General features: G+C 71.8%; 46 protein-coding genes, 1 pseudogene and 1 riboswitch (2 of these 48 running past the window's edge). Of the genes and pseudogenes, 37 read left to right on the forward strand and 10 right to left on the reverse strand.

The features are described 5' to 3' along the window. On the reverse strand, positions 1-931 hold the 5' portion of the coding sequence (locus PZB77_RS29330; protein ID WP_275495646.1) for a sugar transferase. 560 nt of this gene lie to the left of the window's left edge; 931 of the gene's 1,491 nt are visible here — the first part of the coding sequence; the start codon lies at positions 929-931; its stop codon lies beyond the left edge, outside the window. Then, positions 928-2,058, reverse strand: a complete 1,131-nt coding sequence (locus PZB77_RS29335; protein ID WP_275495647.1) for a glycosyltransferase family 4 protein — start codon at positions 2,056-2,058, stop codon at positions 928-930. The genes PZB77_RS29330 and PZB77_RS29335 overlap by 4 nt, the downstream gene beginning before the upstream one ends. Before the next feature lie 799 nt (positions 2,059-2,857). Here PZB77_RS29335 and PZB77_RS29340 point away from each other — a divergent pair. Beyond that, complete coding sequence (locus PZB77_RS29340) at positions 2,858-3,838, forward strand: endonuclease/exonuclease/phosphatase family protein (protein ID WP_275495648.1); 981 nt, start codon at positions 2,858-2,860, stop codon at positions 3,836-3,838. A gap of 136 nt (positions 3,839-3,974) precedes the next feature. Continuing rightward, a complete protein-coding gene (locus PZB77_RS29345) occupies positions 3,975-4,268 on the forward strand; it encodes a hypothetical protein (protein WP_275495649.1) in 294 nt (97 codons plus the stop codon). A 149-nt stretch (positions 4,269-4,417) separates the two neighbouring features. Here the strand turns inward: PZB77_RS29345 and PZB77_RS29350 are convergent, their stop codons facing one another. Then, a complete protein-coding gene (locus tag PZB77_RS29350; RefSeq protein WP_275495650.1) occupies positions 4,418-6,304 on the reverse strand; it encodes an ABC transporter ATP-binding protein in 1,887 nt (628 codons plus the stop codon). A 206-nt stretch (positions 6,305-6,510) separates the two neighbouring features. Here PZB77_RS29350 and PZB77_RS29355 point away from each other — a divergent pair, with 206 nt between their 5' ends. Next, positions 6,511-7,305 (forward strand): SDR family oxidoreductase, encoded by a 795-nt coding sequence (locus PZB77_RS29355; protein ID WP_275495651.1) that lies wholly within the window; start codon positions 6,511-6,513, stop codon positions 7,303-7,305. 94 nt (positions 7,306-7,399) lie between these two features. Beyond that, the gene (locus PZB77_RS29360; protein WP_275495652.1) at positions 7,400-8,083 is read left to right on the forward strand and encodes a ribonuclease H; all 684 of its coding nucleotides are present in this window, start codon (positions 7,400-7,402) and stop codon (positions 8,081-8,083) included. Positions 8,084-8,148: 65 nt separating this feature from the next. On the opposite strand, the gene PZB77_RS29365 is transcribed toward PZB77_RS29360, so the two are convergent. After that, complete coding sequence (locus tag PZB77_RS29365; RefSeq protein WP_275495653.1) at positions 8,149-9,900, reverse strand: LCP family protein; 1,752 nt, start codon at positions 9,898-9,900, stop codon at positions 8,149-8,151. 336 nt (positions 9,901-10,236) lie between these two features. Here PZB77_RS29365 and PZB77_RS29370 point away from each other — a divergent pair, with 336 nt between their 5' ends. The 4 genes from PZB77_RS29370 (at position 10,237) to PZB77_RS29385 (ending at position 14,176) form a co-directional block, all read left to right on the forward strand. After that, positions 10,237-11,340 (forward strand): PP2C family protein-serine/threonine phosphatase, encoded by a 1,104-nt coding sequence (locus PZB77_RS29370; protein ID WP_275495654.1) that lies wholly within the window; start codon positions 10,237-10,239, stop codon positions 11,338-11,340. Positions 11,341-11,420: 80 nt separating this feature from the next. After that, complete coding sequence (locus tag PZB77_RS29375; RefSeq protein ID WP_275495655.1) at positions 11,421-11,675, forward strand: WhiB family transcriptional regulator; 255 nt, start codon at positions 11,421-11,423, stop codon at positions 11,673-11,675. 145 nt (positions 11,676-11,820) lie between these two features. Further along, a complete protein-coding gene (locus tag PZB77_RS29380; RefSeq protein ID WP_275495656.1) occupies positions 11,821-12,156 on the forward strand; it encodes a YkvA family protein in 336 nt (111 codons plus the stop codon). A 187-nt stretch (positions 12,157-12,343) separates the two neighbouring features. After that, entirely contained in the window at positions 12,344-14,176 is a 1,833-nt protein-coding gene (locus PZB77_RS29385; RefSeq protein WP_275496271.1) for a rhamnogalacturonan lyase, read from the forward strand. 155 nt (positions 14,177-14,331) lie between these two features. Here the strand turns inward: PZB77_RS29385 and PZB77_RS29390 are convergent, their stop codons facing one another. Continuing rightward, a complete protein-coding gene (locus tag PZB77_RS29390; RefSeq protein ID WP_275495657.1) occupies positions 14,332-14,730 on the reverse strand; it encodes an ATP-binding protein in 399 nt (132 codons plus the stop codon). 323 nt (positions 14,731-15,053) lie between these two features. On the opposite strand from PZB77_RS29390, the gene PZB77_RS29395 reads away from it, so the two are divergent. Next, on the forward strand, positions 15,054-15,221 hold the full coding sequence (locus PZB77_RS29395; protein ID WP_275495658.1) for a hydrophobic protein: 168 nt from the start codon (positions 15,054-15,056) through the stop codon (positions 15,219-15,221). Positions 15,222-15,362: 141 nt separating this feature from the next. Here PZB77_RS29395 and PZB77_RS31305 read toward each other — a convergent pair whose 3' ends face one another. Beyond that, on the reverse strand, positions 15,363-15,590 hold the full coding sequence (locus PZB77_RS31305) for a hypothetical protein (RefSeq protein ID WP_343299889.1): 228 nt from the start codon (positions 15,588-15,590) through the stop codon (positions 15,363-15,365). 1,429 nt (positions 15,591-17,019) lie between these two features. On the opposite strand from PZB77_RS31305, the gene PZB77_RS29405 reads away from it, so the two are divergent. Continuing rightward, entirely contained in the window at positions 17,020-19,590 is a 2,571-nt protein-coding gene (locus PZB77_RS29405) for a discoidin domain-containing protein (RefSeq protein ID WP_275495659.1), read from the forward strand. 202 nt (positions 19,591-19,792) lie between these two features. Here the strand turns inward: PZB77_RS29405 and PZB77_RS29410 are convergent, their stop codons facing one another. After that, positions 19,793-20,785 carry a polysaccharide deacetylase family protein gene (locus tag PZB77_RS29410; RefSeq protein ID WP_275495660.1) on the reverse strand — a complete coding sequence of 331 codons (993 nt, stop codon included), beginning with the start codon at positions 20,783-20,785 and terminating at the stop codon, positions 19,793-19,795. 1,236 nt (positions 20,786-22,021) lie between these two features. Here PZB77_RS29410 and PZB77_RS29415 point away from each other — a divergent pair. From PZB77_RS29415 to PZB77_RS29470, 12 genes are all read left to right on the forward strand, one after another. Beyond that, the gene (locus PZB77_RS29415; protein WP_275495661.1) at positions 22,022-22,441 is read left to right on the forward strand and encodes a hypothetical protein; all 420 of its coding nucleotides are present in this window, start codon (positions 22,022-22,024) and stop codon (positions 22,439-22,441) included. Positions 22,442-22,563: 122 nt separating this feature from the next. Continuing rightward, positions 22,564-22,905 (forward strand): metalloregulator ArsR/SmtB family transcription factor, encoded by a 342-nt coding sequence (locus PZB77_RS29420; RefSeq protein ID WP_275495662.1) that lies wholly within the window; start codon positions 22,564-22,566, stop codon positions 22,903-22,905. Positions 22,906-22,908: 3 nt separating this feature from the next. Beyond that, the gene (locus tag PZB77_RS29425; protein ID WP_275495663.1) at positions 22,909-23,415 is read left to right on the forward strand and encodes an SRPBCC family protein; all 507 of its coding nucleotides are present in this window, start codon (positions 22,909-22,911) and stop codon (positions 23,413-23,415) included. Further along, positions 23,415-24,035, forward strand: a complete 621-nt coding sequence (locus tag PZB77_RS29430) for a dihydrofolate reductase family protein (RefSeq protein ID WP_275495664.1) — start codon at positions 23,415-23,417, stop codon at positions 24,033-24,035. Before PZB77_RS29425 ends, PZB77_RS29430 begins: the two co-directional genes overlap by 1 nt. Before the next feature lie 494 nt (positions 24,036-24,529). Further along, positions 24,530-25,249 carry a transposase gene (locus PZB77_RS29435; protein ID WP_275495665.1) on the forward strand — a complete coding sequence of 240 codons (720 nt, stop codon included), beginning with the start codon at positions 24,530-24,532 and terminating at the stop codon, positions 25,247-25,249. Positions 25,250-25,773: 524 nt separating this feature from the next. Beyond that, on the forward strand, positions 25,774-29,064 hold the full coding sequence (locus tag PZB77_RS29440; RefSeq protein ID WP_275495666.1) for a LamG-like jellyroll fold domain-containing protein: 3,291 nt from the start codon (positions 25,774-25,776) through the stop codon (positions 29,062-29,064). Positions 29,065-29,514: 450 nt separating this feature from the next. Continuing rightward, the gene (locus PZB77_RS29445) at positions 29,515-30,603 is read left to right on the forward strand and encodes an ABC transporter substrate-binding protein (protein WP_275495667.1); all 1,089 of its coding nucleotides are present in this window, start codon (positions 29,515-29,517) and stop codon (positions 30,601-30,603) included. 158 nt (positions 30,604-30,761) lie between these two features. Then, positions 30,762-32,417, forward strand: a complete 1,656-nt coding sequence (locus tag PZB77_RS29450; RefSeq protein WP_275495668.1) for a sugar ABC transporter ATP-binding protein — start codon at positions 30,762-30,764, stop codon at positions 32,415-32,417. Beyond that, a complete protein-coding gene (locus PZB77_RS29455) occupies positions 32,414-33,388 on the forward strand; it encodes an ABC transporter permease (RefSeq protein WP_275495669.1) in 975 nt (324 codons plus the stop codon). Before PZB77_RS29450 ends, PZB77_RS29455 begins: the two co-directional genes overlap by 4 nt. Beyond that, on the forward strand, positions 33,385-34,449 hold the full coding sequence (locus PZB77_RS29460; RefSeq protein ID WP_275495670.1) for an ABC transporter permease: 1,065 nt from the start codon (positions 33,385-33,387) through the stop codon (positions 34,447-34,449). The genes PZB77_RS29455 and PZB77_RS29460 overlap by 4 nt, the downstream gene beginning before the upstream one ends. 204 nt (positions 34,450-34,653) lie before the next feature. After that, positions 34,654-35,682: a LacI family DNA-binding transcriptional regulator gene (locus PZB77_RS29465; RefSeq protein WP_275495671.1), complete on the forward strand. Its 1,029-nt coding sequence runs from the start codon at positions 34,654-34,656 to the stop codon at positions 35,680-35,682. Positions 35,683-35,855: 173 nt separating this feature from the next. Beyond that, complete coding sequence (locus PZB77_RS29470) at positions 35,856-36,932, forward strand: aldose epimerase family protein (RefSeq protein ID WP_275495672.1); 1,077 nt, start codon at positions 35,856-35,858, stop codon at positions 36,930-36,932. 88 nt (positions 36,933-37,020) lie between these two features. Here PZB77_RS29470 and PZB77_RS29475 read toward each other — a convergent pair whose 3' ends face one another. Both PZB77_RS29475 and PZB77_RS29480 read right to left on the reverse strand, forming a co-directional pair. Further along, positions 37,021-40,038, reverse strand: a complete 3,018-nt coding sequence (locus tag PZB77_RS29475; RefSeq protein WP_275496272.1) for a carbohydrate binding domain-containing protein — start codon at positions 40,036-40,038, stop codon at positions 37,021-37,023. 357 nt (positions 40,039-40,395) lie between these two features. Beyond that, positions 40,396-41,613 (reverse strand): Dyp-type peroxidase, encoded by a 1,218-nt coding sequence (locus PZB77_RS29480; RefSeq protein WP_275495673.1) that lies wholly within the window; start codon positions 41,611-41,613, stop codon positions 40,396-40,398. 261 nt (positions 41,614-41,874) lie between these two features. Here PZB77_RS29480 and PZB77_RS29485 point away from each other — a divergent pair, with 261 nt between their 5' ends. Together PZB77_RS29485 and PZB77_RS31310 are read left to right on the forward strand one after the other, a co-directional pair. Then, positions 41,875-43,080 carry a cytochrome P450 gene (locus PZB77_RS29485; RefSeq protein ID WP_275495674.1) on the forward strand — a complete coding sequence of 402 codons (1,206 nt, stop codon included), beginning with the start codon at positions 41,875-41,877 and terminating at the stop codon, positions 43,078-43,080. Positions 43,081-43,108: 28 nt separating this feature from the next. Next, a pseudogene (locus tag PZB77_RS31310) lies at positions 43,109-44,248 on the forward strand (type III polyketide synthase); the annotation flags it as partial. A 78-nt stretch (positions 44,249-44,326) separates the two neighbouring features. Here PZB77_RS31310 and PZB77_RS29500 read toward each other — a convergent pair. Then, a complete protein-coding gene (locus PZB77_RS29500; protein WP_275495675.1) occupies positions 44,327-44,947 on the reverse strand; it encodes an L-threonylcarbamoyladenylate synthase in 621 nt (206 codons plus the stop codon). A gap of 109 nt (positions 44,948-45,056) precedes the next feature. Between PZB77_RS29500 and PZB77_RS29505 the strand changes: the two genes are divergently transcribed. From PZB77_RS29505 to PZB77_RS29565, 13 genes are all read left to right on the forward strand, one after another. After that, the gene (locus tag PZB77_RS29505) at positions 45,057-45,374 is read left to right on the forward strand and encodes a cupin (protein WP_275495676.1); all 318 of its coding nucleotides are present in this window, start codon (positions 45,057-45,059) and stop codon (positions 45,372-45,374) included. Between the two features lie 136 nt (positions 45,375-45,510). After that, entirely contained in the window at positions 45,511-46,446 is a 936-nt protein-coding gene (locus tag PZB77_RS29510) for a YihY/virulence factor BrkB family protein (protein WP_275495677.1), read from the forward strand. Between the two features lie 77 nt (positions 46,447-46,523). Then, entirely contained in the window at positions 46,524-47,153 is a 630-nt protein-coding gene (locus PZB77_RS29515) for a GNAT family N-acetyltransferase (protein ID WP_275495678.1), read from the forward strand. Between the two features lie 171 nt (positions 47,154-47,324). Further along, positions 47,325-48,206, forward strand: a complete 882-nt coding sequence (locus PZB77_RS29520; RefSeq protein ID WP_275495679.1) for an ABC transporter substrate-binding protein — start codon at positions 47,325-47,327, stop codon at positions 48,204-48,206. 184 nt (positions 48,207-48,390) lie between these two features. Beyond that, entirely contained in the window at positions 48,391-48,654 is a 264-nt protein-coding gene (locus PZB77_RS29525) for a type B 50S ribosomal protein L31 (protein WP_275495680.1), read from the forward strand. A gap of 277 nt (positions 48,655-48,931) precedes the next feature. Next, positions 48,932-50,011, forward strand: coding sequence for a beta-ketoacyl-ACP synthase 3 (locus PZB77_RS29530; protein WP_275495681.1), 1,080 nt, complete (start codon positions 48,932-48,934; stop codon positions 50,009-50,011). Beyond that, positions 49,995-51,308, forward strand: a complete 1,314-nt coding sequence (locus PZB77_RS29535) for a beta-ketoacyl-[acyl-carrier-protein] synthase family protein (protein ID WP_275495682.1) — start codon at positions 49,995-49,997, stop codon at positions 51,306-51,308. The genes PZB77_RS29530 and PZB77_RS29535 overlap by 17 nt, the downstream gene beginning before the upstream one ends. A 166-nt stretch (positions 51,309-51,474) precedes the next feature. Beyond that, positions 51,475-53,346, forward strand: a complete 1,872-nt coding sequence (locus PZB77_RS29540) for an acyl-CoA dehydrogenase (RefSeq protein WP_343299890.1) — start codon at positions 51,475-51,477, stop codon at positions 53,344-53,346. A 244-nt stretch (positions 53,347-53,590) separates the two neighbouring features. Then, positions 53,591-53,851: an acyl carrier protein gene (locus PZB77_RS29545; RefSeq protein ID WP_275495683.1), complete on the forward strand. Its 261-nt coding sequence runs from the start codon at positions 53,591-53,593 to the stop codon at positions 53,849-53,851. After that, positions 53,848-55,071 (forward strand): beta-ketoacyl-[acyl-carrier-protein] synthase family protein, encoded by a 1,224-nt coding sequence (locus PZB77_RS29550; RefSeq protein WP_275495684.1) that lies wholly within the window; start codon positions 53,848-53,850, stop codon positions 55,069-55,071. Before PZB77_RS29545 ends, PZB77_RS29550 begins: the two co-directional genes overlap by 4 nt. 116 nt (positions 55,072-55,187) lie before the next feature. Continuing rightward, a riboswitch (cobalamin riboswitch) is annotated at positions 55,188-55,376 on the forward strand. 61 nt (positions 55,377-55,437) lie between these two features. Next, complete coding sequence (locus PZB77_RS29555) at positions 55,438-56,487, forward strand: ABC transporter substrate-binding protein (protein ID WP_275496274.1); 1,050 nt, start codon at positions 55,438-55,440, stop codon at positions 56,485-56,487. A gap of 119 nt (positions 56,488-56,606) precedes the next feature. Continuing rightward, positions 56,607-57,623, forward strand: a complete 1,017-nt coding sequence (locus PZB77_RS29560; RefSeq protein WP_275496275.1) for an iron chelate uptake ABC transporter family permease subunit — start codon at positions 56,607-56,609, stop codon at positions 57,621-57,623. Then, on the forward strand, positions 57,620-57,671 hold the beginning of the coding sequence (locus PZB77_RS29565; protein WP_275495685.1) for an ABC transporter ATP-binding protein. It continues 758 nt past the right edge of the window; the window shows 52 of its 810 coding nt (coding positions 1-52); its start codon is at positions 57,620-57,622; its stop codon lies beyond the right edge, outside the window. The genes PZB77_RS29560 and PZB77_RS29565 overlap by 4 nt, the downstream gene beginning before the upstream one ends.

Genomic DNA, 57,671 nt, shown 5'->3' on the forward strand with positions numbered 1-57,671 from the left:
GTTTGAGGGCGTGCGAGAAGGGACGCTGGCGCCCGGGGCGCAGGCGGTGCGCGGAGTACCCCCACAGATGGTCCGGGCGCGGGGGCCGGTGTTCCGGGATCGCGCCGGTCGCCGGAGGCTCGATCAGCCACATGCGGCAGCCGTGCCCCGCGAAGAGGGCGAAGAGCTCCGTCCCCTCGGGCGTCGACGCCGGATGCTCGGTGAACAGCACGTGGCGCACCCTCTTGCGCACCACAGTCCGGCCCGCCTCCTCCCGCGTGAGCAGGACCGCGACTCCGCCGCCGGTGCCGTCGTCCGCCGGCGTGCCCGCGTCCGACGCGCGCAGCGCGACCCGGCCCACGGTCCGCAGGCCGTACTCGGTGCGCTCCCGGAGCGCGGTCGCGGTGCTCCGGGCGAGCGGGCCGTGCCCCACGACGAGGACCGGCCGGGGCCTGCGGGCGGCGGAGCGGGCGCCGGCCCGGTAGAGGACCCCGCGCGCGGCGCAGCAGAACAGGGTCTGCACGGCGACCGCGCAGAGCAGCGTGGTCCAGCCGACCGCGTACCGGGTGTCGTACGTGACGAGCGCCTCGGCGACCACGAACCACTGGAGCAGCGTCAGCCCGAGGACCGCCGGGAGTTCGGCCCCCGCGGAGTGGGACAGCCGGGACCGGTACAGGCCGCGGGAGGAGAGGAGCAGCACCTGCGCGGCCGCCTGGAGCGCGAAGACAGCGACCGGCCACCGCTGGGCCGTGCCCGCCGCCGGCACGAGACCCGCGACGAGACCGTCCGCCCCTGCCAGCAGGACGGTCAGCCGGTGCCGGCCGACCCGCCGGACGACCGGCTCGGAGTAGCGCCGGACCGGCCCGCCGCGTGGTCGATGGACGGTGGAAGAAACAGGGGGCAGCGTGGCCCCCCGGGCAGTGCCCGGGAGTGATGCACTCTCCGTCGTCATCGCTCGGTGCGCTCTCTCGTCGTCGTGCCGGACGGGTGGACAAGTTCCTGGTAGAGACGGGTGACCGCCGCGGCGGTCCTGCGTACGTCGAAGACCGCGCGCGCATGGAGTCCGGCGCCCCGGCCGAGCTCCGTACGGAGCGCGGTGTCGGACAGCAGGGCGGTGAGCGCGGCGGCCAGCGCGGCCGGGTCGTCGGGCGGTACGAGGCAGTGGGCCTCCTGTCCGGGGGGCAGGCTCTCCCGGGCGCCCGACACGTCGGTCATCACCACCGGTCTGCCGCAGGCCATCGCCTCCAGAGGCGCGAGGGCCATGCCCTCCCACCGCGACGGCAGGACGACCACGTCGGCCGCGTGGATCCAGGGGCGGACGTCGTCGCTCGCTCCGGCGAACAGCACGTCCGCCGGGGCCGACGCGCGCAACCGGGCCTCCTGCGGGCCGCTGCCCACCAGGACGAGGCGGGCGCCCCGCGGGCGCATCGCGCGCCATGCCTCCAGCAGGACGTCCTGGCCCTTCTGCCGGCTCAGGCGGCCGACGCAGACCACCAGAGGCGTCTGGTCGGGGAGGCCGAACGCGGCCCGTGCGGCGGTGCGCTCCCGGGGCCCGGCCGGCCGGAAGTGACCGAGGTCGATGCCGTTGTGGATCACCGACCAGCGGGCTGTGATGCCCGCGCGTTCGCCCGAGCGGCGTTCGTGGTCGCTGACGCAGAGCACCCGGTCGGCCCAACGGGCGCCGAAACACTCCCACTTCAGCGCGGACACAGCGGTCGCGCCGCGTACCGCCTCGAACGACCAGGCGTGCGGCTGGAAGACGGTGGGGATCCGGCCGCGCACCGCCATCCGGCCCGCGAGACCGGCCTTCGCACTGTGCGCGTGCACCACCTGCGGGCGGTGCTCCCGGACCAGCGCCCGGGCGCCGGCGATCTCCCGGCCCAGTCCGGGACCCGGATTGCGTACGGCCCGCCAGCCACGGACCTCCGCCCCCGCACCGGCCGCTTCCCCGGCCAGCGGACCGTCCGGGGGACAGGCCACGACGGGCCGGAGTCCGGCGCGGACCTGCGCCCGCACCAGATCGACGACGACCCGGGCGACGCCGCCCTCCACAGGCTGAACGAGATGAAGAATCTTCAACAGATGTGCTCCGGGGTGACGTTCTCGCTGCGCCTTCGGCGGATTTCGTACGCACCCCGGCCCGACGGGTCGAAAGGGTGCGCACATGCGTCCTGTGAGGTGTCCGGGGAACCGGTCCTGAGTGCTGCTCGTCCGGGCAGGGCTGTGTGCGTCGCGCTTTTGCGCGAAGGTGGAAAATGCGTTAAACCGAACTGCACTTTGACAGACCGTCGGCCCGAATCCGTGGATGACTCGCTCGTGCGACCGACCGCGCCGGACCCGAATGCCGCACGCCCCTGACCTGTTCGAACGGGGAGAGCGCAGGTGGCCGTGCGGCTGGAAACGCTCCCGTGCGACGAGAAGAACGGGTTGACGATCCGCCGTGTCCGGACGGTCAGGAGCGGCCCCGTCCGGGACGTCCGTGCGGCCGGCCCGCAGGCGGTCACCGTGAATGCCTCACCTAACAAACGGGAGAATGCGGGAATACGCGGACGGGGCGCGGGAGCGTCCAGGGATCTGGCGCGCGCCTACCGTTCGAGCGCGGGAGGGCCTTTCACGAAAACCGAACCTCTCGGTCCCGCTTCGGCCGACCCGTGTTCCGCCACGTGTAGGCGGGTAAGCCGGTGTCCCGTACGGCTCCTCCGACGTCGTCGGCCGCGGCCAGAGCTCGTCGGGCTCCGGCGGAACCGTACGGAGCCCCCACCGCGTCCTCCTGCGGTGCGAGCCGGAGCGGCGGCCGAGCCGCAGGCGGGCCGCGCGGATTCCGGGCCGAACCGGGCACCCGGAGAGATCCCCGTGCTCCGACCGATCGAGGAGAACGATGCGACCCGCGCACTCCGCCGCGCCCACGCCCCGCAGGTGGTACCGCCCCGCGCGCGGCACGACGGAGGCGGTCCTCGCCGTGGTGGCCGCCGGGCTGCTCGCCGCGCCCCGACTCGTCCCCAACACCCCGGGGCGCATGGGCAGCCTGACGGAGACTCTGCTGCCGTGGCTCGGTCTCGTGGCGCCGGTGCTGCTCTGCGCCGGACTGCTGAGGAGGGCCCCGGTCGCCGTGGCCGCCGCGGTGCTGCCCGCCGTCGTCTGGGGTTTCCGGTTCGGCGGCCTCTTCCTCGACGGGACGGACGCCTCCGGCGACCTGGTGGTGGTCCAGCACAACGTGAGCGACGAGAACGCCGATCCGGCGGGTACCGCCGCCGCACTGGACCGGAGCGGGGCGCGGATCGTCGCGCTGGAGGAACTCACCCCGCAGGCCCTGCCGGTGTACGAGGAGGTGCTCGCACCCCGCTTCCCCCACCACGCGGTGAGCGGCACCGTCGGGCTCTGGTCGGCGTTCCCGCTGACGGACGTACGCCCCGTCGACATTCGGCCGGAGGGCATCACGGAGGCGTGGAACCGGGGCCTGCGGGCCACCGCCCGCACTCCGGACGGCGACCTCGCCGTCTACGTCGCCCACCTGCCGTCCGTCCGCCTCGGCGGGGCGGGCCTGCGCTCCGGACTCCGGGACGAGAGCGCCGTCCTCCTCGCCGCGGCGGTCCACGACGAACCGCTGGACCGGGTCCTCCTGCTCGGCGACCTCAACGGCACCGTCGACGACCGGGGACTCGGTCCGCTCCGCGCCGACCTGGACGGCCCCGCCTCCGGAGCGGCGTTCAGCTGGCCCGCGGCCTTTCCGGTGGCCCGGATCGACCAGGTCCTGGCGCGGTCCGCCCGCGTCACCGGTATCCGCTCCCTGCCCGGGACCGGCAGCGACCACCTGCCGGTCGCCGCGTACGTGGACCTGCGGCGGACGGATGCCCGATAGCCGGCGGCGCCGGCCGCGTCGACCGGGGACCCGGCCCGGCAGCGTGGACCGGAAGAGCGGTCCCTGAGTATCCGGTCGCCGCGGATGAGTACGCCGACGCATCCGCGGCGGGGCCGGCGCCGGTCGAATGGAGAGGATGCCCACCGATGCGAGCCCCCGTATGCGTCACGTCACCGTGGCCGGCGGTGCCCTGGCCGGTGTCCTCCTGCCACTCGTCGCCGGTGTCCTGCTGGCGAAGGCGGTCGCCGGCGACCCGATGACCCCGGTGAACGCCCTCGTCACCCGGGGCGGACACGGCGCCTTTGTCCCGCCCTCCCAGTGGACCGGCTGCGGCCGCGCGGTGCTGCGCCGGGGCCGGGAACACGGGGCGGGCCGCACCCTCACCGGCGTCGCCCGGCGCGTGCGCGGGGCGCGCGCCGAGCGCGGCTGACCGGACCGGCCGGGCGACGGGCCCCGGCAGTCCGGCCCTCCCTCGCGCCGGGCCGCGAACGGGCCGGGCAGAACTCCCCGGGAGTTCGGCGACGCCCGGCCGACGACGAGCGCCGTGCCCGCCGTCGGGCCTCCCCGCCGTGTGCCCGGTCACCCCACCGCGTGCGGCTCGGCGTCCGGGCGCTCGAACTGGGTGCGGTACAGCTCCTCGTACCGTCCCCCGACGGCGAGGAGCTCCTCGTGGGTGCCGCGTTCGACGATCCGACCGGCTTCGACGACCAGGATCTGGTCGGCGGCGCGCACCGTCGAGAGCCGGTGGGCGATGACCACCGCGGTCCGTCCCGCGAGCGCCTCGGTCAGCGCCTCCTGGACCGAAGCCTCCGAGGTGGAATCGAGATGGGCGGTCGCCTCGTCGAGGATGACGACGCGCTGACGGGCCAGCAGCAGCCGGGCGATGGTGAGGCGCTGGCGCTCGCCGCCGGAGAGACGGTAGCCGCGCTCTCCGACCACCGTGTCCAGTCCGTCCGGGAGCGAGGCCACCAGTCCGTCGAGCCGCGAGCGGCGCAGGGCGTCCCAGATCTCCTCCTCCGCGGCGTCCGGCCGGGCGAGCAGCAGGTTGGCCCGCACCGACTCGTGGAACAGGTGTCCGTCCTGGGTGACCATGCCGAGCGTTTCGCGCAGCGAGTCGGCGGTCAGGTCCCGGACGTCCACCCCGTTCAGCCGCACGGCCCCCGCGTCGACGTCGTACAGCCGGGGGAGCAACTGCGCGATCGTCGACTTCCCCGCCCCCGAAGAGCCCACCAGCGCGACCATCCGGCCCGGCCGCGCCACGAAGGACACCTCGTGCAGCACCTCTGCGCCGCCCCGCTCGTCCAGCGCGGCGACCGCCTCCAGCGAGGCGAGGGAGACCTTGTCGGCCGACGGGTAACCGAACGAGACGCCGTCGAACTCCACCGAGACCGGCCCGTCCGGTACCCGCCGCGCGTCAGGCTTCTCGGTGATCAAGGGCTTCAGGTCCAGGATCTCGAAGACGCGCTCGAAGCTGACCAGCGCACTCATCACCTCCACCCGCGCACCGGCGAGCGAGGTGAGCGGCGCGTACAGGCGGGTCAGCAGGAGGGCGAGCGCGACCACCGCGCCGGGTTCGAGCGCGCCCTGCTGGGCGTAGTGGCCCCCGAGGCCGTAGACGAGCGCGAGCGCCAGCGCGGAGACCAGGGTGAGTGCGGTGATGAAACCGGACTGCGCCATCGCGGTGCGGACGCCGATGTCCCGTACCCGGCGGGCCCGGGCGGCGAACTCGGCGCACTCGTCGGCGGGCCTTCCGAACAGCTTGACGAGCGTCGCGCCCGGTGCCGAGAAGCGCTCGGTCATCTGCGTCGCCATCGCCGCGTTGTGTGCGGCCGCCTCGCGCTGCAACGAGGCCATCCGGGCGCCCCGGCGGCGGGCCGGAACGACGAAGACGGGGAGCAGTACCAGGGCGAGGAGCGTGATGCGCCACGAGATGCCGAGCATGACGGCGAGCGTCAGGACCAGGGTCACGAGGTTGGAGACCACCCCCGAGAGGGTGTTGCTGAAGGCCCGTTGGGCCCCGATGACGTCACTGTTGAGCCGGCTCACCAGCGCCCCCGTCCGGGTGCGGGTGAAGAAGGCCACCGGCATCCGCTGGACGTGGTCGAAGACCGCCGTCCGCAGATCCAGGATCAACCCCTCGCCGAGGTTGGCCGAGAGCCAGCGGGTCAGCAGCCCCAGGCCCGCCTCGGCCACCGCGATGAGGGCGATGAGCAGCGCGAGACGGACGACGGTACCGTCCGGGCCGCCCCGCACGATCGTGGTGACCACCTTGCCCGCCAGGACCGGCGTGGCCACCGCGAGCAGGGCTCCCAGCACGCTGACGATCAGGAACCGCACCAACCGCCGCCGGTGCGGCCGGGCGAAGCCGAGGATGCGGCGCAGGGTCGCCCCCGAGAACGGCCGGCGGTCGCGTTCGGCGTTCATCACGCTGTGCAGCGACGACCAGGCGGTGAATTCCATGTCCATGCGAGGGCTCCGGGTTCTTCCGACCGAGTGCGCGGCCCGAGAGGGCCCGTACGACAGGAAAGTAGGACCTCAAGCAATGTTGAGGTCAAGAGGGTTCAGCGTCGGTGCCGGCCCGCGGCGCCGCTCCGCACGCGCCTCCACCGACGGGATGCGACGGTGGAAGGGCGGGCCTCCCGGCACCGCGACCCGGCGGAAAGGAACACGAGGTGCGTATCGACCTGACCGGCAAGAAGGCCGTGGTCACCGGATCATCCCAGGGAATCGGCCTCGCCATCGCCTCCGGCCTCGCCGCGGCGGGCGCCTCGGTGGTGCTGACCGGACGCGGCGCCGGCCGGCTGGAGACGGCGGCCCGGACCCTGCGCGAGGAGGTCCCGGCCGCCGACGCCGAGAGCGTCGCCTGCGACCTGACCACCGAAGAGGGCGCCGACCGGCTTCTGTCGGCCGTCCCCGGTGCCGACATCCTCGTGAACAACCTCGGCATCTTCGGGGCGCGCGCGGCGCTCGAGATCAGCGACGAGGAATGGCGGACCTACTTCGACACGAACGTCCTCAGCGCGGTCCGGCTGATCCGACGCTACCTGCCGGGGATGATGCGACAGGGGTGGGGGAGGGTGTCCAACATCGCGAGCGACTCGGCGATCGCGATCCCCGCCGAGATGATCCACTACGGGATGTCCAAGACCGCGCTGCTCGCCGTCTCCCGGGGCTTCGCCAAGGAAGCGGCGGGCACCGGCACCACGGTCAACTCGGTGATCGCCGGCCCCACCCGCACCGGAGGCGTCGAGGCCTTCGTGTACGAACTGGTGGACCGGGACCTGCCGTGGGACGAGGCGCAGCGCGCGTTCATGCGCCTGCACCGCCCGCAGTCGCTGCTCCAGCGCCTCATCGAACCCGAGGAGATCGCCCATCTGGTGGTCTACCTCAGCTCCTCGCAGGCTTCCGCCACCACGGGCGCGGCGGTGCGGGTGGACGGCGGGTACGTCGACTCGATCGTGCCCTGACGGCTGCCTCCCACCTCGGTCCCTGCTCGGCCGGCCCCGCTTCCCCGTGGGGCGGGCGGACGGAGGTGTCCGTCCGGGCTGGCATGATCGGGGGATGGACGAGAGCATCATCGCCGCGTGTGACGGGGCGTCGAAGGGCAACCCCGGGCCTGCCGCCTGGGCGTGGGTGGTCGCGGACGCGGCGGGGCGCCCGCAGCGCTGGGAGGCGGGCCCGCTGGGCACCGCCACCAACAACGTCGCCGAGCTGACCGCCCTGCGTTCGCTGCTGGAGTCGACCGACCCGGCGGTGCCGGCCGAGGTCCGCATGGACTCGCAGTACGCGATGAACGCCGTCACCAAGTGGCTGCCCGGCTGGAAGCGCAACGGCTGGAAGACCTCCGGCGGCAAGCCGGTCGCCAACCAGGAGCTGGTCGTGCGCATCGACGAGCTGCTCTCCGGTCGCACGGTGCGCTTCCAGTACGTCCCCGCCCACCAGGTCGGCGGCGACCCGCTGAACGCCCTGGCCGACCAGGCCGCGAGCGAGGCGGCCGTGACGCAGCGGCCCGCCGGTACCGCCCACGGGACGGCCGCGCTCCCCGAACCCGCACCCTCCCGGGCGGTGAAGAGCGCGCCCGGGAGGACGGCGAAGGCGTCCACCGGCGGAGCCCGCACCGGGGCGACGATCCGTGCGAAGTTCGCCGGGCGGTGCCGGTGCGGCAAGCCGTACGCGGCCCAGGAGACGATCGCGAAGAACCCGGTGGGCTGGGGCCACCCCGAGTGCCGTACGGAGCCCGCCTGAACCACCGGGCGCGACCGGCCGCGCTCCCGGTCCCGGGGATGGGCCCGGCCCGTCCGCTCAGCCCGCTACTTCGCGCACGTGGCCTGGTCGGCAGTTGACTTGGCGACGTTCTCCGGTGCCTTCGCCGAAGCGGTGAGCGGGACCCCGGCACCCTTGAAGTCCTTGCCGAGGGTCAGCGTCATGGCGGGCTGACCCTGCGCGTTGGTGACGCTCCCACCGGGCTTCATCGCGGCACCGGACAGGCCCATCAGCGCGGCGAGCCGCCGGGCCTGGTCCGCCTGCCCGGGGGCGTACTCGAGGGTCGTCTTCGCCAGCTCGGCGGGGGCGTTGCCGCCGTTCTCGGACTTCGGTACACCCGCCTCGTTCTGCAGCCAGTCCAGGGTCTTCTGCGCGGAACCGCCCTCGGCGCCGCCGTTGAGGACCCGCACCCGCACCTCGGCGGCGGCCGATCGGCTGCCCTTGAGGCGGGCGGCGACCGCGGCGGCCTCCTTCTTCTTGGCCTGTTTCACGGCGGTGAGGGAGACGTCGTCCGCGACGGCCCGGAATACCGGCGGTGCGAGGGCCTGGTCCATGACGACGGTCGCCTTGACGCTCTCGGCCGGGTTGTCGAGCACCGGTACGGTGGTGAAGGAGATGTTCTTCGGGGGGACCTTCTTCAGCTCCAGCGCCATGTCCTTGAGCGCGCTCACCTTGCCGATGCCGGTGTCCACGGTGAGGGCCTCGGTGGCCGCCTCCGCGAGCTTCACCAGTTTGGTGGGGCTGGTGAGCGTGTCGCCCGAGGACATCTTGCGCATCAGCGAGCCGAGGAACTGCTGCTGGACCGCGATGCGGTCGAGGTCGCCCTGGTTGCCGAAGCTGTGCCGGGTGCGCAGGAAGGCCAGTGCCTGCTCGCCCTGGAGCGTGTGGGTGCCCTTGCCGAGCTTCAGGTGCGAGTCGGGGTCGTCGACGTCCTTGGCGAGACAGACCTCGACGCCCTGGACGGCGGTCGTCAGCGTCTTGACCGCGTTGAAGTCGGCCATCATGAAGTGGTCCACCGGGATGCCGGTGTTCTCCTCGACCGTGCGCATGGTGCAGCCCGGATCGCGGCCGTCCTGGCCGAGACTGGTGTTGAAACGGACCTGCCGCGTTCCCGGGACGACCTTCTCGGTCCCGTCCGCCTGCTTGGTGGGGCAGTCCGGCACGTCCACGATGAGGTCGCGCGGGATGCTGAGCGCCGTCGCGTTCGTGCGGTCCTCGGAGACGTGCAGCAGGATGTTGGTGTCGGCGTGGCCGACGCTGCCGGCGTCGCCGTACCCCTCGTTGCCCGCACCGGTCCGCTTGTCGGTGCCGATGATCAGTATGTTGAAGGCCTCGTCCTTGCTGAAGCCCGAGGCCCCGGCATCGCCCACGTCCTGGGTCGTGACGTTTCCTTCGAGGTGCTTGAGGTAGGCGTACCCGGCGGCGGAGAGGGCCACCAGGACGAAGGCCATCGAGCCGCCGGTCCAGTACAGGAACCGCTTCGTCCTCGGCTTCCGCTTGTTCCGCGCCCCCCGGCGGCCGGGCGGGTCGGCGGGGGCGCCGCGGCGTCTGCGCGGCGCCGGAAGTTCGGCGGGTGACTCCGTACGGCCGGGTGTACGGGTGTCCCGGTCCGGGCGCTCCCGCGCCGGGCCCCGATCCCCGTCCTCCCGGACCGGACCCCGCGGGCTCGGTACACCCGTACGTCCCGGTCGCGGCGTGGAAGGGGTCAGTCGCAGCTCGTACTCCCCGGTGCGCGGATTGAGCACCCACTGATCTGCGGGGTCGATGTCGTCCGCCCGCCCACGGCCTTGCGCGTCCACGGTTGTCGAAGTCCTCCGTCGGGGCCACGCGGCGCCTTCCCCCTGAAGGCGCTCAAGTCTCCTGCTGGGTGCCACCGGACACGGGACGCCGAGATCGCCCGATCCGGTACACCGGATCGCTCACCCTATCCGTCCGGGTCGATACCGGGCCCAGGTGGTGGAACTTTTAACGTCCGTGACTCAGGCAATCAATGCAAAACATCAGAAAAGTGTCGCTCGTCTTGGCCACGGCCCTACACAGCGCGCCGATTCGGCCGGCGTCCGCACGGCACGAGGCCCGGCCCGATCGCCTCCCGCCGGGATGCGGACCGCACCCGGGGCGTGCAGCGTGGGGGAGTGGTGCAGTCGAGGAGTGTGGCGTGGATCCCCGCCGGCGTCATCGTGCTGGCGGTCGTCGTCGACCTGGTCACCCCGCACGAGGTGACCACGGCGCCGCTGCTCATCGCCGCACCCGTCTTCGCCGGACCGCTCCTGCGCCCCCGGGGCATCATCCTGACCGGGCTCGCCTCGATGGCCGTCCACGCCATCCTCACCCGGGTCGACGGCACCTTCGACTGGCGCCGCGGACTGGCCAACCAGGTCACCCTGCTGGCCGTGACCTGGCTGGCGATCTTCATCAGCCGCCGCCTGGACCGCCAGTACGCGCACACCGTGCGCGCCAGGCAGGTGGCGGCCGTCGCCCAGCGGGCCGTCCTGCCCGACCCGCCCGCGCGGATCGGAGCCCTGCGGGTGGCAGCACGCTACGTGCCCGCCGAGGACGAGGCGCTCATCGGAGGCGACCTCTACGTCGTCCAGCACACCCCGCACGGCATCCGCGCCTTCATCGGCGACGTACGGGGCAAGGGCCTCGGCGCCGTCAGCGCCGTCTGCTCCGACCTCGGGGCCTTCCGGTACGCCGCCGACGAGGCCGAGGACCTCGACGCCCTGGTCGGCGCCATGGAACGAGCCCTCACCCGGGAAAGCGACCGCCGCGGCGGCCTGGAACGGGTGGAAGGCTTCACGACCGGTCTCTTCGCCGAGTTCGCCGCCGATCTGTCGTCCGTACGCCTCATCAACCGCGGCCATCCCCCACCGGTGCTGCTCGACGCGGCCGGCACGGCCACGCTGCTCGAACCCTCCGAGGAAGCACCGCCGCTGGGCATCGACGCGCTGCGGGACTGGACCGCGCCCGTCGACGCCTTCCCCTTCCCGCCCGGCGCCACCCTCGTCCTGTACACCGACGGCGTCAGCGAATCCCGCGACCGCGACGGGACGTTCTACGACGCGGCCCAGCGACTGCCCGTCCTCGCCCGGCGCCGCATCGCCCTGGGGGACCCCATCGGGCCGGGGCACCTCCTCGACGTGCTGATCCGCGACGTCCGCCGGCACACCGGTGACCGGCCGCAGGACGACCAGGCCCTGCTCGCCCTGCACCGTCCCCCGGAGGCAAGTTTTCGCTGACACGGGGTTTCGGCCTCCGGCTCCCGGTCACCCGACATCCGGAGACGAAAACACGCAACCGGCCACCGGAAGTGGGAACCATGGAGAACTGGCGCACACGAGCGGCTTGCCGCGAGGAGGACCCGGACCTCTTCTTCCCGATCGGAAGCACCGGGCCCGCACTCCACCAGACCGAGGAGGCGAAGGCGGTCTGCAACGCCTGCCCCGTCCGGGAGGAGTGCCTTCGGTGGGCCCTGGAGAACAACCAGGACTCGGGGGTGTGGGGCGGCCTCGCCGAGGACGAACGCCGGGCGTTCAAGCGCCGCGACCGCCGCAGGGCCGGCCAGCGCGCCTGACGGCCGCGGTCCGTGCCGGGGCGACCGGGGAACCGGCGCGACCGGCGGGACCGGTGCGGTCGGGGGCCCGGTGCGTCCGGGCCCTCCGGCGCGTTCCGGCCGCCCGGATGCCGTGTACGGCCGGGGAGCGGGTACACGAGGAGCCATGGACCTCAACGCCTGGCTCGTCATCGGCGCCGTCGCCGCGCTGCTCACCATGGGTGTCGCCGCCGTCCTGCTCGTACGCGTCGTGCGCGCCCGCAAGCTCCTGACCGAGGCCGGGATACCGCTCCGGTCCAAGGCCCTGTTCTGGGCGGCGCTGATCTACACGGTCTCGCCGGTCGACCTCATCCCCGACCCCGTCTACCTCGACGACATCGGCTTCCTCCTCGTCGCCCTGCGCTCCCTGCACTCGGCCGCGAGCGCGGCCGGCCTCGGGGAACGGGTGCGCGGAAGCCGTCGCCCCAAGGCCCTGCCGACGACGACTCCGGACGGCGGCTGAGCGGGCCCCGGCGGCCACCGGAAACCGGCGGCGCGGGGACGGCAACCTTTGGACGGCCGGGGGCGACTGACGTACGCACACCTTCACCCGCCCCCGGCCGAAAGTGCGTACCGTGAACCCCACATCCGCTCTTGCCCGTTCCCCCCACGCCCGAGGCAGGCGTCCGCGGTCCCCCCGGACCCGCGTTCTGGTCAGTTCGCTGGCCGCCGGTCTGCTCGCCGCCGCCGGCCTCGTCGCCGCGGGCCAGACCTCGCACGCCGCGACCCTGCGGCAGGCCGAGGCGCTGGACCGGGGAGTCGTCAGCGTGCACACCGACAGCGGCAACCTGATCAGCTGGCGGTGGCTCGGCACCGACCCGGACGCCGTCGCGTTCAACGTCTACCGGGCCGGTACCAAGGTCAACGCCACCCCCGTCACCGGCTCGACCAACTACTTCCACGCCGGCGCGCCCGCCACCGCGGACTACACCGTCCGCGCGGTGGTCGGCGGCGTCGAACAGAGCGACTCCGTCCACGCCGTCCAGTTCCGCACCGGATACAAGGACGTGCCCATCAGCCCGCCCGCCGGAGGCACCACCCCGGACGGCGTCTCCTACACCTACGAGGCCAACGACGTCTCCGTGGGCGATCTCGACGGCGACGGAGCCCTCGACTTCGTCCTCAAGTGGCAGCCCACCAACGCCAAGGACAACTCCCAGTCGGGCTACACCGGCAACACCGTCGTCGACGGGATCAAGCTCGACGGCACCCGGCTCTGGCGCATTGACCTGGGCCGCAACATCCGTTCCGGCGCGCACTACACGCAGTTCCAGGTGTACGACTACGACGGTGACGGCGAGGCCGAAGTCGCCATGAAGACCTCGGACGGCACGGTCGACGGCAGGGGGACCACCCTCGGCAGTGCCTCCGCCGACCACCGCAACTCCTCGGGGTACGTCCTCACCGGGCCCGAGTACCTGACCATGTTCAACGGCCGGACCGGTGCGGCCATGGGCTCCGTCGACTACGTTCCCGCGCGCGGCACGGTCTCCTCGTGGGGCGACTCGTACGGCAACCGGGTCGACCGCTTCCTCGCCGGAACCGCCTACCTCGACGGCTCCCGGCCCTCCCTCATCATGGCGCGCGGCTACTACACGCGTTCCGTCATCGCCGCCTGGGACTGGCGGGGCGGCGCGTTCACCCGGCGGTGGACCTTCGACACCAACAGCTCCACCAACTCCGGGCGCGGATACGACGGCCAGGGCAACCACCAGCTCTCCGTGGCCGACGTCGACGCCGACGGCAAGGACGAGATCGTGTACGGCTCCATGGCCGTGGACGACAACGGCGCCGCCCTGTGGACCACGAAGAACGGCCACGGAGACGCCCAGCACGTCGGCGACCTCGACCCGTCCCGACCGGGCCTGGAGGAGTTCAAGGTGGACGAGGACAGCTCCAAGCCCTCGTCCTGGATGGCCGACGCGCGCACCGGGCAGATCCTGTGGTCGACCCCGGCCGACGGCGACAACGGCCGGGGCGTCTCGGGAGACATCTGGTCCGGCAGCCTCGGCGCCGAGTCCTGGTCCTCGGCGGCCGACGGCGTCCGCAACCCCTCCGGTGCCGTGGTCGCCACCCGCAAGCCGTCCAGCACCAACTTCCTGACCTGGTGGGACGGCGACACCACCCGCGAACTGCTCGACTCCACCCACATCGACAAGTACGGCACCTCGTCCGACACCCGACTGCTGACCGGCGCCTCCGTCCATGCCAACAACGGCACGAAGGCCACCCCCGCCCTCTCCGGCGACCTCTTCGGCGACTGGCGGGAAGAGGTCGTCTGGCCGACGACCAACAACACCGCCCTGCGGATCTACTCCACGCCGTACGAGACCACCACCAAGATCACCACACTGCTCCACGACACCCAGTACCGCACCGCGCTGGCCTGGCAGAACACCGCGTACAACCAGCCTCCGCACCCGAGCTTCGCCATCGGCAGCGGCATGGCGACGGCCCCCCGGCCCGCCATCACCACACCGTAGAACGGTGACGCGCCTTCCCCGGCGCGCACGGAGGCGCGGCTGCGGGCTTGCCCCACCCGCAGCCGCACCTCCGGTCCGAGCCGGGTCGGGGAGGACGTGGGGAGAACGTCCGCCCGGCCCGGTCCCGGGTGTACCGGCTCCCCCGTGTGCGCTCCTCAGCGCCCGACCGTCGCCACGACCACCTTCCCGCCGCCCTCCCGGCTCCGTACCTGCACGTCATGGGCGAGGCGCCGGATCATGGGCCAGCCGAAGCCACCGGTGCGCCCCGTGAGGTCGGGGGTGCGGTCCTGGGGATGGGCCGAACTGTCGTCGGAGACCCGGACCTGCAGAGCGCGGCGATCAGCGGCGAGCCGGAGCGCGGAGACGCCACCGGCGTGGCGGATCGCGTTGGTCACCAGCTCCGACACGAGCAGGATCAGGTTCTGCACCGTGTCCGCGCGGGGCGGCGGATCGAGACGTTCGAGGAAGGCGGCGATCGCGTCACGGGCCTCGGCGGCCCGCAGCGGCCTGCAGACGAATTCGACGCGTGTGTCGGTGGAAGTCGAGTCTTTCATCTGAACGTGGTGGCGCATATGAATTACCCCGTCAAGTGAATTCCGTGGTCAATCCTGCATGTACCCCGGAGAAAACGGTTCAAGGACGGCTTTCCTTGATCGATTGCAGAAAATGATCGGAGAGGGGCGGGGCGCGTGGACCCCTTGGCCTGGAGCCTGGCCCGGGTTGCCCCCGAGGCTCGTCCCGCGTGGCCCTCGGGGCTTGTCATGCCTGCTCGGAGAGGCTCTGGCGAGGGCGGGGCGATTCCGTCGGGGTGAGGCTCGGGGGCGGGAGGTGTGACCCGCCGAAGTCCGGGCACATGAGTGGTCGGAGGTTGATAATCATGGTCCCGCTTCTTCTCGTCCTGCTTCTCGCTCTCATTCTCTTCGGCGCCGGATTCGCGCTGAAGGCGTTGTGGTGGATCGCCGTGATCGTGCTGGTGGTGTGGCTGCTGGGCTTTGTCATCCGCCCGGCATCCAGTGGCCGGAAGGGACGCTGGTACCGCTGGTGAATTCGCCCCGCCCTTTTCGGCGGGACGGATTTCTGACCCACTGCCGGCTTGCGGGCGGCCCCGGTGACATGACGTCACCGGGGCCGCCCGCGTTCCGGTGCACAACCGGACCGCATCCTCGCCCCGGACGTGTTCCGCCGCTCACGCGGCCGGTGTGAGCAGCTCGGCCGGGCGTGCCGCGAACGCGGTGACGCGCTCGCGGTCCGGCCCGCTCGGGGCGACGCGGTAACCGTGCCGGATTCCGTGGAAGGTGGCGGTGACCGCGTGCCACTGGGCCCACCGCCGGACACGCTCACGATCGAATCCCGCCGCCTCCGTGTAGATGTCCAGGACGCGCTCCACGGCCCGGCTCGGGTCGTCCGACTCCATGAACGAGCGGGCGCGTGACGTGAGGAGGGTCCCCCGTCGTAGGCGGGATCGCCCGGGTGCCCCTTCGGGCCGACGGCCGGCCACGGTTCCCTCTCGGCCCGCAGGGACGTTCCTGCCGTGCAGGTCGCGGTGGACGACCGTGTCCGGCTGCTCCGGGCCGAGTTCCCGGACGGTGGCCCGGCGTGGCCGGTGACCCGGCCGGGCAGCGTGTGGGGGAGCCGTTCGGTGTCGGAGCGCAACTCCTCCTCCCCGTCGTCAGCCCGCTCCCGCAGCCGGGGCGGACCGGCCTGGGCGGGGACGGCGAGCCGGCGGCTGATCTCCGCGGCGACGGCCGCGACCGTGTCGTCGTCCCCGGACTCGGCGAGGTTCGACGTCCCCACACGTTCGAGGAGCATCGCGAAGCGTGCGTCGTCCCGTCGGTGGAGCAGCACGGCGCCGCGGTCGCCCCACGCCGCGAGGCCGTCCGGCTCGTGGAACTTGCCCGGGTGCGGGAAGGACACCTTGACCATGGCGGCTCCCTCGGCGCACCCCCGTACCGGGAGGACGACTCCGACGCCGCCGTGCGTGATCGTCCCGTCCGGGGAGCAGCTCCAGCGGTCGAGCAACTCCTCGACGAGCGAGGGGAGTGTGCTGATCCAGGCCGCTCCGGCGGCGCCCTCGCGTCCGACGGTGGCGCGGGCGAAGGCGTCCGGAATCGTGAGTATCCAGTCAGGCCAGTGCTCCGACCGCATGGGCTCCCCGGCTTGGGCTGTGTCGGTGGGAGGGTGTCCGCCCCGGTGGATACCCGTTTCGCCGCGGACGGGCGCGCGACGACAGCCGAGAACGAAAACGACCCCGCCATGGACTGGCCGCAGGGGTGGTACTCCGCCCGGTGCGACGAAAACGGGGAGCGCGAGAGGGCGTCGGGATCGCCACGCTCGTCAACCCAGGTCGGTCCATCGCATCGACCTGGAAGACGCCGGCCTCGAAGGACGCCGGCCGTGAAGGACAGCGGCCTCGAAGGATACCGACCCCGAAGGACGCCGGCCCCGAAGGACACCGGCCTCGGTGCCGCACGGTTGCGAGGATGAACGGAAGGGCGCGGTGCGCGCCGGTGAAGCTTCCACTTCCCGCACGCCGCCCGCGCGGCCGACCGATGCCCCCCGACGGGGTTCGACCTGGTGGCGGCCGGTGGTGGGCGGCCCGGTCCGCCCACCTCCCCGAAGTCGTCGACCGATCTCTGCTGCATCTCTTGACGGCCCCGGACCCTCCTCCTACGGTATGCGCCGGGAGAGCGCTCTCTCCGAGTTCCGTTTCTGGGAACAGTTTCTGACGGACCTTCACGCATTCCGACGGGCGGGGTGTGCGGTTGGGTGGGAGAGCGCTCTCTCACAGGGTGGTCCGCCGTTCGGCGGGCCGCGGTGTGCGTTCCGAGAAGGAGCAGCGACGTATGAGATTCAGATCCGGCCGAGCCGCGGCGGCAGTGGTGGCAGGCGTCCTCGCCATCCCCGTCCTGGGAGCTCCGGCGTTCGGTGCGGACGCGCCGGTCCTGCTGTCGCAGGGCCGTACCGTGACGGCATCCTCGGAGGAGAACGGCGGCACCACGGCCGCGAAGGCGGTCGACGGCGACACCGGCACCCGCTGGTCCAGCGCCGCGTCCGACAACCAGTGGATACAGGTCGACCTCGGCTCCTCGTCCAACGTCAGCAAGGTGGTGCTCAACTGGGAGGCCGCCTACGCGAAGGGATACCGCGTCCAGGTCTCCGCGGACGGTTCCAACTGGAGCGACCTGCGCACGGTGACGGACGGGGACGGCGGCACCGACACCCTCGACGTCAGCGGCACCGGCCGCTACGTACGGGTGCAGGGCACCGTGCGGGCGACCGCGTACGGCTACTCGCTCTGGGAGTTCCAGGTCTTCGGCTCCGCTGGGGGGACCGTCGACCCGGGCACCGGTACCGGCCAGTGCGGCACGGCCAACGCCGCGCTGAACCGTACGGCGACCGCCTCCTCCGTGGAGAACGCCGGCACCCCGGCCTCCGCCGCCTTCGACGGCAACGGCGCGACCCGCTGGGCGAGTCAGGCGACCGACACCCAGTGGATCCAGGTGGACCTCGGTGCGGTCAAGGACATCTGTCAGGTGGACCTCGCGTGGGAGGCGGCCTACGGCAAGGACTTCACCATCCGGGCGTCCACGGACGGCACCACCTTCACCGAGCTGAAGAAGGTGACCGGCGCCACCGGCGGAAACGCCTCGTACCAGGTCCAGGGTTCGGGCCGCTACCTCCGCATCGCGGGTACGGCCCGGGGCACCGGGTACGGCTACTCCCTCTGGGAAGCGGCCGTCCACGTGAAGGACGGCTCCACTCCGCCCGTGCAGGGCGGCGGTGACCTCGGCCCCAACGTCAAGGTCTTCGACCCCTCGATGCCGGCCGCCACCGTCCAGCAGCAGATCGACACGATCTACAAGCAGCAGGAGTCCGCGCAGTTCGGCGAGGGCCGCTACGCGCTGGTCTTCAAGCCCGGCAGCTACGACGTCAACGTCAACACCGGCTTCTACACCTCGGTGCACGGCCTCGGGAAGAACCCCGACGACGTGACTGTCAAGGGAGTCAGCGTCGACGCCGGCTGGTTCAACGGCAACGCGACGCAGAACTTCTGGCGCTCCACGGAGAACCTCTCCATCGCCCCGTACGACGGCACCAACCGCTGGGCGGTCGCCCAGGCCGCTCCGTTCCGCCGGATGCACGTCAAGGGCGGGCTCAACCTCGCTCCCTCCGGCTACGGCTGGGCGAGCGGCGGGTACATCGCCGACTCCAAGATCGACGGCACGGTCGGCCCGTACTCGCAGCAGCAGTGGTACACCCGTGACAGCTCCATCGGCGGCTGGACCAACTCCGTCTGGAACATGGTCTTCTCGGGGACCGAGGGCGCGCCGGCGACCTCCTTCCCGGAGCCCCGCTACACCACGCTGGACACCACCCCGGTCAGCCGCGAGAAGCCATACCTCTACCTCGACGGCAACACCTACAAGGTCTTCGTGCCCTCCAAGCGGGTCAACGCGCGGGGCGTGAGCTGGGCCAACGGATCGACCCCCGGTACCTCGATCGGGCTCGACCAGTTCTACGTGGCCAAGCCGGGCGTCTCCGCCGCCACCATCAACCAGGCGCTCGCGCAGGGCCTCCACCTGCTCTTCACCCCGGGCGTCTACCACCTCGACCGCACCATCGAGGTCAACCGTGCCGACACGGTGGTCCTGGGCCTCGGCCTCGCCACTCTCGTGCCGGACAACGGCGTCACCGCGATGAAGGTCGCCGACGTCGACGGGGTCAAGCTCGCGAGCTTCCTGATCGACGCGGGCACCACCAACTCGCCCACCCTGCTGGAGTTCGGCAAGCAGGGCACGCACACGGACCACGCGACCAACCCGTCCTCGATGCAGGACGTGTTCGTGCGGGTGGGTGGCCAGTTCGCGGGCAAGGCCACGACGGCCGTCGAGATCTACAGCGACGACACGCTCATCGACCACACCTGGATCTGGCGGGCCGACCACGGCTCCGGCGTCGGCTGGAACGTGAACGCCGCCGACAACGGGCTGCTCGTCCACGGCGACGACGTACTCGCCACCGGCCTCTTCGTCGAGCACTTCAAGAAGTACGACGTCGAGTGGTTCGGCGAGCGCGGACGGACGATCTTCTTCCAGAACGAGAAGGCGTACGACGTCCCGAGCCAGGCCGAGTGGATGGACGGCACCAGCAAGGGGTACGCCGGCTACAAGGTCGACAACGCCGTCAACGCGCACGAGGCCTGGGGCGTGGGCAGTTACTGCGCCTTCACCCTGCCGGGCATCGAGGTGGACCGCGGCTTCCAGGTCCCGGTGAAGCCGGGCGTGAGGTTCCACAGCATCCTGACCGTCTCGCTCGGCGGGGCCGGGCGCTACAACCACGTCATCAACGACACGGGCGCCCCGGCGTTCGGAACGGACACCGTTCCGTCCATGGTCACCAACTTCTCCGGCTGACAGCCGGGTAGTGGGTGCGGGTCATCGGCCTCAGGGCCGGTGACCCGGCGAGGCGGGTACCGGACGGCGGTCCGGTACCCGCCTCGCGTACGTTCGCTCACCCGGCGGACGGGACGGAGCGGGCGGTGGTCAGATGGCGGCGGCCTGCGAGGACCGGTCGGCGGGCGGACATCCGCGGACGCGGGTCAGCGGCCCTTCGGGCTCAGCCCGCTTTGCAGGAGACCGTGGGCCAAGCCGTGGAGCCGTTGGTCTGGATCGTCACTCCCCAGTTGTTGCCGCTGCCGTTGGGCTTGGCCGTCAGCACCTGCGCGCTGGGGTAGGAGGCGGCGATGTTCCACGTGGCGATGATCTTCTCGGGGGACGGGACGTTCATGGTGACGGTCCAGTTGCTGGACCCGGTGACCGAGACACTCAGGTTGTAGCGGTCGCTCCACTGCTGCCCCGCCGACAGGACCGCCGAGCAACCGCCGCCCGTGCCACCTCCGTCGCCGTTCCCGTCGGGCGCCACCGCGCGCCCCGTCTGCGGGGAGATCATGCCGGCGCACAGCCCGCGGGCTGCCAGCCCCTGGGCGATGCGCGGAATCGCGGCGAGGGTGGCGGCCGGCCACTCGTGCATGAGGATGATCTGGCCGTTGGTGAGCCGCCCGGCCGCCTGCACGATCGCGTCGGTACTGGCGCCGTTCCAGTCCTGCGAGTCGACGTCCCAGATCACCTGCGTCAAGCCGTACTTGGCTTCGACGGCCTGCAGCGTCGCGTTGGTCTCACCGTACGGGGGACGGAAGAGCTTGGGCGTCCCGCCGCCCGCCGCGGCGATGGCCTGCTGGGTCCGGGAGACCTCCGAGTCCATCTGCGCCTGGCTCTGCTGGATCAGGTGCGGGTGGGTGTAGCTGTGGTTGCCGACCCACATGCCCGCGTCGACCTCCGCCTTCACCTGGGCCGGGTAGGAGGCCGCGAACTGGCCTTCGTTGAACATGGTCGCCCGGAGCCCGTTCTGCTTCAGGGCGTTGAGCACGGCGGGCGTGTGGTCGTTCGAGGGGCCGTCGTCGAAGGTCAGCCCGACATAGCCGTTACAGGTGGCGGCGTACGACGGCGAGGCGACGGTCGCCAGGGCGGCGACGGTGGTCAGCGCCGTCATGACCGCCGCGAGGCCGGTGGCCAGGCCGCGAGACGAGGCGATCGAGTGGGTGGTTCGCATGGGTTCCTCCGTGGGGGAAGGCGACTGCGGCGCCCAGCCATGCCGGAAGGCCGTCTCCTGGGACGGTGAAGAGCGTCAAGTCCGCTCCCGTTGAGCGGAGTTCGGACGAGACGCGTGGATCGACCGGCGTGGGTGCTGGATACGGCGAACAGTGTTGACGCGGCTCCCTGGGCTGTCAATGGTTTCGACCGTGAGGGCGAAAGCTTCGAGCGGCCTCCTGCGATCGGCCCTGAGCGTTTCCCCAGTTGGGGTGATGTTTTCCGTGCGCACGGCGGAAAAATGTCGCGTGGAGTGTGGGGTGGTGCTCTCTACAGGGGGCGATCCAGGGTTGGGGAGAGCGAAAGTTTCGAAACTCTGTTGCGCCGCCCGAAGAGTGGTGTCGGGTGCCGGGTGCCGAACGCCCGCTGTCGGCACCGGCGGCGGGGGCGGGTGCGGGAAGGGGCACTCGCCGCGTCGGCGCTCTGGCGTCACCGCTCCACCGACGCGGGACGGGGCCACCCGATCGCGCCCCGAACCGGTGCCCGCCCGCAGGAGGGGCGGCCTGCACTACCGCGACACCTGTCGTCCCCGCCTCTTGGTGGGGGATCACGGCTCGACTGGACCGAGTCGGGGTTCGCCGGCCTGAACCACGTGGCTCCCACGGCACCGAGCGCCGTGCTCACGCCGAGCGGAGTGCTGCGATCAACGTCGACCCGCGCCCGGACCCCCCCGACGGGAGCCGAAGACCGGCGTCGCCCCCGGCTCTCCGATCCGCGACGGGACCGAGTCCCCCGCGGTGGCCGCCTTCCGCACGGGGGCGACCGGCGCCCCTTGCAGCCCCGCGAGCCGTTCGGCAGCGGAAGGATCCGACACACGGGTCCGTGACGCGCGACCTCGTGGGACGAGCGGAACGGCAGGTCGTTCAGGCAGGTTCCATGGTGGGGAAGAGGGCGTCCGCACAAGGCAGCAGGCGGAGAGCGCCACCGCGCCGTCCCCGGCCCCGTTCCGGCCCGACTCACCGGCGCCGAGTCGTTCCCGTCCGACCCACTGAGTGACGTGCATCGTGACATCGCAGGTCACGGGTCTGGTGTGGGTGACGATTCGGGGACTCGCGCCGGTCGGCGGCTGATGTCTGTGCCGTGGATCATCGGGCAGGCCCGGTTCCGACGGCCTGCGGGGTTCGGCTGCACCGTGACCGGCCCCCACCTACGATCCGTCAGCCGGGCGGCACGCCATGAGACCGCTGGGGCTGCGGAGATGCGGGAGCGACAGCGGATCACGGCCCGCCGGAGCGAACTGGACGCCCCCGCCGCGCGGTTGACCGAGCGGCTGCAGGAGGTGCGGGTCGAGTGGGAGGAGCTGGCCCTCGCGGAGCTGGTGTTGAATCGCTTGGCCGAGCAGGCCCAGGCCGATGCCGAGGCGGTCGCTCCGGTATCGGCGAAGGCGGCCGGGCGGGCGGTACTGCTGATCCCGCACCGCAACGACGCGGCCGACGGGGATGCGCTGCCGTGCGACCACCGCAAGATTCTGGCGATCGTGCGGGAGGCGGACGGTCCGGTGCAGGCCAGGGCGGTGGCGAGCGGCTGGCCTGGACGCGCCGGTGCGCGACGGGCTGGAGCCGCTGCGGGCGAAGATGACCAAGCCCGCCGACCGCGTCCGGCTGCAGAAGCGCCCTGACGGGCGGTTCACCGCACGTCCATACCCGGGCGTGGCCGGGGAGCCTGCAATCGTCATCCGACAGGACTCGCCCGGTTCCCCACCGGCTTGACGCATGCCTATATCGGAATATGATTTCTCCCATGGCACGAGCAGCGACGACGTCGGACGTCTTCAACGCGATCGCCGAGCCGCAGCGCCGGGACATCCTGGCGCTGCTGCGGGCGGGTGAGCGGCCGGTGACCGACCTGGCCCGGGAGCTGGGGATGAGTCAGCCGGGAGCGTCCAAGCACCTGCGGGTGCTCCGGGAGGTGGGGCTGGTACGGGTCCGCGGGGCGGGCAAGCAGCGCCTCTACGGCTTGGACGCCAGCGGGCTGCGGCCGGTCCATGAGTGGGTCGGCGGATTCGAGCGGTTCTGGAACGAGAGTTTCGACCGGCTGGACACCTACGTGCAGGACCTCAAGCAGACCCAACAGGAGGAATGACCGATGGCAGGGGCAAGGCAAGAATCGCGGGCGGAGCCGGCGACGGCCGACCGGGAGATCGTGATCTCCAGGGTCATCGACGCCCCGCGGGAGCTGGTGTTCGAAGCTTTCACCGAGGTCCGGCACCTGTCGCGGTGGTGGGGGCCGGAGGGGTTCACCACCACCACGCAGTCGTTCGAGTTCCGCGTCGGCGCGGAGTGGGACTTCGTGATGCACGGACCGGACGGGACCGACTACAGCGAGTGGATCTCCTGGACCGAGATCGTCGCGCCGGAGCGGATCGAGTTTCTCCATGGTGAGTCCCGCGGCGACCCGAACGCCTTCGAGTCGGTCCTGACGTTCGAGCCCGACGGCGCGGCGACCCGGATCGAGATGCGCACGGTGTTCCCCACCAAGGAACTGCGCGACGAGGCGGTCGAGAAGTACCACGCGATCGAGGGCGGTCGGCAGACCCTGAGCAACCTGGCTGCCTATGTCACCGACCTCGCGGGGAAGGGAGCGGAGGGCTGATGGCCGGGAAGGTGTTCTTCAGCGTGTCGATGTCGCTGGACGGGTTCATCGCGCCCGAGTCCTCCGAGGACTTGATGGGGCAGCAGTGGATGGAACTGCAGCAGTGGATCTTCCCGCTGCGGTTCTTCCGGGAGAACCTGAAGCTCGGTGAGGGCGGCAAGGAAGGGCGCGACAACGACATCGCGCGGAATACGTTCGAGCGCACCGGCGCGAGCGTCATGGGCAAGCGCATGTTCGACGCCGGCGAGCGGATGTGGCCGGAGGAGGCGCCCTTCCACACGCCGGTGTTCGTCGTGACGCACGAGAAGCGTGACCCCTGGGAGCGGCCCGGCGGCACCACGTTCCATTTCGTCAACGACGGCATCGAGACCGCGCTCGACCAGGCCCGCGAGGCCGCCGGCGACCGCGACGTCCGCATCGCGGGCGGCGGCGCGACGATCCTGGAGTACGTGAACGCGGGCCTGGTCGACGAGTTCTCGATCGCGCTGTCACCGGTGCTGTTCGGCGCCGGCATCCGCCTGTTCGACGGCGTGGACGCGTCCAGGGTCGCTCTGGAGCCGGTCCGTTCGGAGCCGTCGTCGCGGGTGACGCACCTGACCTACGCCGTGCACCCACGGTAACCGCGCCACCGCTCCACCCCAGCGAGTCGAGCACCCGCGGCGCACCCGCTTGAATCAGCAGGCCATCGCGGCCGGCTGCGAATGGTCGCATAACGTGCCTGCCCTCAGAGGCGGTTGAGCTTGGTGGGAAGAGAAACATCTGTCTCACCGAGGGTCCTGAGGGCCTGGTCCGCACCGCCCGCCTGCCGCTGTCGAGCGCCACCCTGAACCAACTTGTCTCGCCGACCTGATACGCGGCCACCTGAGGGAGATGGGCTCGCGGTGGCGGGCCTGTGGCGGGCCTTGTCCGCGGGAAAGATCGCGGGGATCGTGCTGGCTGTCCAGCGCTGTGACCGGCGGCCCGGCGGCCCGGCGGCCCGGCGATCTGGCGGGCCGGAACGGGGTGCACCGCACCACCGCCACCCGCCGGGCGCGGGAAGTCGTCGGTCTGTCGGCTGCCCGCGCCCCGCGTCTGGGACCGCGCGCTGAGGAAGATTGCCCGAAAGGGTGGCGGGGTGGTGCTGCGGGACGGCTCCCTGATACGCACCCGGCGCACCGGAACCGAGAAGCGGAAGAACTATTCGGGCAAGCACCAATGCCACGGCCTGCTCGTGATCGCTCTCACCGACGACTGCGGCCGACGGGTACGGGTCTTTGCGGTGCGGCCCGGACGGTCCTCGGAGATCACCGCCTGCCGCCAGGACGGACTCACCGTTCACCTGCGGGCGGCCGGTCTCGGCGCGATCGCCGACCTGGGGTTCGTCGGACTCGATGACGCCGGTCCGGACGCCGACCCGGCGGTGATCGCCGGCTACGAGGCCGCCCGCCGACGGCCCCTGATCCGCAGTCGGGAGCCTTCCAGCAAGGCGTTGGCCGCAGTGCGGGCCCCTGTCGAGCACGGCTTCGCCCCTCTCAAGAACGGGCGTGTCCTCGGCAAGGTCCGCACGGATCCGAGGTGGGCGACTGCGCTGCTGCGGGCCCTGCTGGTGCTGACGACCAGGAACTCGCCCGTTGACGGACGATCTTGTCGGTGGACTACCGCTCCGGACCTGCCCGAGCCTCCCGACGCTACGCACACCAGGTCATCTGACGTGCAGTTTTCACCATGCACCGTGCTCACTGGTACCGACCCGTTCGATCCCCCAGGTCGCAAGGTCCTGGTCCGCGCGGATGGCCGCCCGATCGCCCGGCTCGCCGAAATCATCCCCCGTCCCGTCAGTCGGAACCGCCCGTAGAGCTGGGCTCCGCCCACCGAGGTCCGTGCCGGCCGCGCAACCGGCAGGGCGCAACCGCTCAGGGCGCGACCGGTCGGAGCGGGGCCGTGCGAGGGCGGAGGCATGAGAGGGCGGACCAGGACGGGGGGCCGACCGCGACACGGTGAACCGTGGGCTCGGACGTACGTCCCCTCGTGGCGAGTGCCCCTGTGCCACCCGCCGCTTGCGGTGCCAGAGATCGCCGACAGATTGGCTCAATCGCTCCTTGTGGGGGAGTTCCCCGGGGGAAACGACTCGCCCCGCATCGAGGGCGCGACGGAAAGGGAATGTCATCCTCCGCCCTCCGCGCCCGTTCGCCCGCGCGGCGAGGCTGCGGGGGTTCGTTTCCACGAGGTGAACGGTACGCCGTCGAACCACAAATTTCTATCGTTGAAAATTTTCCGTGCACGACCGTTGTGAGGGGGCGGGGGGCTGTGGCTCAATGATCGACCATGTGCTGTGCCTCGCCGATCCGAGGCACTCGGCTCCTTCGTGAGGACGATGCCATGAGACGACAACTACCGCGCCGACGTGCGGCTTTGACCACGATCGCCTGCGCGGCGGCGCTGGCGATGCCCCTCGGTATCACCATGGTCCCGGCGGCTGCCGCGACTCCCGCCGCCCACTCGACGTCCGGTGACACGGCGCCGGCGTTCGCATCCGAGAACCCGGCCACGCTGGTTCACGGACTCAAGGGCGAGTACTACGCCATGTCCGCCCCGGGGGCGCGCGACTTCGCCAAGCTCGGGGGCACCGCCCTGGACCCGGACATCAACTTCTCCAATCTCACGAGCGCTTTCCAGTCGGCCACCGGCCAGTCCGAGAACACCACCGCGCGGTGGACCGGCCAGATCCAGGCTCCCGCGACCGGCGACTACACCTTCGCCGCCAGCGGTGACAACGGCTTCCGGCTCTTTATCGACGGCGTCGCGGTCATCGACCACTGGGTGGGCGACTGGGACGTCGAGCAGAAGAGCCGGCCGGTGCACCTGGTCGCGGGCGAACAGCACGACTTCAAGCTGGAGATGTTCCAGGACATCGGCGGCGCCAACATGTTCCTGCGCTGGTCGAGCCCGGCGCTCGCCCGGCAGATCGTCCCCGAGTCGGCGTTCACCCCGCCCGCGGATTACGAGGTCTACCCGGTCGCCCTGACCGTGGCCGAGGACGGCAAGCGCCTCCAGGCCACGTTCGACGGCAAGGTCGGCAACCTCGCCGCCGTGAAGGACCACCTCGTCGTCGAGGCGGACACCACGCCAATGCCGATCAAGTCCGTGGTCAAGTCGTCCGGCAAGGGCAACTCGCTCATCGTCACCCTGTCCGAGGCCATCCAGAAGGGCCAGAAGGTCAAGGTGGACTACGCCACCGAGGGCGGGCTCACCGTGGGTGGCGAGACCGTCCCCGACATCAGCCGCAGTGCCAAGAACCTGTCGACCCACCGCCTCACCACGGTCTGGGGCGACAAGCTCGACCGCACCAACCCGCTGCCCGAGTACCCGCGGCCGCAGCAGGTCCGCGACCGGTGGAAGAACCTCAACGGCACCTGGGAGTTCGCCGGGGCCGCCGCGGGCGAGAAGCCGGTCTTCGGCAAGAAGCTGGACGAGAAGATCACCGTGCCGTTCGCGGTGGAGTCCCAGCTCTCCGGTCTGGAGCGCCACGAGGACCACATGTTCTACCGCAAGCTCGTGACGGTTCCCAGGAACTGGTCCGTGGGCACGTCGGGCAAGGACAAGCGGCTGAAGCTCAACTTCGGCGCGGTCGACTACAACGCCACCGTCTTCGTCAATGGTACGAAGGTCGCCGAACACACCGGTGGTTACACCGCTTTCGACGCGGACATCACGGACGCCCTCAAGGGCACCGGCCAGCAGGAGATCATGGTCGCCGTCACCGACACCACCGGTGACAACCAGCCCAAGGGCAAGCAGTCCTCCAACCCCGGCGGCATCGAGTACACCGCCTCCTCCGGTATCTGGCAGACCGTCTGGATGGAGCCGGTCGCTCCCGCCTCGGTCGACTCGCTGACCACCACGCCGGACATCGACAGGAGCCGGCTCGCGGTCACCGTCAACGCGGAGAACGCCTCCGCCGGCGCCCGCGTCAAGGCAGTCGCCCGGGACGAGAAGGGCAAGGTCGTCGGCACCGTCACCGGTCCCGCCAACAGCGAACTCAGCCTGCCCGTGGCCAAGCAGCACCTGTGGTCGCCGGACGACCCGTACCTCTACGACCTCGACGTCACCCTGGTCGACGGCCGCTCCACGGACAGCGTGGACAGCTACTTCGGCATGCGGTCGCTGAAGGTGGAGAAGGTGGGCGGTTATCAGAAGCTCACCCTCAACGGGAAGCCGTTCTTCTCCCTCGCCCAGCTCGATCAGGGCTTCTACCCCGACGGTCTCTACACCCAGCCCAGCGACGCCGCCCTCGTCTTCGACCTGAAGTCGCAGAAGGACCTCGGCTTCAACGCCGTGCGCAAGCACATCAAGGTCGAGTCGCCCCGCTGGTACTACCACGCGGACCAGCTCGGACTCCTCGTCTGGCAGGACTTCGTCTCCGGTGGTATCAACAACGAAGCGGGCCAGGATGCCTTCGTCTCGCAGGCGCGGGAGGAGATGAAGCAGCTGCACAACTACCCCTCGATCGGCGGCTGGATCGTCTTCAACGAAGGCTGGGGCGAGTGGGACCGCACCGCCACCGGCAAGCTCACGGAGGCCGTCGAGGCCGCCGACCCCTCGCGTGTGGTCAACGCTCACAGTGGCGTGAACTGCTGTGCCTCGAAGGGGGACTCGGGCGCCGGAGACATCATCGACCACCACGACTACGGCAACAACGACCCCGCCTTCCCCGACGCCACCCGGGCGGCGATGGACGGCGAGCACGGCGGCTTCACCCTGCGCTCTCCTGGACACATGTGGCCGGGTGCGCCGACGGTGATCTACAGCGGGGTCGACGACAAGGCCGCGCTCACCGCCAAGTACGTCGAGAACACCGAGAAGTACTACCTCGAAGCGGCCGGTGCCGAGCTCTCCGGATCCGTCTACACCCAGGTCACCGACCTGGAGAACGAGCTGAACGGCCTGTGGACGTACGACCGTCGTGAGATCAAGGTCGACGCCGCGGCGGTCCGCGCGATCAACGAGAAGGTCATCGCGGCCGGCGCCGCAGCCGGCGAGCGCGACGAGGTGAAGGGCGGCGCCGCCTGGAACCTGGACGAGAACACCGGCACCGCCGCCGCAGACAGCGGCCCGAACCACGCTCCGCTCACCCTGACCGGTGGCGCCTCGTGGACGCCGGGCGTCACGGGTTCCGCGCTGAAGTTCTCGGGTGACGGCCAGTACGCGCAGACCGCGGGTCCGGTCGTGGACACCACGAAGGACTACTCGGTCTCCGCGTGGGTGACGCTGGACGAACTGCCCGGCAACTACGCCTCCGCCGTCAGTCAGGACGGCCGGCGCACCGAGAACCCGTTCTACCTCCAGTACGGGCAGGGTGCGTTCGCCTTCTCCCTGCCGGGCGGCAACCGCGCCCGCGCGGTGACCACCCCCGAACTGGGCAAGTGGTACCACCTGGTGGGCGTCCGTGAGGGCGACACCCTCTCGATCTACCTCGACGGCAAGCTCGCCGCGTCCGCCCCCGCCGGCGGCCCCGGTGACGTGAGCACCGGTCCGCTCTCCGTGGGCCGCGCCAAGTGGAACGGCAACCCGACCGACTTCTGGAACGGTTCGGTCGACCAGGTCGAGGTCTTCGACAAGGCGCTCGGCGCCGCTGACGTGAGCGCCCTGCACGACGCTCGGCAGTCCTGATCCGACGGTGGCCCGCCGGCGCGTCCACGGCGCCGGCGGGCCACTCCCGGCACGCGCCGGGACCCTTCCACGCGGCTTCCCTCCCCGCTCCCGCTCACCTGTCGTGACCCCATCGGCGCGAGCGCCCGGGCGCCGCGCCGGTGCTGTCGCGCGCCCGCGAGCGGTGGTACCCGGGCACGTGCGAGCCGGGCAAAAACCCCGTCTCTCGCCCCACGACACATTTTGGAAACGCATTCGTCGCGCTCTTGCCGTCGCGCCGGAGCCGCCTATATAACGTTGTAAACCGAGCCGCCGACAGGCCGCGCCGCCCCTCCCCACCCCTGTCCGTACCCACGGCCGGAGTCGAGGACAGGCAAACCGGCATCAGCCACGAACGAGCTGATGCTTCATCAAAAACCAGACCGCACGTGGTTCCGCGTGCCGTCGTCCCGCCCAAGGAGCGTCCCGCGCATGATGATCCAGCGCCGATCCCGTACCCTCGCCGCGGCCTGCGTGCTCGCCGCCACCGCCATGCTCGCCGCGGCCGGCTGCTCGAAGTCGGAGACCAACGACACCGCCGCCTCCGCCGACCCCGGCCAGGCCGCCCAGGAGGCCAAGACCCCGGAGAGCAGCTCGGGTTCCGGATGCTCCCTCCAGACCTACGGTGCGCCCCGGCTCGACCTCAAGAACGCGATCGTCGGCTTCTCGCAGTCGGAGAAGGAGGCCAACCCGTTCCGTATCGCCGAGACCCAGTCCATCAAGGACGAGGCGGCCAAAGTCGGCGTGAAGAAGCTGCTCACCACCAACGCCCAGTCCCAGCTGTCGAAGCAGATCAGCGACATCCAGGACATGCTCTCCCAGGGCGCGCAGTTCCTCATCGTGGCCCCGCTCAACTCGGACGGCCTGGAGCCCGCGCTGAAGGCCGCCGCGGCCAAGAAGGTTCCGGTCCTCACCGTCGACCGCAAGCTCAACGCCACCGCCTGCAAGGACTACGTGGCTTTCCTCGGCTCGGACTTCGTGGAGCAGGGCAAGCGCGCCGCCGACGCGATGATCGAGGCGACCGGCGGCAAGGGCAAGGTCGCCATCCTGCTCGGCGCCTCGGGCAACAACGTCACCACCGACCGGACCAAGGGGTTCGTGGACCAGCTCGCCGCCGAGGCGCCGGAGATGGAGATCGTGGCCCAGCAGACCGGCGAGTTCGCCCGTGACAAGGGCCAGCAGGTCATGGAGCAGCTCATCCAGTCGAAGCCCGGGATCACCGCCGTCTACGCCGAGAACGACGAGATGGGCCTCGGCGCCGTCACCGCGCTGAAGGCGGCCGGCAAGAAGCCGGGCAAGGATGTCAAGATCGTCTCGGTCGACGGTACCCGTAACGCCGTGCAGGCGGTCGTCAACGGCGAGTACAACGCCGTGATCGAGTCCAACCCGCGCTTCGGCCCGCTGGCCTTCCAGACCGCGCAGAAGCTCTACGCCGGCGAGGAGATCCCCGAGAACGTCATCATCTCGGACCGCGCGTACGACGAGACCAACGCCAAGGCGTCGGTCGGCGGCGCGTACTGACCCGCCGTCCCCCCCGGACGGCAACGGCTCTCCCGTGACCGCCGTGGCGCGGACCGTGCCACGGCGGCCGGGCTTCCTCCCCGCCGCGCACCGGTAGGGGGGAGCCTTCGCCCCGTACCCGCCCTTTCGGCACCTTGGAACTTGGAAGGCCAGGATTCATGGCACCACCCGAAGCAGCAACCCAGCCCCCCGAGCCCGTGACCTCCCGTCCGGGCCCCGCCCAGGACGCCGGCTCCGGCTCGGTCCTCGAAGCCCGCGGCGTCAGCAAGCGGTTCCCCGGCGTCGTCGCCCTGGACGACGTGTCGTTCGCCCTGCGGGCGGGGGAGACGCACGCCCTGGTCGGTGAGAACGGTGCCGGCAAGTCCACCCTCATCAAGGTGCTCACGGGGGTCTACCGGCCCGACGGCGGCGAACTCCGGATGAACGGCGCAGCCGTCCGCTTCGCGCGGCCCTTCGAGGCCCAGCAGGCCGGCATCTCCACCATCTACCAGGAGGTGAACCTCGTCCCGCTGATGAGCGTGGCGCGCAACATCTTCCTCGGCCGCGAGCCCAAGAACCGCTTCGGGATGATCGACTTCGCCCGGATGCACCGGGAGACGGCCGAGCTGCTCGACGGCTTCGGCGTCCGCGTCGACCCCAAGCGCCCGCTGAACACCCTCGGCATCGGCACCCAGCAGATGGTCGCCCTCGCCCGCGCCGTCTCGGTCAACGCCCAGGTCGTCATCATGGACGAGCCCACCTCCTCGCTGGAGCCGCGCGAGGTCGAGACGCTCTTCGGGGTCATCGCCAACCTCCGTGAGCGCGGCATCGCCGTCCTCTACGTCAGCCACCGCATGGACGAGCTCTACCGGATCTGCGACCGGGTCACCGTGCTCCGCGACGGACGCCACATCCACACCGGCGACCTCGCGGACCTCGACCGGATGCAGTTGGTGTCGATGATGCTCGGCCGGGACATGGCGGAGGTCAAGCGGTCGGGCCTCACCAACTTCACCGAGGGCGGCCACGACACCACCCGTACACCGGTGCTCACCGCCTCCGGTATCTCCAGCCGTCATCACCTCCACGACATCTCGCTGGAGTTGTACGGGGGCGAGGTGCTCGGACTCGGCGGCCTCCTCGGCTCCGGCCGCAGCGAGACGGCGAAGGCCCTCTCCGGCGCGCTGCCCGTCGACGCCGGAACCCTCACCGTCGACGGCAAGAGCCTCGGCCGCCTCACCCCCGCCGCCGCCATCAAGGCCGGGATCAGCCTCCTCCCCGAGGACCGCAAGGCCGAGGGCATCGTCCCCGGTCTGTCGGTGCGCGAGAACATCGTGCTCGCCGCGATGCCCCGGCTCTCCCGGGGCGGCGTCGTCTCCCGCGCCAAGCAGGAACGGGTCGTCGAGATCTTCATGCAGCGGTTGCGCATCAAGTGCTCCAGCCCCGAACAGAAGGTCGGCGAACTCTCCGGCGGCAACCAGCAGAAGGTGCTGCTCGCCCGCTGGCTCTGCCTGGAACCCAAGGTCCTGCTGCTCGACGAACCCACTCGGGGCATCGATGTCGGCGCCAAGGCGGAGGTGCAGAGCCTCATCGACGAACTCGCCGGCGAGGGTCTGGCGGTCCTGCTCATCTCCTCCGACATCGAGGAGCTCATCGAGGGCGCCGACCGCGTCGTCGTGCTGCGCGGCGGTGCGGTGGCGGGCGAACTCGCCGGGGACGAAGTGGCCGAGAGCCGACTGCTCGAAGTACTCGCCGACCACGCCCCGGACACGGCGCCGGCCGACGCGCAGGCCCCGCCGGAGAAGACCCCGGCAGCACAGGAGGAACCCCGATGACCCAGGCCACCCTTGCCCCGCCCGCACCGAGTCCACTGGCCCGCCTGCGCGACCCCGCCTGGTACCAGGAGTACGGCGTCTACGCGGCCGTCGGCGTGCTGCTGCTCTTCAACGCACTCTTCACCGACCACTTCATGACGACCGACAACCTGCGTACGCAGCTCGTCCAGGTCGCCCCGATCGTCATCGTCGCCCTGGGCATGGCCCTGGTCATCGGCACCGAGGGCGTCGACCTGTCCGTCGGCTCCACCATGGCGCTGGCGGCCGCCCTCCTGCCCCTCTACCTCGGATACGGACTGGTCCCGGCACTCGGCATCGCCCTGCTGGCCGGCGCGGTCGTCGGCGCGGTCAACGGATCGCTGGTCTCCCTCGTCGGACTCCAGCCCATCGTCGCCACCCTCGCGCTCTTCGTCGGCGGCCGGGGACTCGCCCTGGTGATCGCGGACGGCCAGCTCAAGCAGATCGTCAACCCCGACCTGCTCGCGCTCGGCACCGACTCCCTCCTCGGCGTCCCGCTGGTCGTGCTCATCGCCGCGGTCCTCGCCGTGGCCGTCGCCTTCCTGGTCCGGCGCACCACCTTCGGCCGCCAGATCGTGGCCGTCGGCGGCAACCGCACCGCCGCAGGACTCGCCGGACTGCCCGTCAAGCGCGTCCTCATCGGCGTTTACATGCTCTGCGGCGTGCTGGCCGCACTGGCCGGCGTGCTCGCCACGGCCCGGCTCACCGCCAGCGACCCGTCCTCGCTCGGCACCCTGATGGAGCTCTCCGCCATCACCGCCGTCGTCGTCGGAGGAACCCCGCTCACCGGCGGCTCCGTCCGCGTGCTCGGCACCGTCGCCGGGGCCCTGTTGATGCAGCTCCTGCGCGCCACCCTCGTCAAGCACGACCTGCCCGACTCCACCGCCCAGATCGCCCAGGCTGCCATCATCATCGCCGCCGTCTACGTCGCCCGGGAGCGCCGGTCCCGATGAACGAAACCTCCTCCGCCCCCGTGGCCCGGTCCGCGGCCCCGCACCCCGCCCCCGCTCCGGTCAAGGCCCCCGCGCCCCGTCCGCGGGACACCGCCGGGCGGCCCACCACCGGACAGCGCGTCGCCGACCTCCTCCAGCGCCAGGGCGTCCTCGTCGTCCTGCTCGCGGTGATCGTGGTCGCCTCCTTCATCTACCCGACCTTCCACAGCCTGGACAACGCCCGCGGCGTGACCGTGCAGGCGTCCTTCCTCGCCGTGGTCGCCCTCGGTATGACCATGGTCATCATCACCGGCGGCATCGACCTCTCCGTCGGCTCCGTCTTCGCGCTCGGCGGCGTACTCGCCGCATGGGCCTCGCAGTACGGGTTCCTGCCCGCGCTCCTCGTACCGCTCGTGGTCTGCTCCGCGATCGGCCTGCTCAACGGATTCCTCATCGCCCGCGCCGGGATGGCCCCCTTCATCGTCACCCTGGCCACCCTGCTCGGCGCCCGCGGCCTGCTGCTCGCCCTGACCGACGAGGGCGGCACCACCTACCTCGTACCGAAGGACTCGGCCTTCGCCGGTCTGGGACAGGGCGACGTCTGGGGCTTCGGCTACCCGTTGCTGATCGCCCTCGTCCTCTTCGGCATCGGCGGACTCGTCCTCCAGCGCACCTCGTTCGGACAGTCGATCTTCGCCGTCGGCGGAAGCAGCGACGCCGCGACCCTGATGGGTCTGCCCGTCGCCCGGACGAAGATCCTCGTCTACACGTTCAGCGGGCTGCTCGCCGGCCTCGCCGGCGCGCTGAACGCGGCCCGGCTCACCTCCGGCGTCACCATCGTGGGCGTGGGCATGGAACTCGACGCGATCTCCGCCGTCGTGATCGGCGGAACCCTCCTCGTCGGGGGCGCCGGATCGATCAGCGGCACCCTCTGGGGCGTGCTGCTGCTCGCCGTCATCCAGAACCTGATCAACCAGATCGGCACCCTCAACTCCTCCTACCAGTCGGTGGTCAGCGGCGGCTTCCTTATCGTTGTCGTGGTGGCGCAGCGCTATCTGGCGCGCAACCGCAGAACAACGTGAGCGGAGCCGTGTCCCCCGGGGCCTCCCGTTCGGAGCATGCCGGGCCCGCGTACCCCGGTGCCGCACCTCGCGGCGTTGCCGTCGGACGCCGACGTTCCGCGTCGGTTCCTTCCTCCGCCCCGCGACGCACGGCACCGGAGCCCGCTCCGCGGTCCAGCCTGATCCAGACGAAAGACCCCTAGCCGAACCGAGTGAAGGAGTGCCGTGGGCGTCAGCCTCAAGGACGTCGCGCAGCGGGCGGGCGTGTCCATCAAGACCGTGTCCAACGTGGTCAACAACTACCAGCACGTCACCCCGAAGATGCGGGCCAAGGTGCAGCAGGCGATCGACGAGCTCGGCTACCGGCCGAACCTCACCGCCCGCCACCTGCGCAAGGGCCGTACGGGCATCATCGCGCTGGCGGTCCCCGAGTTCGGCAACCCGTACTTCGCCGAACTCGCCGGAGCCGTCGTCGACGCCGCCGCCCGGCACGACTACACCGTGCTGGTCGACCACACGGCAGGGCTCCGGGAGAAAGAGCTGCTGGTCAGCCAGGGGTTCAGGTCGCACGTGATCGACGGGCTCATCATGAGCCCGATCCATCTGGAGACCGAGGACCTGATGGCCCGCGAGGAGACCGCGCCACTGGTCCTGCTGGGGGAGCGGGAGTACGAGGCGCCGTACGACCACATCGCCATCGACAACGTGGCCGCCGCCCGCACCGCGGTACGCCACCTCCTCGACCACGGACACCGCAGGATCGCCTTCCTCGGCTCCCGTACCGGACGGGAACGCCAACCCGCCCACCTGCGCCTGCGCGGCTGGCGCGAGGAGCTCGCGGCCGCGGGGGTCGAGCCGGACGAGTCGCTGGTCGTCGTCACCGACGGATACGGGCGTGAGGACGGGGCGACCGCGATGGCGTCCCTCCTCGACCGGGGTGAGCGGCCCGACGCGGTCTTCGCCTACAACGACCTGATCGCGATCGGTGCCATGCGCACCGTCACCGCGCGCGGGCTGGCCGTCCCGGACGACATCGCCTTCGTCGGCTTCGACGACATCGAGGAAAGCAGGTACGGCACCACCACCCTCACCACCATCGCGCCCGACAAGGAGGCCATCGCGCGCCTCGCCGTGGACAGCCTCGTCGAGCGTCTCGCGGGCTCACCGGTGGCCGAACCGCGCCGCCCGCGCCCCGGATACCGGCTCGTCGTCCGCGAGTCGACGGCCCCCCGGCAGCCCCGGCCGGCCGGCTGACCGGGGCCGCCCGGCCTCCGCGCGCCGGGGCTCCCCGCCCCGGCCGCTCCGGTCGCCCGCCGGCCCCGGCCCGCGCGGCCCCCACCCGTCCACGACGGCCGTCGGCCGCCGTCCCTCCGGCCGACCGCTGCGCCACCCGTACCGGCCGGCCGCTTTCCACCAAGGAAACGCCGATGCCCCGCCCCACCGCGCACCGCACTCCTTTCGGCTCCGCTCCCGAAGACGCCGAGGCAGACCTCTGGACGCTGGATTCCGGCACCGGAGTGCGGGCCGAAGTCCTCACCTACGGAGGGATCCTGCACCGCCTGTCCGTGCCGGACGTCCGCGGCAGGAGCAGACAGATCGTCAGATCGCTCCCGGCGATGGACGACTACGCGAAGGACCACCCCTACTTCGGTGCGCTCGTGGGCCGTTACGCCAACCGGATCGCGCACGGCAGCTTCACGCTCGACGGCACCACCCACCGGATCCCCCTCAACGACCGCGGCCACGCGCTGCACGGCGGTCCCGAGGGCTTCCACACGAGAGTCTGGGCGGCCACCGCCCAGGAGGGTGACACCGCCGCCTCCGTCACCCTGCGCCTGCACAGCCCCGACGGCGACATGGGCTTCCCCGGAGCCCTGGACGTCTGCGCCACGTACGCCCTCGACGCCTCGGGCACCTTCTCGCTCGACTGCACGGCCGCCACCGACCGGGCGACGGTCGTCAACCTCACCCAGCACGCCTACTTCAACCTCGGCGACGACGCCGACATCCTCGGCCACACCCTGGAGGTCGACGCCGACCACTACCTCCCCGTGGACCCCGAGGGCATCCCGGAGGGCGACCCGGCCGAGGTGCGCGGCACCCCGTTCGACCTCAGGGAACCGCGCGTCCTGCGCGAGCGCTTCGCCCTCCCGAACGAGCAGCTCGCCGCCGCCGGCGGGTACGACCACTGCTGGGTGCTGCGCGACTCGGCCCCCGGCCGACTGCGCCGCGCCGCCCGGCTCACCGCGCCCGACGCGTCCCGGGTGATGGAGGTGTGGACCACCGAACCGGGCATCCAGGTCTACTCGGGCAACCTGCTGGACGGCACCTTCACCGACGGCGAGGGCCGCGTCCACGACCGCCACGGCGCGGTCTGCCTGGAGACCCAGCACCTGCCGGACTCGCCCAACCGCCCCGGCTACCCGAGCACGGTGCTGCGCCCCGGCCGGACACTCCGCACCCGCACGGAGTGGCGCTTCCCGCACCTGAGGGCCCCCCACTGAGGACCGGCGCCGCGCACCGCACGCGTGGGAGCGCCGGTGCGGGCCCCCGACGAAGGGGCCGCACCGGCGCTCACCGGCAGGGCGGGTGCTACTTCAGGTACGGACCGGCGGTGCCGATCTTGCCCGGGGCCGCGTTCCTGCCGCCCAGGCCGAGCACGTACACCCGGAGGTTGCCCTTGCCCGGCGCGGCCACCGTGAGGGTGCCGTTGGTGACGGTCCGGACGTCCCCGGTCACCGCGTCCTCGTAGGTACCGTTCGGGATCCCGGTGTACGAGGCGCCGCCGGTCACCGTCACCAGGGCGAAGGAGTCGACCCCGCTCGCCGCGTCCGTGTACCGGCGCTTGTACGCCATCGAACCGCTGATGCCGTCGGTGGAGTACTGGCCCATCTGGAGCGCCGGGACCGCGCGCCGGATCTGGTTGAGCCGCTGCACGTGCTTGACCAGCGGCTGCGCGAGGGTGTCCGCCACCGCGCCGCTCGCCGAGGAGACCTTGCCGAAGTCCGAGGCCGTCACGTCACCGGCGACGCGGTCGCCGAAGTACGCCCGCCCGGTGGTCGCCAGCGGGCAGCTGGGCCCGCAGTCGATCTTCTTCCCCGCCTGGAACTCGACCTCGGAGCCGTAGTACAGGGTCGGGATGCCGCGGAACGTCCACATCAGGGCCATGTTCTCCGCCCAGGCGTCCGTGCCGCCCGCGTACCGCTCGCTGCTCTTGTTGGGCCCGTAGTCGTGGCTGTCGACGTAGACGACGTTGTAGGTGGCGTCGTTGTAACTGTCGTCGGAGTCCTTGCCGTTGCCGTAGGCGTTGTTGGCGTCACCGAAGTTCATGTGCATCCGCATGTCGATGACGTTCATCCCGGAGAACCGGCTGTGGTCCGGCGCGTGGTAGCTGTTCCCCTTCAGGAAGGCGTTGTCGGAGACGGGCTGCTGTCCGGTGCCCAATTGCTCCTCGTAGGTGTACATCTCCAGCGAGGCGGCGGCGTCGTCCGCGCTGTAGTCCTTGCGCTCCTTCCAGGTGAAGAACTGCGCGGAGTGGTTGACCGAACCCCGGTTCCACTTGTCGTTGACGAAGGCACCGACCTCTCCGAAGACGAAGAAGTTCTTCGCCGCCTCGGCACCGAACCGCGAGGTGACCCGTTCCTGGATCGCGGGCAGGAAGCGGCGGTTCCAGGTGGTGCGCGGGATGTGGACGGCGGTGTCGACCCGGAAGCCGTCCACGCCCATGTCGATGTACTTGTCGTAGGCGCCGATCAGGTAGTTCTGCACCGGGGCGCTCTCGGTGTCGAAGTCCGCCAGGTCCTCGTGGAGCCAGCAGCTGCGGGAGTCCTCGCCCTCCCAGTTGCCGATCCAGCAGTTGTGGTAGTACGCCTTCGGGAACATGCCCGACGTGGCGTTCGGCCACTGGCAGTTGTAGACCTTGTACCCCTCGGCGGACGTACCGCCGGTGGGCTTGCCCCAGTTGAGACAGGTGTTGCCGGCCGGCTCGGCGGTCGACCACAGGTCGCCGTTGTAGTAGGACTTGCCGGACTTCGTCTCGACGGTCAGTCCGTCGTAGTCGAAGCCCTCGCTCTTCTCGTCGTAGTACCAGCTCCACTGGGAGTCCCGCACGCCGTAGACCGTGGGGGTGAACAGTCCCTTGGCGCCCCAGCGCGAGGAGTGGTTGTAGACGACGTCCTGGTAGATCTTCATCCCCTTGGCGTGCGCCGCGTTGATGAGGTCCTGGTACGAGGCGCCGGCGGACTCCAGACGCGGATCGACCTTGTAGAAGTCGTATCCGTGGTAGCCGTGGTAGTCGTAGTCCGACCGGTTGAGCACCACCGGGGTGATCCAGATGGCGGAGAAGCCGAGGCCCTTGATGTAGTCGAGCTTCTTCACCAGGCCCTTGAAGTCACCCCGGAACATGGGGTCGTTGTTGGCCGCGTTGCCGGACTTCACGTCCTGGCTGCCGCCCCGGTCGTTGGTGGTGTCACCGTCGTTGAAGCGGGCGGTGAGGACGAAGTAGATCGGGTCCTTGCGCGGGTCGGTGCCGAGCGGCTGCCCCGAGGCGGCCGCCGGGGGCCTGGCGCCGGTGGTGGCGGTCGCCGCCGCCGAGGCCGCCGAGACGTTGCCCGCCGCGTCCACCGCCCTGACGGTGTAGCTGTACGCGGTCCGCTCCTCCAGACCGGTGTCGGAGAACACGGTGGAGCCGGTGTCCGTGACCAGGCTCCCCTTTGTCCCGCCGGTACGGGTGACCTGGTACTTCGTCACCCCCACGTCATCCCTGGACGGTTCCCAGGAGAGGACGACCGAGACGCCGTCGGCGGCGGCGGCCGCCTTGGTGGGGGCGGTGGGGGCGGTGGTGTCGGGGACCACCGCGGCGCACGGATCGGCCGCACCGGAGATGACCTTGTGGTCCTTCACCGTCGTGCGCCCGCCGACGAGCGCGTAGTTGGCCCCGTTGTTGTTGTCCCAGACGCCGTTGCCGTTGTTGAACGTGGCGTTGAGCCCGGTGGCCGTACCGAGGTCGACGGTCCGCCGGACCCATCCGGTGCAGGCCGCCTCCATGCCCACACCGGGGGCGGTGGTCCACGCGCCGCCCACGGGCTGGTAGTGGACGTTGACGGTGGTCCAGCCGACCGTGGCGGTGGAGTAGTAGACCTGGGCGCTGTTCGTCCCGGTGGGGGAGGGGCTCGGGGTCGTCCCGGTGTCCGCGCACGGGTCGCTGTGGGCCACGACGCCGTCCTTGACCGTGACGTTGCCGGTGCCCAGCGCGTAGTTGTTGCCCGAGTTGTTGTCCCAGACGCCTTGGCCGTTGTTGAAAGTGGCGGCCAGGCCGGCGGCCGTCCCGAGCGGCACGGTGAGCTTCACCCAGTCCGTACATGCGGCGGTCATCGCCGTACCCGGCACGTTCGTCCACGAACCGCCGTCGGGCGCCCAGTGGAGTTTGTAGGCGGACCAGTTCTTGGTCTTCGTCCAGTAGAAGACGGTCGCCGAGTTCTCGGAGGCGGCGACCGGTGCCGCGGCCACCTCTTGCGTCTTCGGTATCGCGGTGAGCAGGCTCAGCAGCGCGGCTGCCGTCGCGGCCGCCGCCACGGGGCGTCTCAGCAGCCGAAAGGGGGAGCGTTTCATCATGTCTCCAGGGGGAGGCCGCGGCGGGTGAGGCCACGGCTGCCGACAACGCCGGGTCCCCGTAGGGAAACCGGTCGAGATCCCGCCGGAGAACCCGGACGCGCCTCGGGGTTCGGGCGAGCGGAAGAGCATCTGACAGCAACCGCTGTCAGAATCTTGCTGCAATCTCTTGCGACCAGGAAATTACCCGTGCATGTCAGCTTCGTAAAGAGTTCTGACAAGGGCGGTGGGTTCCGGCGTCCGCGACGATGCGCTCCGCGGGCGCACGGCCCCGCGGGGGCGCGCCGCGCGCGGGCGCCTCCGGGGCCGTGCTCCGGCACCTGTCGCCGATCCCGCCGCGGACTCCCCGCGCCGGCGTCAGTCCGTCAGCAACCCAGCGCCGAGTACGCCGCTCGCGTCCGCGACACCGGGCAGCACGAGGAAGTAGCCGCCACCCCGGGCGACCGTGAAGTCCGCGAGCCGCTCGCCGTTCAGGCGTCGCTGCACCGCCTCGAACTGCCGCTCGATGTCCTGCTGGTAGCAGCAGAAGTTCAGTCCCACGTCGAGCGCGCCGTCGGGGGTCAGGCCGCGGTCGAAGTTGTAACTGCGGCGCAGGGGAAGTGAGTCGGCCGTCTCCGGAGTCCGGGGGTTCGCCCGGCGGATGTGCGAGTCGAAGGAGATCTTCCTTCCGTCCGGGTCCGACCGGTAGTCGGGCACGTCCGTCTCCACGGTGCCGGTCAGCGGCGCGCCGGTCGCCTTGTTCCGGCCGAAGACGCGCTCCTGCTCGGTGACCGGCAACCGGTCCCACGCCTCGGCCCGCAGCCGGGTCATCCGCAGGACCTGGTAGCAACCGCCCCGTGCCCAGGCGGGCGTGCCGGCGCGCGTCCCCAGCCACAGCACCCGGTCCATCTCCCGCTCGGAGGAGGTGTCCGGGCGGGAGATGCCGTCCTTGAACCCGACGATGCTGCGCGGCGCGCCGCTCGGCCGGGGCGGGTTGAGGAACCCGTCGCTCCGCCACCGCACACTCGCCAGCCCCCGCAACTCCCTCTTCAGGTCCACCATCGCGTCCAGGACGGCGTCGGGGTGCTCCGCGCAGATCTGTACCGAGAGGTCGCCGTGGCAGGCCTCGGGGTCGAGGTCGTCGCCCGGGAACGCCGGCATGGTCCGCAGCCCCGCGGGCCGGTGGGACCGGAGGCCGAAGCGCTCGTCGAAGAGGGACGCCCCCACCCCCACCGTGACGGTGAGACGGTCGTCCGGCCCGCCCCGCGGCGACCCCGCGGTGAGGACCCTGGCCCGCGCGGTCAGCACCGTCAGCAGACGGGCGAGATCGCCGCGGTCGCTGCCGAGCGCGTCGAAGGCGGCGAACCCGGCGAACGCCTGCTGCGGCGTCACCACCCCGGCCTGGTGCGCACCGTGGAAGGGCACCCCGCTCCGTCGCTCGGCCCCCGGCGCCGCGGACGCCCCGCGAACGGGCGCCCCGGACGCGGCCGGCGCGCCCGCCACCGCCCCGGCAAGACCGACGCCCGTCAGCACGAACCCCCGCCGTCCGTGCGCGGGATTCGTACCGATGGCCGGACGGTCGTCGTTATCTGTCATGGTCGCGCCTCTTCCACGTGCTCGATCTCCCTGGCTCGTGAGCCTTACCAGCGAGGCGTGCGCCCGGGCGCGAATTCATTCGTGCGGGTCACCCGCCGTGCGCCCTTCGGTCCCGTGTGCCTCCGCGCCGTCCCCTGATCGGCTGACTACACAGCGTGGCGAACATGTTCCCGAGGGTGAAGGGAATGCAGCCGGGGTCCGGTCCCGCTCGGGGACGGACCGCCTTTGACGTCAGATGGACCGGTCCCTGGGAGAACCTCGGTGGAGAACACGGAAGCCGTACGCAGCTGCCCCTTCGACTTCGCGCAGCAGCTGGAGTTCGACCCACAGCTCAGAGAGCTGCTGACCACCGCACCGGTCTCCCGCATCCGCATGCCCTACGGGGAAGGCGACGCCTGGCTGGTCACCCGGTACGAGGACGTCCGCACGGTCACCACCGACCGGCGGTTCAGCCGCAGCGCCGTGACGGGGCGCGACTTCCCCCGGATGACCCCCGAACCCATCGTCCAGGACGAGGCCATCAACCTCATGGACCCGCCGGCCAGCAGCAGGCTCCGCGGCCTGGTGGCCAAGAGCTTCACCGCCCGGCGGATCGACGCCATGCGCGCGGGTACCCGGCGCATCGTCGACCGGCTGCTCACCGACATGGAGGAGGACGGCAGCCCGGCCGACTTCATGGCCGCCGTCGCCTCGCCGCTGCCGCTCGTCACCATCTGCGAGGTGCTCGACATCCCCGGCGAGGACCGGCCCTGGCTCCGCGCACACGCCCTCACCATGATGAACGTCGGCGCCGCCGGAAAGCAGGACGCCGTCCGCGCCAAGGCGGAGCTCCGCGCCTACTTCGGCGAACTCACCGCCCGCCGCCGCCGGTCACCCGGCCAGGACCTCATCAGCACCCTCGCCACCGCCCGGGACGGCGACGAACTCCTCGGCGACGACGAACTGACCGTCATGGCGATGGTCCTGCTCATCACCGGACAGGACACCACCACCTACCAACTCGGCAACATCGCCTACTCGCTGCTCACCCGGCCCGAACTGACGCGGACCGTGCGCGACTCCCCGGAACGGCTGCCCCGCACCCTCGAGGAACTCCTGCGCCACATTCCGTTCCGCAAGGGCGTCGGCATCCCCCGGATCGCCCTGGTGGACGTGGAGCTCAGCGGCGTCAGCATCCCCGCCGGCGACGTGGTGCACGTCTCCTACCTGACCGCCAACCGGGACGCGGAGAAGTTCGAGCGGCCCGACGACCTCGACCCGGACCGGCCCTCCATCCCCCACATGACCTTCGGCTGGGGCGCTCACCACTGCCTCGGAGCCCCGCTCGCCACCATGGAGCTGGAGACCGCGTTCTCGTCGCTGCTCCGCCGGTTCCCGGACCTCCGTCTCGACGTACCGGCGAAGGACGTCCGCTGGAACACCACGTCGATCTGGCGCTACCCGCTCACCCTGCCCGTCACGTGGTGACGAGGGCCTCCGCTCCCAGACCCGAGGAGAACCCATGGCGACCCTGTGCCGTCCGGCCATCGCTGTGCCCGAACACGTCATCACGATGCAGCAGACCCTGGACCTCGCCCGCGAGACCCACGACGGCCACCCCCAGCGCGACCTGGTCCTGAGGCTCATCCGGAACACCGGCGTGCGGACCCGCCACCTCGTCCAGCCGATCGAGGAGACACTGCGCCACCCCGGCTTCGAAGTGCGCAACAGGGTGTACGAGGCCGAGGCCAAGAAGAGGGTCCCCGAGGTGGTGCGCACCGCGCTCGCGAACGCCGAGGTCGAGGCGGCCGGGATCGACCTCATCGTCTACGTCTCCTGCACCGGCTTCATGATGCCGTCGCTGACCGCCTGGCTGATCAACACCCTCGGCTTCCGGCCGGAGACCAGGCAGTTGCCGATCGCCCAGCTGGGCTGCGCCGCGGGCGGAGCGGCCATCAACCGCGCCCACGACTTCTGCCGGGCCTACCCCGAGTCCAACGTCCTCATCGTGTCCTGCGAGTTCTGCTCACTCCTCTACCAGCCCACCGACGTCGGCGTCGGATCACTGCTCTCCAACGGCCTCTTCGGCGACGCCGTCTCGGCTGCCGTCGTCCGGGGGGAGGGAGGCGCCGGAATGCGTCTCGAACGCAACGGCTCCCACCTGGTGCCCGGCACCGAGGACTGGATCTCCTACGCCGTCCGTGACACCGGGTTCCACTTCCTGCTCGACCGCCGGGTCCCCGGCACCATGGAGATGCTCGCCCCGGTGCTCCAGAACCTGGTCGACCTGCACGGCTGGGCCGTGCGGGACCTGGGCTTCTTCATCGTGCACGCCGGAGGGCCGCGCATCCTCGACGACCTGTGTCACTTCCTCCGGCTGCCGCCGGAGATGTTCCGCTACAGCCGGGCCACGCTCACCGAGCGGGGCAACATCGCGAGTTCCGTGGTCTTCGACGCCCTCGCCCGGCTCTTCGAGGACGGGGGCGCGGACGACGCAGCCCAGGGCCTCATCGCCGGATTCGGGCCCGGCATCACGGCCGAGTGCGCGGTGGGGCGGTGGGTGCGCGAGCCGGACCACCGGCCCGGGCCGGCAAGAGAGCTCCTCGGGTCGGGCGGAGCGGTTCCCGCGCCGGGCGGCGCGCTGCTCGGCCGGTAGCCCGGACCACCGTCACGGCCCGGTGGCGGGACCGGAGTCGTCCGGGCCCGCCACCGGGCCGCGGGAAAGACCAGGCACTCACTCGAAGCGCGTGGTGTCTCCCGCACCCTCGCGCACGATGGTGAGTTCGCCGTCCGAGAAGTCGATGACCGTGGTCGGTTCCGTCCCGCAGTCACCGCTGTCGACCACGGCGTCCACCTCGTGGTCGAGCCGCTCCTTGATCTCCCAGCCCTGCGTCAGCGGCTCCTCCTCGTCGGGCAGCAGCAACGTGCTGGAGAGCAGCGGCTCACCCAGCTCGCTCAGGAGCGCCTGCACCACGGCGTGGTCGGGGATCCGGACACCCACCGTCTTCTTCTTCGGGTGCAGCAGCTGACGCGGCACCTCCTTCGTCGCGGGCAGGATGAAGGTGTACCGGCCGGGGGTGGCCGCCTTGATCGCCCGGAAGACGTCGTTGTCGATCTGGACGAACTGGCCCAGCTGGGCGAAGTTCTCGCAGACGAGGGTGAAGTGGTGGCGGTCGTCGAGACGCCGGATCGACCGGATGCGGTTGATCCCGTCCCGGCTGCCCAGCCGGGCCCCGAGGGCGTAGCAGGAGTCCGTGGGATACGCGATCAGGGCGTCCGAACGGATGAGGTCGGCCACCGTGCTGATCGTGCGCCGCTGGGGGTTCTCGGGATGCACGTCGAAATACTTAGCCATCCGCCGATTCTACGGGTTGTCGTTACGGGGCGGCCCGCACCGCCCGCGGGGGTCCGCACCCCGCGACGCTCCGGCGGCGGCCCGGTGGGCGCTGCGGCAGAGTGGCGGTATGAACGACCTCAACGCCCTCGTGGACGAGCACCTCACCGCGGCGCGCTCCTCGCCGCACGGACGCAGCGCGCACCGTCTGCTCCAGCAGCCCCCGCTGCGCCAGACGGTCATCGCCCTCACCGCGGGTGCGGTCCTGGACGACCACAACGCGCCGCTCGCCGCCTCCCTCCTGGTGCTCCGCGGCGCGGTCCGCGTCACCGCGCCCTCCGGCGACGTGGAGCTGACCGCCGGCGCCCTCGCCCCGGTCCCGCGGGAACGGCACGGACTGGTGGCGCTGGAAGACGCGGTCGTCCTCCTCACGGCGGTCAACGAGTGACAAGCCGAGCGCGCCCGCGGCGGTGTACTCCCGCGAAACGGAGGCATGAGAGAAAGGACGGCACCGGCGGTGTGACCGTGCGACGATCACGGAAATCCGACGGGCCCCAACCCGTCCACGTCCCCCGGAGCGACGCGTGTCCAGCAAGTCCGTTCCCCGTGCCCGCGAGGCCGGTGACCACCGCCCGGGCGGCCGTACCGCCGCCTGGTCCGCCGCGCTGAGGCGGACACCCGTCTCCCTGTGGAACGACGACATATCCGACTGGGCCGCGGCCCAGACGTACTACGCCATCCTCGCCCTGCTCCCCGCGCTGCTCGTCACGGTCTCCGTCATCGGGCTGGCCAGCCCCCACGCCACGGCCGCGCTGATCGCGGACATCACGGCCTTCGCCCCGGCGGAGTCCGGAGCGGCCTTGCGCCAGCCGCTCCTCGCCGCCACCGAGCAGCGCGCCGCCGGCTGGGTCCTGGTCGCCACCGGCAGTGTCAGTGCCATCTGGTCGGCCTCCAGCTACCTCGCGGTCTTCCGCCGGGCGCTGCACGCCATGCACCACCAGCGCGACACCCGGCCGGCGCTGCGCAACGCGCACGCCATCGTCGCCTCGGCGATCGGTCTGCTCATCCTGTTGCTGACCAGCGCGTTCGTCCTGGTGCTCACAGGGCCGCTCGCCCGCTGGGCGGCCCGGCGGATCGGGCTGGCGGAGGCGGCGCAGACCCTGTGGTGGATCCTCAAGTGGCCGGTCATGCTGGTCCTGGTCACCTGCCTCATCACCGTCCTCTTCCGGACCGGGCCGCGCTCGGTGCGCGGGACGCGGCAAGGGCTTCCCGGGGGCGTGCTCGCCGCGGTGCTCTGGTTGGTCGCGTCCGCCGGATTCGCGCTCTACGCCACGCAGATCGGCACGTACAGCCGGCTCTACGGCTCCCTCGCCGGGCTCGTCGTCTTCCTCATCTGGGTCTGGTTCACCAACCTGGCGCTGCTGGCCGGAGCCCAGTTCAACGTGGAGCTGGCGGCGGAACGGAAGGCTCGGGCGGCCTGGCCGGCGGTGCCACCCCAGGAGGCCGGCGGCGGGGAGTGAGGGCGGTCCTTCCCGGGCGTCCGGCGAGGCATTCCGACGCCTTGTGGGAGCGCTCCCAAGATGGCATGCTCCCCGCCATGGGACACCCCGCACACATCCGCTCCTACCGTCCCGGTGACCGTGCCGCGCTCGGTGACATCTGCGTCCGGACCGCCGACAACGGTGGCGACTCCCGGCACCTGTACGCCGATCAGGAGCTGATGCCCACCCTCTTCGCCGCGCCCTACGCCTACCTCGAACCCGACCTGGTGTTCGTGCTGGACGACGGTTCCGGCCGGGCCGTCGGGTACGTCCTGGGGACGGCCGACACCACGGCCTTCGCCGCCGCGTTCCGGGAGCGCTGGCTTCCCCTGGTCTCCGACCGTTTCCCCGCCTCCGACGCCCCGCCCGCCACGCCGACCGAGGCGATGGTCGCGCTCCTGCACCGCCCCGAGCACATGCTCGGTCCGCAGGTCGCCGCCTATCCGGCCCACCTGCACATCGACCTCCTGCCGCAGTGGCAGCGCAAGGGCCACGGACGGGAGTTGATGCGTGCGTTCCTGGACGCGCTGCGGGCCAAGGGGGTCGAGGACGTGTACCTCTCGATGCTCACGGCGAACGAGCCGGCCAGGATCTTCTACGACCGGCTGGGCTTCCACGAGATCCACGTGCCCGACCCCGGGCCCCTGACCTACCTGGGCCGGACCACCGACAGCGCGGGACTGTAGGACACACCGCCGACGGCCCGCCGCACGATCGGTGCCGCCCCGGAAGCGCACCGCGACGGCGCCCCTCGAAGAGCCTCGACGAGGGGTGCGGCGGTGTGGAGGTGGGCAAGTACATCAGTGCGAGAGGCGCTACGGGCGGCGCGGAGCAGCACGGACGGAGGGGTGGGAGACGTGGCGGAACAGAGCGGGTGGCGCTTCTCGGACGACCGGGGCCGGGTGTCGGAGTCGCCGCGACTCCCCGGGCGGGTGCTGGCGTACGTGCAGGCGGGCGCCACCCTGTGGGACCTGGGGGTCCCCTCCTGGGGCCTCTTCGGCTCCGGGCACGACGGCCCGGACATCGACACGGCGAAGACGGGGGAGCTCCCGCTCGACGGCGTGCGCTACCTGGGGGCGGGTACCGCCCTCGACGCGGACGCCCTGCTGCGCGGCGCCCCCGACCTGGTGGTGGCCGTCAGTTACGGCGGGGGACAGGTGTACGGACTCGACCCGGACGCCGCCAAGCACCTGGAGGAGCAGGTGCCACTCGTGGTGATCGACGTCGGTCCGTCCCGCACGCTGGCCGCGATCTCCGCACGCTTCGCGGACCTGGCGCGCTCGCTCGGCGCACGTGGACTCCCACGGGCGGAGGAGGAGTTGTCTGCCGCCCGGACCCGGCTGCGCGCCACCGTCGCCGGCGGCGCGGTCCCGGTGACGGCGCTCTCCCCGGCCGGCCCGGAGCAGGCGTACGTCGCCCGGCCGGCCCAATGGCCCGAACTGGCGGTCCTCGAGGAGTTGGGCGTCGGTCTCGTCGAACCGCCGCCGGGCCCCGGCGTCAACTGGCACACCGCGTCGTGGGCCGAGGTGGCCGCGTCGGCGCCCCGCGTCCTGCTCACGGACGTCCGTGTCAACGCGGCGCCGCTGGACGGCCTGCGCTCCCAGCCCGACTGGGCCGCGCTGCTCGATGCCGGGACCCTCGTCGTGCCCTGGAACCCGGAGCCGCTCTGCAGCCCGCACGCACACGCCCGCTTCCTCACGCTGGTCGCCGACGCACTGGACTCCGTACGCGAGGAGTGAGACGGGGACGCGGGCGGCGGGAGCCAGGCCCGCGGCCCGTACGGACCGCCCCGTACGGCGGTCACGGATCGCGTGCCCGGGCCGGGGTGGAGAAGGTGGTCAGGACGACCGGGCATCCGTCCCGCCCCTTCCACCGGAAGAGGTGGGGACGGACGCCCTTCCGCCCCAGCCCCCGGGAGCCCCCGTGCAACAGGACAAACACCCCGACTACCGTCCCGTCGTGTTCCGCGACCGGTCTGCCGGATACGCCTTCCTCACCCGGTCCACGGCGACCAGCGAGCAGACCATCACCTGGGACGACGGCGAGAGTTACCCCGTCGTCGACGTCGAGATCTCCGCCGAGAGCCACCCCTTTTACACCGGCCGCGCACGGGTCGTCGACGCCGAGGGGCAGGTGGCCAAGTTCGAACGGCGATACGGGGAAGCGGGACGTGAGGAAGGTTCCTGAGCGCAGGTCCTGCCCTTGGTTCCGCTCCCGCGGCGTCCGTTCCGCGACGGCCGCGTCGCGTACTCCGGCCGGTTGCCCGGAGGGAGCGGAACGCGGTGTACGCCCCCGCGACGGCAGGAAAGTGACCGATCGGCGCGCGCTGCGCCACCGGTTGGGCCGATCTCCACTCGTACAGGCGAGCGTCAAGCACCCGTTCGGGCTAGTCGAACGCATCCTCGCGGTCCCTCGCACCGTTCGCATGACAGGGTACGGACCGATCAGGGGAGTGGGGGGACGGGTGACGAGCGTACGGACGGCGGTGCTGGAAGGCGTCGCGGGGTGGGTGCCGGGACAGCCGGTGGGCAACGACGCGTTGCCGCAGGCGTGGGGCGTGGACGACGCATGGGTGCGCCGTCGCACCGGCATCGTGAGCCGGCACCGGGCCGGCCCCGGACTCTCCACCTCGGACCTCGCCCACGAGGCGGCCCGCCGGCTCGTCGACGGGTCCGTGCCGGGTCCGGTGGACGCGCTGGTGCTCGCCACGGCCACCCCCGACCACCTCTGCCCCGGTACGGCGCCCGCCCTCGCCGCCCGGCTCGGGCTGGGGACGGTCCCCGCGTTCGACATCGCGGCCGTCTGCAGCGGCTTCGTCTACGGACTCGCCGTCTGCCACGGGCTGGTCGCCTCCGGCCTCTACCGACGGATCCTCCTGGTGGGCGCGGACGTCTACTCCACCTGGCTCGACCCCCAGGACCGCTCGGCCGGCGTGGTCTTCGGCGACGGCGCGGGAGCCGCGCTGATCGCGGCCGGCCGCAGGGGCGACCCCGGCGAGATCCTCGCCTTCGACCTGGGCAGCGACGGTACGGGCCGTGACCTGATCACCGTGCCGGGGGGCGGTGCCCGGTCCCGCGCCACCGGCGGCGCGCCCGCCGAGGGCGACACCTTCTTCCGCATGCGGGGCCGCACGGTCTACGAGCACGCCGTGCCGCGCATGACCGCATCCTGCCGGACTCTTCTGGCGTCCGTGGGCTGGGATCCGGCCGACGTCGATCACTTCGTGCCGCACCAGGCCAACGGCCGCATCCTGAGCGCGGTCGCCGAACGGGTCGGCATCGGACCGGACCGCTGTGTCACCCACCTGGACCGTGTGGGCAACACCGGCGCCGCCTCCATCCCACTGGCGCTGGCGGACGCGGCGGACCGGGGGCGCCTGCGAGCGGGGGACCGCGTGCTGATCACCGCGTTCGGGGGCGGCCTCACCTGGGGCTCCGCGGCCCTGCGCTGGCCCGGTGCCCCGCCGCCCACCACCACGGAAGGAACGCCGGGGAGTCCGCGGACGACCACGACGGAAGGAACCGGGCATGTCGCAGTCGGCTGACAGGAGCACCAGGGCCATGTCCCCGAACCGGGACGCCGAGTCGGCGGACGCGCCCCGTCACCGCGCGCACCGCGGGAGTCCGGACGACGTGGCCGTCACCGGTCTCGGGGTGGTCACCCCCGCCGGGGCGGACGAGCACACCTTCTGGGCCGGGCTCTGCTCCGGCCGCGCCACGGCCCGCAGATGCGACGAACTCGCGGGCCTGCCGGTCGACTTCGCCTGCCCGGTGGAGGGCATCGACCTCGACGCGACGGTCGGCGGACGCTCCGTGTGGCGGATGGCGCGCTTCGTGAAACTGGCCCTCGTCGCCGCCCGGCAGGCGGTCGCGGACGCCGGACACGACCCCACGAGGTGGGACGGCGGCCGGGTCGGCGTGGTGCTGGGCGTCGGAGTGGGCGGGGTCTCGGTACTCGTCGACAACGCCCGCCGGCTCGCGGACGACGGGCCGGACGCCGTGTCGCCGCTGCTCGTCCCCATGATGATCCCGAACGCCGCCGCCGGGGAGGTGGCCATCGCGCTGGGGGCGCGCGGACCGAGTCTCGCCCCCGTCACGGCCTGCGCCTCCGGCGCGACGGCCATCGGTGTCGCCCGCGATCTGCTGAACACCGGCCAGTGCGACATCGTGGTGGCCGGTGGCGCCGAATCCGTGCTCACTCCGCTCGTCGTCACCGCGTTCGCACGGATGGGCGCCCTCTCCACCCGGTCGGACGATCCGGCGAGGGCTTCGCGCCCGTTCGCGGCCGACCGGGACGGCTTCGTCATGGGTGAGGGCGCCGCCATGCTCGTACTCGAACGCGAGCGGGACGTACGGGCCCGGGGCGGGCGTGCACGCGCCTTCCTCGCCGGGGCCGGGTCCAGCACCGACGCCTACCACCCCACGGCGCCCGAACCGGACGGCCGGGGCGCGCAACGCGCCGTCGAAGAGGCCCTGCGGCAGGCCGACTGGGCCGCCGGGGAGGTCGACCACGTCAACGCCCACGGCACGTCGACCCTGCTCAACGACGCGATGGAGGCCGCCCTCATCGGCCGGATCTTCCCGCACGCGCCCACGGTCACCGCGCCCAAGGGCGTCGTGGGACACACCCTCGCGGCGGCGGGGGCCATCGAGGCCGTGGCGACCGTGCTGACGCTGGAGCACCGGCTGGTACCCCCGATCGCCAATCTCGACTCGGTGACCGACGCGTTCGCGCTCGACTGCGTGGTGAAGGAGCCGCGCGCGCAGGAGGCCGAGACCGCCGTGAGCCACTCGTTCGGATTCGGCGGCCACAATGTCGCCCTGGCCTTCCGGCGCGCCTGACGGATCATCATGAAGGTGCCTACGCAGCGACGTCGGGGGGTGGGCGCGCCGGGCCCCGCAGGCGGCCCGCCCTCCCGCGACGAGCCCGCCGGCTCCACCTGGCGGTACTCCACCACGACCGGCGGCGCCGGGGGTGTCCTCCCCGTTCCGTGATCGTTCATCGTGCATGACCCCTCCTCCCGCCCCGGCGCCGTCCACCGCCGTCAGGGACGCCCTGACCACCGTGCTCTTCGGCCCCGACTTCCGCACCGAGCACGCCTTCTGGCGCAAGCTGACGACCACCGAGCCCTTCCGGCGCCGCACTTGTGCCACCCCCCGGGAACAACTCGATCTCGGATACGCACGATTGAGGCTGATCAACCGCTCGCTCGACAGCGCGGCCCGGCTCGCCTGCGACGTGCGCGCCCTCACCGCGCTGCACGAGTGGCTCGGGCCGGTCGACCCCACCCTCACGACCCTCGCGGGGATCCACTACAACCTCTTCCTCGGCAGCCTGCTCGACCACGACCCGGAGGGCCGCCGCGACCTCTCCGCCTACCTGCGGATGGACGAGGTCGGCACCTTCCTCTGTACGGAGGTCGCGCACGGCAACGACGTGACCGAGGTGGAGACGACCGCCACGTACGACCACGACCGTGACGGCTTCGTGGTGCGCACCCCGCACGCCCGTGCACAGAAGTTCATGCCCAACACCAGCGAGGCGGGCGGCCCCAAGAGCGGCCTGGTCGCCGCCCGGCTCGTCGTCGACGGGACGGACCACGGCGTCTTCCTCCTGCTGGTCCCGCTCACCGACGGGACCGGGACCCGCCCGGGTGTCCGGGTCCGCCCGCTGCCCGCCCGGATGGGGTCACCGGTGGACCACTGCCTCACCTCGTTCGACGACTGCTTCGTGGCTCGCACGGCGCTGCTCGCCGGAGTCCAGGGGCACGTCGGCGACGGCGGGGAGTTCGGCAGCGCGCTCGCGAGCAGACGGCGGCGCCTGCTCGTCTCCATCGGCAGGGTCACCCCCGGCAAGCTGGCCATGAGCGCCTGCGCGGTCGGTTCGGCGCGCGTCGCGCTCGCCCTCGCCGTGCGGTACGCCGGGCACCGCAGGGTCGCGGGCCCACGCGGTACCGGCAGTGTCCCCGTCTACGCCCACCGCACCCACCACGGCCCCCTGGCCGACGCGCTCGCGACGGTCTTCGCCATGAGCCTGTTGCACCGCCGGGCGCTCGACCGGTGGGAATCGAGTACGGACGCGGACGGCCGGGCGGACGCGGAACGCTTGGTCGCCGTCGCCAAGGGGTGGATCACCTGGCGGGCGCGGGACGTGATCGTCGAGTGCCGCGAACGCTGCGGTGCCCAGGGCCTGCTGGAACACAACGGGCTCGCGGAGCTGGTCACCGGTATCGAGGGCACCATCACCGCCGAGGGCGACAACCTCGCCGTGCAGGCCAAGGCCGCGGCCGAGATGCTGCTCTCGGCCCCGGACGCCGTTGGGGAGCGCTCCGGCGAGGGGGAGGCGCCGGTCGGCGATCTGCGCGACCCGGCCTTCCTGCGCGGACTGCTCGCCGACACGGAGGCCGCGTGGTTCGCCCGGGCCCGCTCGCGGATGAGTGCCGCCCCGCCCGGCGACGCGCTCGGGCGCTGGAACGCCGCTTCGGGCGCCGCCCTGCGGGGGGTGGAGGCGCACGCCGCGCGCCAGGCCGCCGAGGCGTTCGCGACGTCCCTGGCCGCCTTGCCGGAGGGACCCGCGCGCCGGCGGCTCGCCGAGGTCGAGCGGTTGTTCCTGCTGCGGCAGGCCGGCCGCGCGGCCGGGGAACTGCTGGCCGTCGGACGGGTGACGGCCGAACAGGTACGTGCCCTGCCCGACCTGTACGAGGAGGCGGTGGCCGCCGTCGCCGCCCACGCCCCCGCGCTGGTGGAGTCTTTCGCCCTGCCGGACGAGGTCTTCGCCGACCGCCCGATCGCGGGGGCTGCCTACGCGGACGCCCACGACGACCCCGCGGGCCCCTGGCACCGCACCCCTGTCCGTACGGCGGAAGGCGCCACCCGATGACGGGCGGCGGACGGACCCGGCGGCCACGCGAGGCGGCGGGTTCGCTGGGGACGAAAGCGGTCCTCCTGGCCTACTGGGGAACGGTGTTCGTCGTCTCGATGGTGCGGAAGAAGCCGCAGGTGGGCGTAGAGGAATCGGTTCGTCGGAGGGCGTAACCAGACGGGGCCGCGGCAGTTACCCGGGCATGGGACCGCTGAACGCGCCCGCCGTGCCCCGGCCGTGAGCCGCATACAAGAGGAAGATCATGAAGGCCATTCATCCGAAGATCGTCGGCGTGCTGACCGACACGTTCAAGGTGCCCCCGGCCGAGATCCACCCGGAGTCCACGATGGACAGCCTGGAGATGGACTCGCTCGCGGTGGCGGAGTTCGCCGTCATCATCAAGGAGAACCTCGGTATCCACACACCGGTCGACACCCTCCACCGGGACGCCACCCTGGCGGACATCTCGGAGTTCATCCGTGCGGCGTCCCGCCGCAAGGAGCCGGTGAGCAACGCCCGATGAAGCGGCCCGAGATCGCCGTCACCGGACTGGGCATGATCACCCCGGCCGGCAACGACACGGCGTCCACCTGGGAGGGCGTGCTCGCCGGGGTGTCCTCGGCCCGCACCGTTCCCGAACTCCGCGGGTGCGCGGTCGACTTCGCCTGCACGGTCACCGGCATCGACCTGGACGAGGCCGTCGGCGGCCGTACCGCCTACCGGATGGGCAAGTACGTCAAGTTCGCCGTGCTCGCCGCACGGGAGGCGGTGGCCGACGCGGGGCTCGACCCGGGCGGCTGGGACGGCGCCCGGGTCTCGGTCGTGGTGGGCACCAGCAGCGGGGGGTCGGCGGCCCTCTCCGAGCAGGCCGTGGTGCTGGACCGGCAGGGCGCCGAGGCGTCCTCACCGGCGGGCATCCTCCTCACCATCCCCAACATGCCGGCCGCCGAAATCGCGATCCAGCTCGGCGCCACCGGCCCCAGTCTGGCGCCGTGCACGGCCTGTTCCTCCGGGGTCACGGCCCTGTCGGTCGCCCGGGACATGCTGGTGAGCGGCCAGTGCGACATCGCCGTCGCCGGGGCCACCGAGTCGATCGTCTTCCCGGTGGCGATGACCGGCCTGGCCCGCTCCGGAGCCGCGGCCCTGCCCGACGGCGACCCGTCGCGGCTCTGCCGCCCGTTCGCCGAGGACCGCGCCGGCCTCGTCATGGGGGAGGGGGCCGCCATCATGGTGCTGGAGCGGGCCGAGGACGCGCTGGCCCGGGGAGCGGTACCCCGGGCCCTGATCGCCGGCACCGGGGCGACCACCGACGCCCACCACCCCACCAGTCCGCATCCCTCCGGCAAGGTGGCCGGAGCGGCTGTCGAAGCCGCCCTGCGGGATGCCGGCTGGTGCGCCGAGGACGTCGGCCACGTCAACGCGCACGGCACGGCGACCCCGCTCAACGACGCCACCGAGGCCGCCCTCATCGCCCGGGCCTACCCCCACCGGCCACCGGTCACCGCCCCCAAGGGGGTGCTCGGCCACTGCATGGGGGCGGCGGGTGCCATCGAGGCCGCGCTCACCGTGCTCACCCTCCAGCACCAACTCGTCCCGCCGATCGCCAACCTGGACGCCCCGGCGCCCGGGTTCGACATCGACTGCGTCACCAAAGCGCCCCGGCCCGTCCCCGTCCGCCGTGCCGTCAGCCACTCCTTCGGGTTCGGCGGCCACAACGCGGTGATCGCGTTACGTCTCCCCTGAGCGGTCGGAGCCGGAGGGAGCCGTCACACGATCACCGTCCGGGACCGCCCGGCCGCTCCGGTCCCGCGGGGCAGCCGTGCGGGACCGGAGCGGGGCCCGGAGCGCCCGGAAGGGCGTGATAGCTTCCCAGTGCCAGTCGTACTCCACACAGGGGTCAGGGAATCCGGTGCGAATCCGGAACTGACGCGCAGCGGTGAGGGGGACGGGCGGGGCCATGGCCACTGGGAGACCCACGGGTGTCCTGGGAAGGCGCCCCGTCCGCACGAACCCGAGTCCGAAGACCTGCTGGCGCCCTGCGCCCCGTACGGGACGCAGTACTCCGTACAACGGGCCCCGCGCATGGGCCCAGAGACGCCGAGGTACCTCGTGCCGCCCATGGCCCGTTCCGCCCGTTCCGCTGCCCTGCTGACGGCGGGAATCCTGCTGCTGACCGCCTGCGGGGGTGGCGCCGGCACACCGGGCGCCTCCCGCGCGTCCGCCGACTCCGGGGACGGCTATCCGGTGACGCTGCACAACTGCGGACGCACCGTCACCGTCGCCGCGGCCCCGCACCACGCCGTCTCCCTCAACCAGGGATCGACGGAGATCCTGCTCTCCCTCGGCCTCGCCGACCGGCTCGCCGCCACCGCCACCTGGACCGATCCCGTCATGAAGGGCCTGGAGAAGGCCAACGCCGGGGTGCCGAGGCTCTCCGACAACGCCCCCTCCTCGGAGAAGGTGCTGGAGCGGGAACCCGACTTCGTCAGCGCCTCGTTCGAGTCCACACTCGGCAAGGGCGGGGTCGCCCCCCGGGAGCAGTTCGAGGACCTGGGCGTCCCCACGTACGTCTCGCCCGCCGACTGCACCGGCAAGGACAACAGCGGCGACGGCGACGGAGCCCGCTCCGCCTCCCTCACGCTGGACAGCGTCTACACCGAGATACGCGACCTGGCCGCGGTGTTCGGTGTCCGGGAGCGCGGGGAGGCGCTCGTCGCCGGTCTCCGGGACCGGGTGACGAAGGCGACGGCGGGCATCGACGCCTCCGGCACCACGCTGCTCTACTGGTTCGCCAACTCCCAGGCCCCCTACATGGCGGGCTGCTGCGGGGCGCCCGGCATCATCACCACCGCACTCGGCGCGGAGAACGTCTTCGACGACACCCACGAGGAGTGGCCCCAGATCAACTGGGAGACCGTCGCGGACCGTGACCCGGACGTCCTCGTCATCGGCGACCTCACCCGCGATGCGCAGACCGCCGAGAGCGCCGGGAAGAAGATCGCGTTCCTGGAGTCCAACCCGGCCACCAGGAACATGGACGCCGTACGGAACAAGCGGTACGTCCTGCTCAGCGGCCAGGCCATGAACCCCACCATCCGCACGGTGGAGGGGATCGAGCGCGTCGCGGCGGGGCTGCGCGGGTTCGGGCTCGCCGGGTGACGGCCGACCACCGGACGACGGCCGGCCACGAACCGGTGAGCACGGGTCTCCGGCGGCCGTCGGGTCTTCTCGAAGGCACCGCTCCCCGCCCCCCTGCGGCGGCCGGGCGCCGGACGGCCCTGCGCACGCTGCCCAAGCCGCTCCTGTGGGGCGGCGGTGTCCTTCTCCTCCTGCTCTCCGTCGCGGTCGCCGTCACCATCGGGCCGGCCCGGATCTCCGTCGCCGACGTGTGGTCGGTGGTGGCCGCACATCTGGGCCTCGGCACCACGGAACTGAGTCCGCTCCGCGACGGCATCGTGTGGGACCTCCGGATGCCGCGCACCCTGCTCGCCGCGGTCTGCGGCGCCGGGCTCGCGGTGTGCGGGACCGTCATGCAGTCCCTGCTCCGCAACCCCCTCGCCGACCCGTTCGTCCTCGGCGTCTCCTCCGGGGCGTCGACCGGCGCGGTCGTGGTCGTCGTGCTGGGCGTCGGCGGGGGAGCGGTGTCCCTCTCGGCGGGCGCGTTCGTGGGGGCGCTCGCCTCGTTCGCCCTCGTCCTCCTGCTGAGCCACACCCTCGGCGGCAGCACGGACCGGGTCGTCCTCTCGGGCGTGGCGGCGATGCAGCTCTTCTCGGCGCTCACCTCCTTCGTCGTGATGACCGCCGCCGACGCCGAGCAGACACGCGGGGTGCTCTTCTGGCTGCTCGGCTCGCTCGGCGGAGTCGGCTGGACGGACGTCCGGCTCTGCTCCGGGGTGGTCGTGTTCGCCCTGCTGATCTGCCTGGGCCACGCCCGTACGCTCGACGCCTTCGCGTTCGGCCAGGACGCGGCGGCCACCCTCGGCGTCCGTGTAACCCGCACCCGGACCGTGTTGCTCTGCACCACGGCGCTGCTGACCGCCGCGCTGGTCAGCTCCGCCGGGGCGATCGGCTTCGTCGGCCTGGTGCTGCCGCACGCCGCCCGTGCCCTCGCCGGTTCGGGACACCGAAGGCTGCTTCCGGTGACCGCGCTGGCCGGCGCGATCTTCCTGGTCTGGGTGGACACCCTCGCGAGGACCGTGCTGGATCCGCAGGAGGTGCCGGTGGGCGTGGTCACCGCACTGATCGGCGTCCCCGCCTTCGTCCTGGTCCTGTACCGCACCCGGCGTGTCGCATGAGCGCCCACGACACCGGGCTGCGGGCCGACCGGGTGAGCCGCGCGGCCG

The organism is Streptomyces sp. AM 2-1-1, from assembly GCF_029167645.1.
Classification (GTDB): Bacteria; Actinomycetota; Actinomycetes; order Streptomycetales; family Streptomycetaceae; genus Streptomyces.

Coding starts and splice junctions, on each gene's coding strand:
- PZB77_RS29340 (WP_275495648.1), top strand. CDS start 2,858: ATGCGACCCGCGCACTCCGCCGCGCCCACGCCCCGCAGGTGGTACCGC.
- PZB77_RS29345 (WP_275495649.1), top strand. CDS start 3,975: ATGCCCACCGATGCGAGCCCCCGTATGCGTCACGTCACCGTGGCCGGC.
- PZB77_RS29350 (WP_275495650.1), bottom strand. CDS start 6,304: ATGGACATGGAATTCACCGCCTGGTCGTCGCTGCACAGCGTGATGAAC.
- PZB77_RS29360 (WP_275495652.1), top strand. CDS start 7,400: ATGGACGAGAGCATCATCGCCGCGTGTGACGGGGCGTCGAAGGGCAAC.
- PZB77_RS29375 (WP_275495655.1), top strand. CDS start 11,421: ATGGAGAACTGGCGCACACGAGCGGCTTGCCGCGAGGAGGACCCGGAC.
- PZB77_RS29380 (WP_275495656.1), top strand. CDS start 11,821: ATGGACCTCAACGCCTGGCTCGTCATCGGCGCCGTCGCCGCGCTGCTC.
- PZB77_RS29390 (WP_275495657.1), bottom strand. CDS start 14,730: ATGAAAGACTCGACTTCCACCGACACACGCGTCGAATTCGTCTGCAGG.
- PZB77_RS29395 (WP_275495658.1), top strand. CDS start 15,054: ATGGTCCCGCTTCTTCTCGTCCTGCTTCTCGCTCTCATTCTCTTCGGC.
- PZB77_RS31305 (WP_343299889.1), bottom strand. CDS start 15,590: ATGGAGTCGGACGACCCGAGCCGGGCCGTGGAGCGCGTCCTGGACATC.
- PZB77_RS29405 (WP_275495659.1), top strand. CDS start 17,020: ATGAGATTCAGATCCGGCCGAGCCGCGGCGGCAGTGGTGGCAGGCGTC.
- PZB77_RS29410 (WP_275495660.1), bottom strand. CDS start 20,785: ATGCGAACCACCCACTCGATCGCCTCGTCTCGCGGCCTGGCCACCGGC.
- PZB77_RS29415 (WP_275495661.1), top strand. CDS start 22,022: ATGCGGGAGCGACAGCGGATCACGGCCCGCCGGAGCGAACTGGACGCC.
- PZB77_RS29420 (WP_275495662.1), top strand. CDS start 22,564: ATGGCACGAGCAGCGACGACGTCGGACGTCTTCAACGCGATCGCCGAG.
- PZB77_RS29425 (WP_275495663.1), top strand. CDS start 22,909: ATGGCAGGGGCAAGGCAAGAATCGCGGGCGGAGCCGGCGACGGCCGAC.
- PZB77_RS29430 (WP_275495664.1), top strand. CDS start 23,415: ATGGCCGGGAAGGTGTTCTTCAGCGTGTCGATGTCGCTGGACGGGTTC.
- PZB77_RS29440 (WP_275495666.1), top strand. CDS start 25,774: ATGAGACGACAACTACCGCGCCGACGTGCGGCTTTGACCACGATCGCC.
- PZB77_RS29445 (WP_275495667.1), top strand. CDS start 29,515: ATGATGATCCAGCGCCGATCCCGTACCCTCGCCGCGGCCTGCGTGCTC.
- PZB77_RS29450 (WP_275495668.1), top strand. CDS start 30,762: ATGGCACCACCCGAAGCAGCAACCCAGCCCCCCGAGCCCGTGACCTCC.
- PZB77_RS29455 (WP_275495669.1), top strand. CDS start 32,414: ATGACCCAGGCCACCCTTGCCCCGCCCGCACCGAGTCCACTGGCCCGC.
- PZB77_RS29460 (WP_275495670.1), top strand. CDS start 33,385: ATGAACGAAACCTCCTCCGCCCCCGTGGCCCGGTCCGCGGCCCCGCAC.
- PZB77_RS29470 (WP_275495672.1), top strand. CDS start 35,856: ATGCCCCGCCCCACCGCGCACCGCACTCCTTTCGGCTCCGCTCCCGAA.
- PZB77_RS29475 (WP_275496272.1), bottom strand. CDS start 40,038: ATGAAACGCTCCCCCTTTCGGCTGCTGAGACGCCCCGTGGCGGCGGCC.
- PZB77_RS29480 (WP_275495673.1), bottom strand. CDS start 41,613: ATGACAGATAACGACGACCGTCCGGCCATCGGTACGAATCCCGCGCAC.
- PZB77_RS29500 (WP_275495675.1), bottom strand. CDS start 44,947: ATGGCTAAGTATTTCGACGTGCATCCCGAGAACCCCCAGCGGCGCACG.
- PZB77_RS29505 (WP_275495676.1), top strand. CDS start 45,057: ATGAACGACCTCAACGCCCTCGTGGACGAGCACCTCACCGCGGCGCGC.
- PZB77_RS29515 (WP_275495678.1), top strand. CDS start 46,524: ATGGGACACCCCGCACACATCCGCTCCTACCGTCCCGGTGACCGTGCC.
- PZB77_RS29535 (WP_275495682.1), top strand. CDS start 49,995: ATGTCGCAGTCGGCTGACAGGAGCACCAGGGCCATGTCCCCGAACCGG.
- PZB77_RS29540 (WP_343299890.1), top strand. CDS start 51,475: ATGACCCCTCCTCCCGCCCCGGCGCCGTCCACCGCCGTCAGGGACGCC.
- PZB77_RS29545 (WP_275495683.1), top strand. CDS start 53,591: ATGAAGGCCATTCATCCGAAGATCGTCGGCGTGCTGACCGACACGTTC.
- PZB77_RS29550 (WP_275495684.1), top strand. CDS start 53,848: ATGAAGCGGCCCGAGATCGCCGTCACCGGACTGGGCATGATCACCCCG.